Consider the following 57,671-nt stretch of genomic DNA (forward strand, 5'->3'; position numbering starts at 1 on the left):
GCCAGTGACAATAGGCGCCACTTTAGTATCCTTCGGTCAATAGCCGTAGCATGCGGCCACCATGTAAGAAAACGCCATGAGCGAACGAACGACTTCTGCAAGCTGGGCGATGGGGATTGTCAAAGCGTTGGAGATGGACGGCCTGGATTGCCGGGCTCTGTTCAAACAGCTGGGGCTCGACTACGCGGCACTGGATGATCCGGATGCACGCTTCCCGCAAGATTCCATGACACGGCTGTGGCAGCGCGCGGTCGAGCTGTCCGGCAACCCGGCCATCGGCCTGAACATGGGCAAGGTGGTGCGACCGGCGCAGTTTCATGTGACCGGTTACGCCTTGATGTCCAGCCAGACCCTGGCCGAAGGCTTTCAGCGACTGGTGCGCTATCAGCGGATCATCGCCGAAAGTGCCGACCTGAGTTTCCAGCTGCTGGAGGAAGGCTACGCGTTGATTCTGATGGTGCATGGCGACCATCTGCCGCCGACCCGACAAAGCGCCGAAGCTTCAATGGCCTGTGCCTTGGCGCTGTGCGGCTGGTTGACCGGGCGTACGTTGCAACCACGCCAAGTGTTGTTGCAAGGTGCCGAGCCGGCCAACCTGGAACCCTATAGACAAGCCTTCCATGCTCCGCTGGTGTTCAACGCGCCTTACGATGCACTGATTTTCGAACGCGCCGATATGGAAGCGCCGCTGCCGACGGCCAACGAGGCAATGGCGTTGCTGCATGACCGCTTTGCCGGTGAATACCTGGCGCGCTTTTCCGAAAGCCGCGTGACCCACAAGGCGCGGCAGGTGTTGTGCCGTCTGCTGCCCCAAGGCGAGCCCAAGCGCGACACCGTGGCGCAGACGCTGCATCTGTCCCAGCGCACCTTGCAGCGGCGCTTGCAGGAAGAGGGCACGAGTTTTCAGGCGCTGCTGGACGATACCCGGCGTGAGCTGGCCGAGCAGTATCTGGCGCAACCGAGCATGACCTTGCTGGAAATTGCCTACTTGCTGGGGTTTGCCGATCCGAGCAACTTTTTCCGTGCTTTCCGCCGCTGGTTCGATGCCACACCCGGCGAGTACCGGATGCGGCTGATGCAATCAGCTGAAGCGGTCAATGACGCCAAAATGCCGGAATACAAAGCACAAACACCGTAATGATCTCCAGCCGGCCCAGCAACATGCCGAAGGAGAGAATCCACTTGGCGGCATCCGGCAGGGTGGCGAAGTTGCCCGCCGGGCCGATGGTTTCGCCGAGCCCCGGGCCGACACCGGACACGGTACTGGCTGCGCCAGTGAGGGCGGTCATCCAGTCCACGCCGAGCAGCGACAGCAGCAGTGCGATGACACAGATGGTGATTGCAAAGAAGAACGAAAAGGTCAGGATCGACCGCACGATTTCTTCGTCGAGGCGGTGACCGTTGTACTTCTGCTTGATCACCGCGCGCGGGTGAATCAGCTGGTTAAGGTTGGCCTTGAGCAGGATATAGGCCACCTGGAAGCGGAAAATCTTGATACCGCCCGCGGTCGAGCCGGAGCAACCGCCGATAAACCCCAGGTAGAAGAACAGCATCAGCGAGAAATTGCCCCAGAGGCTGTAGTCCCCCAGTGCAAAACCGGTGGTGGTCACTACCGACGTCACGTTCAGCGCCACATGCCGCAACGCCTCCAGCCAATGCAGCTGGGTAGTCCACCAATACCAGGTGCCGAGCACCAGCCAGGTCACCAGCAGCATGCCCAGCAGGCCTTGAACCTGTTCATCCTTGATCAGCGCCCGACGGTTACCACGCAACGTGGCGACATACAGGGTGAACGGCAGGGCACCGAGAATCATGATGACGATCGCGACCCAATGCACCGCAGGCTCCGGCCACTTGGCCAAAGACTGGTCGGAGGTGGAGAAACCGCCGGTGGAAATCGCCGACATCGCGTGGTTGACTGCATCGAACGGGCTCATTCCGGCCCACCAGAACGCCAGGCTGCCGACAATGGTAATGCCGACGTAGGCCGCCACGATCAGCCGCGCCACCATGTGTGAGCGGGGCATGACTTTTTCCGAGCGGTCCGACGATTCGGTCTGGAACAGCCGCATGCCACCGATGCGCAACAGCGGCAGGATCGCCACCGCCATGCCGATAAAGCCGATGCCGCCGATCCAGTGCAGCAACGAGCGCCACATCAGGATGCCGGGGGACATGGAGTCCAGGCCGGTGAGCACGGTCGCGCCAGTGGCGGTGATGCCGGACATGCTTTCGAAGAATGAATCGGTGTAGCTGATGTGCTGGGTCAGCAGGAACGGCAGCGCGGCGAAGATGCACACCACCAGCCAACTGCTGACGGTCAGCAGGTACATGTCCCGGGGGCGCAGGTGAATGTGTTCGGGGCGCCCCGGAATCACCAGCGCCAAACCGGCGACAAAGGTGATCATGCTGGCCCAGAGGAACGACGGCAGATCGCTGGTGCGGTCGAAAATGACCAGCGTGGCCATGGGCACGACCATGGAGATCGCCAGCGTGATCAGGAAGATGCCGATGATGAAACCAATGATCCGTAAGGTCGGCAACGCCATGAGGTCCGCTCGGCTGATAGTGGAAAGGGCGCCATTCTACCTGCGGGGCAGGGCATGTAAACCGGCACTGCTGCGACAGTTACAGCTAGAATAGCCGCACAAATTTTCAGGAGGTGGCCGATGCAGGCTCTCGACGCTTTGCTCAACCGTGTTTCCGTTCCACGACTGATTGACCCTGCACCCACTGCCGAGCAGCGCGAGGTGCTGTTTGGCGCCGCCATGCGCGCCCCGGATCACGGTCACTTGCAGCCTTGGCGTTTCCTGACAGTGGAAGGCGCGGCGCGTGAGCAAATGGGCGAGTTGCTGGCCGAAGCGGCGAAATTGCAAGACAGCGAAGTCGGCGAAGCGGCCATCGACAAGGCGCGCAATGGTCCGCTGCGGGCACCGTTGGTGGTAGTGGTGATCGCTCGCGTGCAGGATCACGTCAAATATCCGAAGTCCGAGCAGTTGCTGGCGGCAGGCTGCGCGGCCCACGGGATTTTGCTCGCGGCCTATGCGCAGGGCATTGGCGCTGTGTGGCGTACCGGTGACCTGGCTTACTCGGCCCATGTGGCCAAGGGCTTGGGTTTGGCTGAGGGGGAAGAGGTGATTGCCTTCCTGTATCTGGGCACGCCGCAGAAAGAACCGCGAGTGGCCGAGAAAGTCGACCTGGCCGAATTCGTCAGCGCCTGGCCCGGTAAAGCCTGACACCGAATAACCTGTGGGAGCGGGCCTGCTCGCGAAGAGGTCGTGTCAGTCGACATCAATATTGCCTGACACACCGCCTTCGCGAGCAGGCCCGCTCCCACAACGGTTCAGGGCTGAACCACAGCCCCCGGCACCAACGGCAATTCCAGGCTGGCAATAAACCCGCCTTCCGGGTGATTGGCCAGCACCAGGCTGCCGCCATGTCGCTCCGCCGCGCGCCGGGCGATGGCCAAGCCCAGGCCATGTCCGGCCGCGGTCTGCCCCGGCGCCCGATAGAACGGCTCACCGAGCTGGTTCAAATATTCGGCACTGACCCCCGGCCCGTGATCGCGCACGGTCACAACGATCCGCTCCCCCTGACGCAACGCCTGCATTTCGATCGGTAGGCCACCCACCGGATTGAAACGCTGGGCGTTGCGCAGCAAATTGTCCACGGCCCGTTCGATCATGGTCGGCCAGCCCTTCAGATTCAGTTGCGATTCGGCTTCGAGGTGGACCAGTTGCTCGGGTGAACCGAGTTGCGCATCCTTTTGCAGGCTATTGAGCAAGGTGTTCAGGTCCACCTCTTCGGCACTGGCGTTATCGGAGTCGACCCGCGCCAGTACCAGGATTTCGCTGATCAGCGCTTCCAGTCGGTCGCACTCGCGGGTCAGGCGCGGCCACAACTGTTCCCGTTCTTGCGGAGTGGCCCGTTCGGCCAACGCCAGCGCGATACGCAGACGGGCGAGGGGTGAGCGCAGTTCGTGGGACACATCCCGCAGCAGTTGTCGCTGACTGCCAATCAGGCTTTGCAGGCGCGCGCCCATGCGGTTGAAGTCGTTGGCCAGGACGCCGAACTCATCGCGACGGTTGGCCAGCTTGACCAGGCTGTTCTGTTGATACGTGGTCTGTCCCAGGTCATGCACCGCGCCACGCAGACGGCTGAGCGGGCGAGTGATGGAAAAGGTCACCAGCAGGCTGAACAGGGTCAGCACCACCAGGGCAATTCCCAGGGCACTCAGCGGCCAGAGCAGGCTCTCGCGGTGCCAGGCGTTCAGTTCCGGATGCGGGATGCGGTAGATGAACAGGTAGGTGTCACCGGTTTTTTCGCTGGTGAACTCATCGGTCAGACGCCGCCATGGCAGGCGCCGGTCATCCTTGTTCTGGCGCGCCTCAAAGGCCGCCGCACGTTTGGGAAAGGTACCGCGCACCACCGGATCGCCGCTTTCGTTAAGCACCTGAACGTCGATGTGATACTGGCGTTTGCGTTGCTGGAGAATGTCCTGGGCGGCGTCTTCACCCTGGCTTTCGTAGGTTTGCGTCCACTCTTCGGCCAGCGTGTTGAGGCCCGGGTGGCGGCTGAGAATCCAGGCGTCCTGGTTGAGCATGTGCCCGAGCAGGATGGAAAGCCCTGCAACCAGAGCGATGGCCAGCCAGAAGCTGGCCAGGATACGCCAGAACAATGAACGCACGGAAAATCCTCGAACGATCACAAATCCATGTGGGAGCGAGCCTGCTCGCGATGGCGGTTTTTCAGTCACGTTGATGTTGAACGTGCTGACGCTATCGCGAGCAGGCTCGCTCCCACAGTGAATTGTGTGGTGTCAGGCCCAGCGGTGAAAACCGTTGGGCCCGGGGTTAGTGCATTATTGCGCCTTTTGCGGTTGTTGCGCTTTCCAGGCCTTGAACTCGGTCCACTCGGCGCGGCGTTCAGCTTGTTTTTTCTGGATCTCGTCGAATTTCTTCTGTTGATCCGGTTTCAGCAAGGCGCGCACGTCCGCTTCAGCTTTCTTGTGGTTGGCGGCCATCTCGTCCTTCATGGCTTTCTGGTCGGCTGGCGAGAGCTTCTCCAGGTACTTATCGACCAGTTGCTTACGCTCGTGCATCTGCTCGCCCATGATCTTACGGATCTGCTCGCGCTGTTCGCGGCTCAGGTCCAGTTCACTGTACGGGCCTTTGCCGTGCATGCCGTGCATCTGACCGCCGTGGCGCGAACCGTCCATCGACCCATCCATGGGGCCAGCGCCTTCAGGCATGGCCATGGCAACGGTCGGCAGGGCAGCAGCGAACATCAGAGCGATAAGAGTCTTGCGCATGGTGTATCTCCTTGTCTCGTTCCCGGTACGTTCCGGATGAGTACAGATTACGCAGATCAAGGTCAGCGGCGGTCAGCGGAGGGTAAAGCTTTGGTAAACATGATTTTCGGCTGACCTGACAAAGCGGCAGCTCCTACGGGGTTCAGAGGCTGTAGTAATAGCCGCGGCTGCGCAGGGCAACGATGCGCGGTCGGCCATCGGGGTGTGGGCCGATCTTCTTGCGCAGGTTGCTGACATGCATGTCCAGGCTGCGGTCGTACAGGGTCAGCTTGCGGCCGAGGGCGATCTGCGCCAGTTCCTGTTTGTCCAGGGGTTCGCCGGGTTGCTTGAGCAAGGCTTCCAGCAGGCGGCTTTCGGAGACGGTGAGGGTGAATTCCTGTTCGTCGATGCTGACCACACCGCGCACCGGGCTGAAACACAGGTCGCCCAGTTGCATCTGGCTGGACACCGCTGCCGGGTGGCTACGGCGCAGGACTGCGCGCAGGCGGGCGGTCAGTTCCCGTGGATCGCAGGGTTTGGCCAGGTAATCGTCGGCGCCGAGCTCCAGGCCGAGGATACGGTCCAGGGGCTCGCCCCGGGCCGAGAGCATCAGCACCGGCAAATCCGGGTGGTCGCTGCGCAACTGCTTGAGCAGTTCCAGGCCGCTGCCATCGGGCAACATCACATCCAGCACTACGGCCGCCGGGGCGGTTTCGGCCAGCGCGCGGCGTGCGCTCTGGCCGTCGTGACAGGCACGTACCTGAAACCCTTCCTGGCTCAGCCAACTGCTCAGGAGCTCACACAGTTCCTGGTCATCATCAATAAGTAACAGCTCGCTCATGACTCACTCAATTTAGCCATTGTCGACGTTTTCGACTTGCTCCACTGGCGAAGATACCGCAGAGCAGAGCCAATAGCGCTACCCCGGCGCCAATGACGAACCATTGTTGCTGGTCGGTCAGCAGGCGCGGCAGCGGACTGCTGGCCTGGGCTTCCTTGAGTTGCAGCTTCAAACGCTGGTTCTCCTGGCGCAACCGGGCCAGCAGCGGGCTTTCGCGTTCGCTCTCGGCAGTTTGCAATTGTTTGTTCAGATCTTCCCGTTGCCGTTCGCTTTCTTTCAAGCGTTGCTGCAGCTCGGTGATCTGGCTGCCGGCGCTCAAGGACAGAGGCGTCGAATTGCCACCCTCGGCGTATTCTTCACCGTGGGCGGGCGCCCCGATCGACAACGTGACCAACATCAGACACAACGGACCCTTGCGCATGGCGACTCCTGGTTCCAATACGAGTATTGGGGAAGTTGTCGGCCGGCAAACGAGAATAATGAGCGATTGAGAACGCGATGAACCGATATGGTTCAGCGCGTGGGGGCAGTTGAAAGAAGAAAGTTACGGAAGGACTTGCTTGAACGGCTTGACCAGCACGTTGGCGTAGACGCCTGCGGCGATGTACGGATCGGCGTCGGCCCAGGCCTGGGCAGCGCTCAGGGAGTCGAATTCGGCGACGATCAGGCTGCCGGTGAAACCCGCAGCGCCCGGATCATTGCTGTCGATCGCCGGGTGTGGGCCGGCCAATACGATGCGACCTTCGCCCTTGAGCAGTTGCAGGCGCTCGAGGTGTGCAGGCCGTGCGGCCAGGCGGGCTTCCAGGGAGTTGGCGACGTCTGTGGCAATGATTGCGTAAAGCATGTCAGTCCTCGGTTTTAGGCGATGTGGTATCGGCGTCGTGCAGATGGCGGGACAGGTAGATGCCCTGGCCGACCAGGAACAGCAAAGTCATGCCCAGGCTGCCGAAGACCTTGAAGTCGACCCAGTAGCTCTGGAAGGTGAACGCGACAAACAGGTTGGCGGCACCGCAAAACAGGAAGAAGGCGATCCAGGCGATGTTCAGGCGCGTCCACACCGGCTCCGGCAGGGTCAGCGCGTGACCCATGATGCGTTTGATCAGCAGGCTGTCCCCGACGAAGTGGCTGCCGATGAACGCCAGGGCGAACAGCCAGTTGACCACCGGGGCTTTCCACTTCAGGAACGTCTCGCTGTGGAACGCCAGGGTCAGGCTGCCGAAGACCAGGCAGGCGATCAGGGTCAGCCACTGGCTCTTCTCCAGCTTGCGCTGCTTGATGAACAGTGTGCCGTAGACCGCCAGGGAACTGACGATCAGCATCGCGGTGGCGCTGTAGATACCGCCTACAGTGACCTCATGACCGGCGATGTCGACGACCCGTGGGTCGATTTTGAAGACGATGAAAAACAGCAGGAGCGGGATGAAATCGATGAATTGTTTCACAGTGGCAGCCAGAAGCAGGATGTGGCGGCATAATAACAAACATATGGGCGCGCGATAGCGCCAGCTGATTTGAGGTTACAAAGCCCTGTGAATGTTGATTTGCACTGCCATAGCACGGCCTCCGATGGCGCCCTGGCGCCTGCGGTTCTGGTGGCGCGGGCGTTCGAGAAAGGCGTGCGAGTCCTGGCCTTGACCGATCACGACACCCTTGAGGGCCTCGACGAGGCCCGGCACGCGGCCACCGCGCTGGGAATGCAACTGGTCAATGGCGTCGAATTGTCCTGCACCTGGGGCGGCGCAACCATTCATGTCCTGGGCTACGGTTTTGACGTGAACGCCGCGCCGTTGGTCGAGGCCATCGCCAGATTGCATGATGGCCGCTGGCTACGTTCCGAGGAAATCAGCCGCAAACTGGCGCTCAAAGGCATGCCGGGGGCGCTGGATGGCGCCCGAGAGATCCAGCAGGAACTGGGCGACAGCGGCAATGCGCCGGCCCGCCCGCATTTCGCCGACTGGATGGTGCGTGAAGGTTTCGTCAAGGATCGCGCCGAGGCGTTCCGCAAATGGCTGGGCGCCGGCAAGCTGGGTGACGTCAAGCAACACTGGCCGACCCTGGAAGAAACCGTCGAAACCCTGCGCGCAGCCAAGGCCTGGGTCAGCCTGGCACACCCTTGGCACTACGAATTCACCCGAAGCAAGCGCCGTCGTCTGATTGCCGACTATATTCAAGCGGGGGGCCACGCCATCGAAGTGGTCAATGGTTACCAGCCTGCCGAGCAAGTGGGCAGCTTGGCCATTCTGGCCCGCGAGTTCGGTCTGCTGGTCAGCGCCGGCAGTGATTTTCATGGCCCTGGAGGCTGGTCGGAGATCGGTGAATACCGGCCACTCCCGGAGGATCTGCCGCCGCTATGGTGTCGATTCAAACATGACCCAGTTATTGCCGCCGTCTGAACAGGTAGAGAATGTGAGTCAATTTTTCCAGATTCATCCGGAAAACCCGCAAGCGCGCCTGATCAAACAGGCAGTCGAAATCATCCGCAAGGGCGGGGTGGTGATTTATCCCACGGACTCTTCCTACGCCATAGGTTGCCAGATCGGCGACAAGGTGGCCGTGGAGCGCGTTCGGCGCCTGCGACAGCTGGATGAAAAACACAACTTCGCGCTGATCTGCAGCGACCTGTCGCAACTGGGCCTGTTCGCCAAGATCGACACCGGCACGTTCCGAATTCTCAAGGCCCATCTGCCGGGACCGTATACCTTCATTCTCAACGCCACCCGCGAAGTACCGCGGCTGTTGTTGCACCCGAAGAAACGCACCATCGGCCTGCGTGTGCCGAGCCACCCGATTGCCCTGGCGCTGCTGGCTGAACTGGGCGAACCGTTGATGAGCGTGACCCTGATCATGCCTGGCGATGAAGATCCGTTGAGCGACCCGCACGAAATGCGCCAGTTGCTCGAACACCAGGTCGATCTGATCATCGACGGCGGTTTCGGCGGGATCAAGGCGTCCACCGTGATCAGCCTCGCCGACGGCGAGCCGGAAGTCATTCGCGTTGGTTGCGGCGACCCTGCGCCGTTCATGGTCGAGGCCTAAATGTCCGCAGTAGAGCCCGTCGACAGTCAGGCCGGAGCCCAGCAGGAGCTGCCCTTCGCCATGGTCTATGGCCAGGCGGTCATGGAAATGCCGCTGGACCTGTACATCCCGCCGGATGCCCTCGAGGTCTTTCTCGAGGCGTTCGAAGGCCCGCTCGACCTGCTGCTGTATCTGATCCGCAAACAGAACATCAACATCCTCGACATCCCGGTGGCGGAAATCACTCGCCAGTACATGGGCTACGTCGAGTTGATGCAGTCGGTGCGCCTGGAACTGGCCGCCGAATACCTGGTGATGGCCGCGATGCTGGCCGAGATCAAGTCGCGGATGCTGCTGCCACGGGCCGAAACCGTCGAAGACGAAGAGGAAGACCCGCGCGCCGAACTGATCCGCCGCTTGCAGGAGTACGAGCGTTTCAAGGCTGCCGCCGAAGGCATCGACGGCCTGAGTCGCGTCGGTCGTGATGTGGTGGTGCCCAAGCTTGACGCTCCGGAGGCCCGGGCGCGCAAGCTGCTACCAGACGTGCGTCTTTCCGAGTTGCTGCTGTCGATGGCCGAGGTCTTGCGCCGTGGCGACATGTTCGAAAGCCATCAGGTCAGCCGCGAGGCGCTGTCGACCCGCGAACGCATGAGCGATGTGCTGGAACGCCTCAAGGGCGGCGGTTTCGTGCCGTTTGTCGAGCTGTTCACCGCTGAAGAAGGGCGCCTGGGGGTGGTGGTGACCTTCATGGCGATCCTTGAATTGGTCAAGGAATCGCTGGTCGAGCTGGTGCAGAATGAGCCATTTGCCGCGATCCACGTGCGAGCCCGAGCCGAATAACGAGTCGAAACATGAACCTGACTGAACCCCGTGATCTGGCACCCTTGCTTGAAGCCTTTCTGTTGGCCTCGGGAAAACCGCAATCTCTGGAAAGCCTGTTCGAACTCTTCGAGGAAGGCGAGCGCCCGGAACCGCCGGTCTTCAAGAAGGCCCTGACGATTCTCGCCAAGTCCTGCGATGGCCGCGCGTTTGAACTCAAGGAAGTGGCCTCGGGGTATCGCCTGCAGATTCGCGAGAAGTTTGCGCCGTGGGTCGGGCGCCTGTGGGAAGAGCGCCCGCAGCGTTACTCCCGGGCCATGCTGGAAACCATGGCCCTGATTGCCTATCGCCAGCCGATCACCCGTGGCGAAATCGAAGACGTGCGGGGCGTGGCGGTCAACAGCAACATCGTCAAGACCTTGATGGAGCGCGAGTGGATCCGCATCGTCGGCTACCGCGACGTGCCCGGCAAACCGGCGATGTTCGCCACCACCAAGGCATTCCTCGATCACTTCAACCTGAAGAACCTCGACGACCTGCCGCCGCTGGCGGAACTGCGCGAGCTGGAGCCGGATCCGGTGCTCGATTTCGACGACGCTCCCGTACCCGCCGGGCTGCAAGCGTTGGCCGATGCCAGCGCCGAGCCGGAAGAGCCCAAGGAAGAGACCAGTTTCCACACGCTGTTGCTGGAACTGGACAGTATGGAAGAGGGGATCAAGACCGACTTCGACGACTTGTTGCGTGATGGCGCGCCGCCTGAGTTCGATCCGGAGCAACCGGTTATCGAGCCAGAAGTCGAAGCGGCACAGCCCGAGCCTGAACCGGAAGGCGAGCCAGAACCCGAAATCGAGCCGGAGCAGGACGACGACATCCTCGGCGTTGCCGAAGCCCGGGAAAAACTCCTGGCCGCGGTTGCCGCCCTCGAACAGCCGAAACCCGAGCCGGAACTGTCGGACGAAGAAGCCGAAGCCCAGGCCCTGGCCGAGGCCATCGAAGCAGAACGCCGCGAACTTGAAGATTGACACGGACCCTGTGGGAGCGAGCTTGCTCGCGATGACGGCAGTACATTCAATATCAAGGTGACTGATCCATCGCTATCGCGAGCAAGCTCGCTCCCACAGGGTTTTGTGCTCGCCGGAAGACTGCGAACCACCGGCCAGCGGAAAAACAAATAACCTTGCCTTGATCAGCTAGTCTCTGATGCGCAAACGTCCTCATGCGCGTATGATTCGCGACCCTTCGGCGATCCCTTCGCCCAAGTACCCAGTTTTCAGACCACACCGGGAGGTGCCCAGATGAGTATCAAAGACCAGCAAGACGACCAGCCAATCGGCCCAGCAGGCGAAAAACTGCAGAAAGTCCTCGCCCGTATCGGCGTCGGCTCGCGCCGTGACGTGGAAGCCTGGATCAGCCACGGCCGCATCAAGGTCAACGGCAAAGACGCCACCCTTGGCCAGCGCGTCGACATGCACGACGCCATCACCATCGATGGCAAGGTGATCAAGCGCGAAGAGGCCGCCGAGTCGGTGCGCCGCGTGATCATGTACAACAAGCCCGACGGCGAGATCTGCACCCGTGTCGACCCGGAAGGCCGCCCGACCGTGTTCGACAAGATGCCGCGCCCTAAAGAGGGTCGCTGGATCAACATCGGTCGCCTGGACATCAACACCACCGGTCTGCTGATGTTCACCACCGACGGTGAGCTGGCCAACCGCCTGATGCACCCTTCCTACGAAATGGACCGTGAATACGCGGTACGTGTGCGCGGCGAAGTCGATGACGAGATGATCGAGCGTTTGAAGGCTGGCGTGGTCCTTGAAGATGGCCCGGCCAAGTTCACCGACATCAAGCAGGCACCAGGCGGTGAAGGTTTCAACCACTGGTATCACTGCGTGGTGATGGAAGGTCGTAACCGCGAAGTTCGTCGCCTGTGGGAATCCCAGGGCCTGGTGGTCAGCCGTCTGAAGCGCGTGCGTTTCGGCCCGGTGTTCCTCAACTCGGACCTGCCGATGGGCCGCTGGCGCGAAATGAGTCAGTACGAAGTCGACATCCTGAGTGCCGAGGTCGGCCTGACGCCGGTCGCGATGCCGCAGATGAACGCCAAGAGCAAGGACAAGCTTGACCGGATGCAGCGCAAGTCGTCGCGTCCGATGGCCAAGACCGAGCGCGTGCGGACCCTGCGTCCGGCCACTGGCGCAGTCGCCGCACCTGCCGCACCTCGTGCCAGCCGCGAACCGCAGATCGAAGGCGAGCGTCCAGGGCGTAAGCCAGCCGCCCGTCAGGACGGCGAACGCGGTCCACGCACGCCACGTCCGGCCAATGGCCGTACCGAGCGTGGCGAAGGTCGTGGTACGCCGGTAGCCGATCGCCCGGCCGACACCAAGCGTCCGGCCAAGCCTGCGCCGAAGCGTCCGGGGATCAAACTGGTCGACGGTGATGCGCCATCGGGCAAGCGCCGTGGCGCACCGGCCGGTTCCGGCCAGCGTCCGGGCTTTGGTCGTCGCAAGCCGGAATAACCGGCTGAACGCTTCATAAAAACGCCAACCTTCGGGTTGGCGTTTTTTTGGGCTGGTTTTATGTCTGTGTTGTTTTTGAGGCCGCCTTCGCGGGCAAGTCGGATCGCCGCACCGCCGCTCCCACAGGGGACGGAGTTGTTCGGTTGAAATGCGGACCATTGTGGGAGCGGGCTTGCCCGCGAAGGCGATAGCGGCAACACCACACTCTCCCGAATGGAAACCCGATGTTACGGCCTGTAAAGAAAACCTGACAAAATCCACCGATTAACCCCGTGGATTCGCCACTTCCTGGATGCCGTAAGAAAACGCTTACGCATCAGCGCCTTCCTTCCCCATTCAATCCCTCTAACCCGCTTGTTTCACCGCTCCATGCAGGGTGTTATGCGCGCCATGCCTGTCGTGCAGGTGCATAACAAAAAGGAGGCGCAATGAACGCCGTATTCCATCTCCATCTCTCTGCGAGAGGCAGTTTTCCTGCCTTTCCCGTCGATGATCCGCAAGGATCTGACCCATTTTTTGCAGCCGCCCGAGACTCTCGGGGCGGACACAGGCAATCCCGGCCATAGACACGCTTGTCCAGCGGGTCTGGCAGCAGGGGGTTACGGGTGTACAATGCGCCGCGTTTTACCTGTGACCTCCTGCGCATCTGCGCAAACCTCAAGGCTATCCGCCTTGTTCACTCCGTCGCGTCACGAGCGTGTCGGGTTCGATTTCGTCACAGATAAAAACAAACAGGTGACGCATGACCGTTGTAATTACGCTGAACTCCTGGTGCCTGCGCTGGGGTTTGATCGGTGCCGCTTAACGCCTTTCTTGAGCAGCAACGTCTACTGAACATCATCAAACCTTGCGTGAGACCCTTTTCATGAGTGGACAAAACCCGCAATCAGGCGAGCTGAAACGCGGCCTGAAAAATCGCCACATTCAACTGATCGCCCTCGGTGGCGCGATCGGTACCGGCTTGTTCCTCGGCTCGGCCGGGGTACTCAAATCCGCCGGCCCGTCGATGATCCTCGGCTACGCCATCTGCGGCTTCATCGCCTTCATGATCATGCGCCAACTGGGCGAAATGATCGTCGAAGATCCGGTGGCCGGCTCCTTCAGCCATTTTGCGCACAAGTACTGGGGCGGCTTTGCCGGCTTCCTGTCGGGCTGGAACTGCTGGATCCTGTACATTCTGGTGGGCATGTCCGAGCTGACCGCGGTCGGCAAATACATCCACTACTGGGCGCCGGACATCCCGACCTGGGTCTCCGCAGCTGCCTTCTTCGTGCTGATCAATGCGATCAACCTGGCCAACGTCAAAGTCTTTGGCGAGGCCGAGTTCTGGTTCGCGATCATCAAGGTCGTGGCGATCGTCGGCATGATTGCCCTGGGCAGCTACCTGCTGGTCAGCGGCAATGGCGGCCCGCAAGCGGCGGTCAGCAACCTGTGGTCCCACGGTGGCTTCTTCCCGAACGGTGTCAGCGGTCTGGTGATGGCCATGGCTTTCATCATGTTTTCCTTCGGTGGCCTGGAAATGCTCGGTTTCACCGCAGCCGAGGCTGACAAGCCGAAAACCGTGATCCCGAAAGCCATCAACCAGGTGATCTACCGGATCCTGATTTTCTACATCGGTGCCCTGGTCATCCTGCTGTCGTTGACGCCGTGGGACAGCTTGCTGACCACCCTGAACGCCTCCGGTGATTCCTATAGCGGCAGCCCGTTCGTGCAAGTGTTCTCGATGCTGGGCAGCAACACCGCCGCGCACATCCTTAACTTCGTGGTCCTGACCGCGGCGTTGTCGGTGTACAACAGCGGCACCTACTGCAACAGCCGCATGCTGCTGGGCATGGCCGAGCAGGGCGACGCGCCGAAGGGCCTGGCGAAGATCGACAAGCGCGGCGTGCCGGTGCGTTCGATCCTGGCCTCGGCCGCCGTGACCCTGATCGCGGTGTTGCTGAACTACCTGATCCCGCAAAACGCGCTGGAACTGCTGATGTCGCTGGTGGTGGCCACCCTGGTGATCAACTGGGCGATGATCAGCTACTCGCACTTCAAGTTCCGCCAGCACATGAACAAGACCAAGCAGACGCCGCTGTTCAAGGCCCTGTGGTACCCGTACGGCAACTACATCTGCCTGGCGTTCGTGGTGTTCGTCCTTGGTGTGATGCTGTTGATTCCGGGGATTCAGACATCGGTGTATGCGATTCCGGTGTGGCTGGTGTTCATGTGGGTCTGCTACGTCATCAAGAACAAGCGCAGTGCTCAGCGTGCCTTGCAGGTCGCAGTGGAGTAACTCCGCGCAGAAACAACAAACCCGGCCAAGTGCCGGGTTTGTTATTTCAGGGCATACACATTTCCCTGTGGGAGCGAGCCTGCTCGCGATAGCGGTGTGTCAGGTTAGTTAGATGTTGACTGACACGCCCTCATCGCGAGCAGGCTCGCTCCCACAAGGGATTTGTGGCGTGCTGAAGATCTGATCGCGGTATCCTGCACGCTCTGAATACGGACGCTTTTCCATGCTGGTGATTTCCAACAACGTGCAGCTGCCGGATGCCGAGATCGAATTGACGGCCATTCGCGCCCAGGGCGCCGGTGGGCAGAACGTCAACAAGGTCTCCAGTGCCGTGCACCTGCGCTTCGACATTCCGGCGTCGTCCTTGCCCGAGTTCTACAAGGAGCGGCTGCTGGCGCTGCGCGACAGCCGCATCACCAGCGACGGTGTGCTGATCATCAAGGCCCAGCAGTACCGGACGCAGGAGCAGAACCGCGCCGATGCGCTGTTGCGGCTGACCGAGTTGATCCTCAGTGCCACCAAGGTCGAGAAGAAGCGCCGTCCGACCAAGCCGACCCTCGGCTCGAAGACCCGTCGCCTCGAATCCAAGAGCAAGCGCGGCAACATCAAGGCCGGGCGCGGCAAGGTCGACTTCTAAGGAGTGTCCCGCGCTTCGCGTTGCTTTGGTGCCTGCCGATACAAGTAAAGGCTCAGTATCAATCCGCTCAAGGCGGCGAAGGCAGCGAACAGGAAGATCGAAGCGAAACCGAACCCGGCTGCAATCGCCCCGGCCAGCGGCCCGGTGATCCCCAGCGACAAGTCGATGAACAGCGAATAGGCGCCGACGGCTGCGCCACGGCTGGAGGCCGGGACCAGGTTGACCGCCTCCACGCCCAGTGCCGGAAACACCAGCGAAAAGCCGAAGCCGCTCAGCGCCGCACCCGCCAGTGCCCAGTGGGCATCCGGTGCCAGCCACAGCAAGAGCAATCCCAGGGTTTCCACCGACAGGCAGGCAATGGCGACGCGAAAGCCGCCGAGGCGGTTGATCAGGTTGCCGAACAGCAAGCGCGCGCCGATGAAGCTGGCGCCGAACAGGCTCAGGCACAGCACCGCGTTGTCCCAGTGTTGCGTGGCGTAATACAGGGTGATGAAGGTGGCGATGGTGCCGAAGCCGATGGAGCCCAGGGCCAGGCCGCAGCCGTGGGGGAAGACTCGCCCCAGCACATGCATGAACGGCAGGCGCTCACCGGCAACGATCGGCGCGGCGGTTTTCGGCCAGGCCAGCAGCAGGCCGAGCACAGCTAGCAAAACAATGCTCACCCCCATGCTCCACAAGCCCAGTTGATGGACGAGCAACACACCCAAGGGCGCGCCGACAGCCAGTGCGCCGTAGCTGGCGATACCGTTCCACGAGATGACCTTGGCCGTATTCGCCGCGCCGACCCGGCCGATGCCCCAGCCAATCGAGCCCGAGCCCACCAGGCTTTCGGCGCTGCCGAGCACCAGCCGGCCGATCAACAGGCTGATCAGGCTGAGCATCGGCAGGCTCTGGGTCCAGGCGGAGACCAGCATGAACACACCGCTCAAGCCGCAACCGGCCAGGCCATACATCACAGCCAGCTTGCTGCCCTTGTTGTCGATGATCTTCCCGGCATAGGGGCGGCTGAGCAGGGTGGCCAGGTATTGCACACTGATCACCAGGCCCGCGATCACCGCGCCGAAGCCCAGGTCGCTGTGGACGTAACCGGGCAATACGGCCAGGGGGATGCCGATGTTCAGGTAGCCGATGAAGGTGAAAAGGACGATGGAAACAACTTGCAGCGTGACCGCCAGGGGGCGCTGGTTTTCAGGCATGGGTAAAGGTCCACGGTAAAGCAGGATAGATAGGCTGCTTATGATAACGGTGTGGACGGTCACAGGTTGTGAAAAGGTAAAACTATTTGCCGGGCGGCGTCATTCAGGTTTGGCGGGAGTGACCAGTTGCGTGGTGACCAGGGCGGCCAGTGCATTTTCCTGGGTGCCGAAGCGAGCGAGCAAGGCGGCTTGTTTCTCGGGGGAGAGGCGATTCCAGATCCCGATCATTTTCTCGGCGGTGCCGATCAGGACGCTGGCCTGCGCTTCACTGAATTCATCGGTCATGGGTAAAGACTCTTTCAGGCAGTGTGGAAAGCGCATGTTAGCGCTTTCCACACGGTCTGTACGGCGGGTGTTTCAGTCTTCTCTGTCAGCCTGGCGGCTGTCAGTGGCTTCTTTCGGCTCGGGCTGTTGGGCGCCGGCTTGCTGCGTGGTCGTCTGCTCAGGTTCGTGCAGGCTTGGGAAGGGGAGATTAGGAATCTCGTGCATGGTTGCGCTCCTCGCTAAGTCTGTTGATAGATCTGGTAGATCCGCGCTTTTAAAAAGCCTGGGCAGGATACAGCACTGAAAATGACAAACGGACTTTTATATCCATTTGTTTCGACGGATGGGGTTGTATAGACAGATCGGTAACACTGGCACAGAAATAATTGTAGGAGCGAGCCTGCTCGCGATAGCGGTGTATCAGTCAACATCAATGTTGAATGACACTCCGCTATCGCGAGCAGGCTCACTCCTACAGGGGATTTGCAGTGTTTGAAGGTTATTTGCAGACCTTCGCAATCGCCTCGGCCAGCAGATCCAGACGCGTGGCATCAATCCCCGCCACGTTGGCCCGGCCCGAGCTGACCATGTACACGCTGTGATGATCGCGCAGGTTCTTCACTTGCGCAGGCGTCAAGCCGGTGTAGGAGAACATCCCGCGTTGCACGCCAATGTGCGCAAAGCGCTCGCGCAAACCGTGAGGCTCCAGCGCTTCCACCAGACCGCTGCGCAGTTGGGCGATACGCAGGCGCATGGCTTCCACTTCGTCGGCCCAGAGGTTCTTCAGTTCCGGGTCGCCGAGGATGGTCGCGACCACGGCTGCACCGTGATCCGGCGGCGTCGACCACAGGTTGCGGGCGATGTTGGCCAGCTGGCTGCGGATGTCGGTGAGCTTGTCGGCGGTTTTCGCGCAGACAATCAGCGCGCCGGTGCGGTCGCGGTACAGGCCGAAGTTCTTCGAGCAGGAACTGGTGATCAGCAGTTCCGGCAACTCGGCGGCGAACAGCCGGGTGGACCAGGCATCCTGTTCCAGGCCATCGCCGAATCCTTGATACGCGAAGTCGATCAGTGGCAGCAGTTCGCGCTTGCGTACTACCTCCAGCACCCTCTGCCAGTCATCCTGGGACAGGTCGAAACCGGTCGGGTTGTGGCAGCAGGCGTGCAGCAACACCACGTCACCCTTGGGCGCTTCATTGAGCGCCGCCAGCATGCCGTCGACGTCGAGCCGGTTGTCGCTGCCCACGTACGGGTAGTGGCTGACCTTGACCTTGGCTGCCGCAAAAATCGTTTCGTGGATCGGCCAGGTCGGGTTGCTCAGCCATACGCCGCGCCCCGGCAGGCACTGGGCGATGAAGTCCGCGCTCAGGCGCAAAGCCCCGGTGCCGCCCGGAGTCTGGGTGGCGCCGGCGCGTTGTGCGCTGATCAGCTTCGAATCGGCGCCCAGCACCAGCTCATTGATCGCTATGCCGAATGCCGGTTCGCCGTGACCACCGATGTAGGTCTTGGTCGACTGATGCTCCACCAGACGCTGCTCGGCAAGCTTCACCGACTGGAGAATCGGCGTCAGGCCCTGGGCGTCTTTGTAGACACCCACGCCCAAATCGAACTTGCGCGGGTTCGGGTCCTGCGCGTAGGCCTCCATCAGGCCCAGGATCGGGTCGCCAGGTACTCGACCGATGGCGTCGAAATGCATTACTTGCGCCCCTCAGCGTCCTTGGCTACTTCGTCAGTGCGCGCGGCCATGATGAAGTCGTTGCGGTGCAGGCCCTTGATCGAGTGGCTCCACCAGGTCACGGTGACTTTGCCCCACTCGGTCAGCAGGCCCGGGTGGTGGCCTTCGGCCTCGGAGATTTCACCGACGGCGTTGGTGAACGCCAGGGCGTGCTTGAAGTTCTTGAACAGGAAAACCTTTTCCAGCTGCATGATGCTATCGCGTACTTCGATGTTCCAGTCCGGGATCTGCTTGATCAGGATCGGCAGTTCTTCGTCGCTGACTTGTGGAGCATCGGCGCGGCAGGCTTCGCAATGGGCTTGAGTTAATGCGGTCATGATGTGTTCCTGAAATCGAATGTTGGGAAATCGGCCCTCAGTGCTACCACGCTAATCCAAAGCTATGGTTTCTGACAGGCTCACTTGATTCTAAAAGCGGCGGATCACGCGGCTTTTGGTTTTGGCGGAAATTTTGGTGTGTGCAGACCCATCTGCATCGCTTGCTTGACCATGCCCATGATGTCTTCGTGAGCGAGGTCGAACAGACGCTTGAGATTTGGCAACGCGAAGTACAGTGGCTGCAAGATGTCGATGCGGTAGGGCGTGCGCATGCATTCCAGCGGATCGAACGCCTGATGCTCAGGCTCGTCCGACAGGCAATACACGGTCTCTTTCGGAGAAGACAGAATGCCGCCGCCGTAGATGCGCTGGCCTTGCGGGGTGTCGACCAGGCCGAATTCGATGGTCATCCAGTACAGGCGCGCCAGGTACACGCGTTCTTCCTTGGACGCCTTGAGGCCGAGTTTGCCGTAGGTGTGGGTGAATTCGGCGAACCACGGGTTGGTCAGCAGCGGGCAGTGACCGAAGATCTCGTGGAAAATGTCCGGCTCTTGCAGGTAGTCCAGTTCTTCGCGGGTACGAATGAAGGTCGCCACCGGAAACTGCTTGCTGGCGAGCAATTCGAAAAAGGTCTGGAAGGGAATCAGTGCGGGAACCCGGGCAACCTGCCAGCCGGTGGTTTCACCCAGGACCTTGTTGATTTCGCCGAGTTGAGGAATGCGGTCGTGGGGCAGACCGAGTTTTTCGATACCGTCCAGGTACTCCTGGCACGCACGCCCTTCGATCACTTTCAGTTGACGAGTGATCAGCGTGTTCCACACCGCGTGTTCTTCGGCGGGGTAGTCGATAAAACCTTGCGCATCGGGCTCGCGAGCCACGTATTGCGTCTGCTTCATGCTGCTCTCCTGCTAAGGGATTTCGTTCTTGTTATGTACTGCTATGGACCTAGAAATACCCCATCAATTGCAGCGTTGCAGCAGGTGAACAGCGTCGTGTGCGGGAAAATCCCTCAATTATCGTAAAGTTTTCGTTACGTATCGGTCGTCGTCGCGCAGATGTTGAGATTGGCGGCTGGGAAAAGCCCTACATCTGTCACATAATCTTGACGACTATCTGAGCGCCTAATCAGAAAAGTCGGGCGCTAACCCTGTGGGAGCCAGCCTGCTGGCGATAGCGGTGTGTCATTCGACATCAATAGGGCCTGATGCGACGCCATCGCCAGCAGGCTGGCTCCCACAGGTCAATCATCGTTTATCAGGTCTTTTTTATGCGTATCAAAGTCCACTGCCAGAACCGCATCGGCATCCTGCGCGACATTCTCAACCTGTTGGTGGAGTACGGGATCAACGTGGCCCGCGGTGAGGTGGGCGGTGAGCATGGCAATGCCATCTACCTGCATTGCCCGAACCTGATCAACATTCAGTTCCAGGCCTTGCGTCCGAAATTCGAAGCGATTGCCGGGGTGTTTGGCGTCAAGCGTGTAGGGCTGATGCCCAGCGAGCGTCGGCACATGGAACTCAATGCACTGCTCGGTGCATTGGAGTTTCCGGTGCTGTCGATCGACATGGGCGGTTCCATCGTCGCGGCCAACCGGGCAGCGGCGCAGTTGCTCGGGGTGCGGGTCGACGAAGTGCCGGGGATTCCCCTGTCGCGTTACGCCGAAGATTTCGATTTGCCGGAACTGGTGCGCGCCAACAAGTCGCGGATCAACGGGCTGCGGGTCAAGGTCAAGGGGGATGTGTTCCTGGCCGACATCGCGCCACTGCAATCGGAGCATGACGACAGCGAAGCCATGGCCGGTGCGGTGCTGACATTGCACCGCGCCGACCGGGTGGGCGAGCGCATCTACAACGTGCGCAAGCAGGAATTGCGTGGCTTCGACAGCATCTTCCAGAGCTCGAAAGTCATGGCCGCTGTGGTGCGCGAAGCGCGGCGCATGGCGCCGCTGGATGCGCCGCTATTGATAGAAGGGGAAACCGGCACCGGCAAAGAGTTGCTGGCGCGGGCCTGCCATCTGGCCAGCCCGCGTGGGCAGTCGCCGTTGATGGCGCTCAACTGCGCCGGTCTGCCGGAGTCCATGGCCGAGACGGAATTGTTCGGTTACGGCCCGGGTGCCTTTGAAGGGGCGCGGGCCGAAGGCAAGCTCGGGCTGCTGGAGCTGACGGCGGGCGGTACGCTGTTTCTCGATGGCGTTGGGGAAATGAGCCCGCGCTTGCAGGTGAAGTTGCTGCGCTTTTTGCAGGACGGTTGCTTCCGCCGTGTAGGCAGTGATGAAGAGGTCTACCTCGATGTGCGAGTGATCTGTGCGACCCAGGTCGACCTGTCCGAATTGTGCGCTCGCGGCGAGTTCCGCCAGGACCTCTATCACCGCTTGAATGTGCTGTCGCTGCACATCCCGCCGTTGCGCGAATGCCTCGACGGTTTGACGCCGCTGGTGGAGCACTTCCTCGATCAGGCCAGCCGGCAGATTGGTTGCCCGTTACCGAAGCTGGCTCCGGCGGCCATGGAGCGGCTCAGTCATTACCATTGGCCGGGTAACGTGCGGCAACTGGAGAACGTGCTGTTCCAGGCGGTTTCCCTGTGCGACGGCGGCACGGTCAAGGCCGAGCATATTCGCCTGCCGGATTACGGCGTGCGTCAGCCCCTTGGCGATTTTTCGCTGGAGGGTGGGTTGGACGAGATCGTCGGGCGTTTCGAGAAGGCGGTGCTGGAGCGGCTGTATTCCGAGCATCCGAGCAGTCGGCAACTGGGCAAGCGACTGGGGGTTTCGCATACCACCATTGCCAACAAGTTGCGTGAGTATGAGGTGGGCAAGACTGAGTCTTGACTGAAATTTTCAGCGTCTGTGCCGGCCTCTTCGCGGGCAAGCCCGCTCCCACAGGGGAACGCATTCCAAATGTGGGAGCGGGCTTGCTCGCGAAGGCGATAGATCAGTCACTCAAGAGGCCGGCACTTGCCACCCACCGGCATGACACCGCCGGTTTTTCGTCTCTGATACAAATCACAAATCCCCTCTGAATCCCCAAAGTCCCCTGTTTGCCGGGCCTCGCGCCGTCAAAAACAAGTTGGTCTGCAAATTGCTTATGGCTCAGCAGTACAGCAGTGGGCGGCAAACGTCCGGCAGGCAGAGGAAAGAGTGTGGACAAGTACCTTTATGTGGCTATGACCGGCGCCAGCCAGAATGCACTGGCGCAAAAGGCGCATGCCAACAATCTGGCGAACATCTCCACTAACGGCTTCCAGAAAGACCTGGAGCAGGCCCGTTCGATGCCGGTGTTCGGTGACAGCTTTCCGGCGCGTGCGTTTGCCATGTCCGAACGCCCGGCCACCGATTTTTCCCCTGGCTCACTGGTGGAAACCGGTCGCGACCTCGACGTCGCCGTGCAAGGCAACGGCTGGATTGCCGTGCAGACGCCCGATGGCGGTGAAAGCTACGTGCGCACCGGCAGCCTGAACGTTGACGCCCTGGGCGTGCTGCGCGCCGGCAACGGCATGCCGGTCATGGGCAATGGCGGGCCGATTGCCGTGCCGCCGGAGCAGCAGATCGAAGTCGGCGAGGACGGCACCATCAGCATCCGCGCGATGGGCGAAGGTCCCCGGGTGATGGCTGAAGTCGACCGCATCAAGCTGGTCAATCCGGACCTCAAGAACATGACCAAGGGCCTGGATGGTTCGATCCACACCAAGGACGGCGCGCCTGCGCAGGCCGATGCCAACGTCAAGCTGGTGTCCGGGTTTCTCGAGTCGAGCAACGTCAATGCCGTGGAAGAGATGACCTCGGTACTGGCCTTGTCCAAGCAGTTCGAGCTGCACATCAAGATGATGAACACCGCCAAAGACGACGACCAGGCCATGGCTCGGGTCTTGCAGATCAGCTAATTACCAGAACGTCGCGCCGTAAAACAGGCACACGAGGAGAATCGAATGCTTCCGGCTCTATGGGTTGCCAAGACAGGTCTGTCCGCCCAGGACACCAACCTGACGACCATTTCCAACAACCTGGCCAACGTGTCGACCACGGGTTTCAAACGTGACCGCGCCGAGTTCCAGGACCTGCTCTACCAGATCAAGCGCCAGCCTGGCGCCCAGTCGACCCAGGACAGCGAACTGCCGTCGGGTCTGCAACTGGGTACCGGTGTGCGCATCGTCGGCACCCAGAAAAACTTCACCGCCGGCAGCCTGCAAACCACCGAGCAGCCACTGGACATGGCCATCGACGGTCGCGGTTTCTTCCAGATCCTGCAACCGGACGGCACGACGTCCTACACCCGTGACGGTACCTTCCACCTGGACTCCAACGGCCAGATCGTCAACGCCAGCGGCTTTGCCCTGGAGCCGGCGATTGTCATTCCGAACGACGCGCAGACCTTCACGGTCGGCCGCGACGGCACCGTGTCCATCACCATTGCCGGCAACCCGGCTGCCCAGGTGATCGGCAACCTGCAAACCGCCGACTTCATCAACCCGGCCGGCCTGCAGGCAGTGGGCAACAACCTGTTCCTGGAAACCGCCGCCAGCGGCGCACCGCAAGTCGGCACCCCGGGCCTGGCCGGTTTCGGCACCACGCTGCAGAACACCCTGGAAACGTCCAACGTCAGCACCGTTGAGGAGATGGTCAACATGATCACCACCCAGCGCGCCTACGAGATGAACTCCAAGGTGATCTCCACCGCCGACCAGATGCTCTCGTTCGTAACGCAGAATCTGTAATCAAGTCTATGTGCGGCCATGAGGCTGCCTGCTACACCGTGAGGTAGGGTCATGAATCGCTATGTATCTGTTCTGGCACTGAGTGGGATCACCGCGCTCGCAGGTTGCGTGCCTGCGACGCCCAAGCCCAATGACCCTTACTACGCTCCGGTGTTGCCGCGTACGCCGTTGCCGGCGGCGGCGAACAACGGTTCGATCTATCAGGCCGGTTTCGAACAGAACCTCTACGGTGACCGCAAGGCGTTCCGGGTCGGTGACATCATTACCATCACCCTGAACGAAAGGACCCAGGCCAGCAAAAACGCCAACTCGCAAATTGGCAAGAACAGCAAGGCCAACATCGGCCTGACTTCGCTGTTCGGCAGCAGCGCCACCACCAACAACCCGTTCGGCGATGGCGACCTGAGCCTGAGTGCCAGCTACGAAGGTGACCGCGCGACCAAGGGTGACAGCAAGGCGGCTCAGGGCAACACCCTGACCGGTTCGATCACGGTCACCGTCGCCGATGTGTTGCCCAACGGCATCATCGCGGTACGCGGCGAAAAGTGGATGACCCTCAACACCGGTGACGAGCTGGTGCGGATTGCCGGCCTGGTTCGCGCCGATGACATCGCCACCGACAACACCGTGCCGTCGACCCGTGTCGCCGATGCGCGCATCACCTACTCGGGCACCGGTTCGTTTGCCGATGCGAGTCAGCCAGGCTGGTTCGACCGTTTCTTCCTCAGCCCGCTGTTCCCTTTCTAGGTGGTCAGTTTGAATCTTAAACACCTCATGGTGGCCGCCCTGATGCTGTCCGCCGCGTTCAACGCGCAGGCCGAGCGCCTGAAGGACATCGCCAGCATTTCCGGCGTGCGTTCCAACCAATTGATCGGTTACGGCCTGGTGGTCGGGCTTAACGGCACCGGCGACCAGACGACGCAAACCCCGTTCACCCTGCAGACCTTCAACAACATGCTCTCGCAGTTCGGCATCAAGGTGCCGCCGGGTTCGGGCAACGTGCAGTTGAAGAACGTCGCGGCGGTGTCGATCAGTGCCGATTTGCCGGCGTTCGCCAAGCCGGGTCAGCAGGTCGACATCACCGTTTCGTCCATCGGCAACTCCAAGAGTTTGCGCGGCGGCACCTTGCTGCTGACGCCACTCAAGGGTATCGATGGCAACGTGTATGCGGTGGCCCAGGGCAACCTGGTGGTCGGTGGTTTCGATGCAGAAGGGCGAGACGGCTCGAAGATCACCGTCAACGTTCCGTCGGCCGGTCGCATCCCCGGCGGTGCGTCGGTGGAGCGTGCAGTACCGAGCGGTTTCAATCAGGGCAACAGCCTGACGCTGAACCTCAACCGTTCCGACTTCACCACCGCCAAGCGCATCGTCGACAAGATCAACGACATGCTCGGCCCTGGCGTGGCCCAGGCCATCGACGGCGGGTCGATTCGCGTGACCGCGCCGCTGGATCCAAGCCAGCGCGTCGACTACCTGTCGATCCTGGAAAACCTCGAAGTCGATCCGGGTCAGGCGGTGGCGAAAGTCATCATCAACTCCCGTACCGGCACCATCGTGATCGGCCAGAACGTCAAGGTTTCCCCGGCTGCCGTGACCCACGGCAGCCTGACCGTGACCATTACCGAAGACCCGATCGTCAGTCAGCCCGGCCCTCTGTCCAATGGCACGACGGCGGTGGTGCCGCGTTCGAAGGTCAATGCCCAGCAGGAAGCCAAGCCGATGTTCAAGTTCGGCCCTGGCACCACCCTCGACGAAATCGTGCGTGCGGTGAACCAGGTCGGCGCGGCACCGGGTGACTTGATGGCGATCCTCGAAGCGCTGAAGCAGGCCGGTGCCCTGCAAGCCGATCTGATCGTGATCTGAGGACGGCCATCGTGGATATGCGCAAGAGCGGTCTGGTCAGCAGCAGCGATTCGGGCTCCTATTCGGACCTCAATCGTCTGAATCAGCTCAAGGTCGGCGACAAGAACAGCGACGGCAACATGCGCAAGGTGGCGCAGGAGTTCGAGTCGCTGTTCATCGGTGAGATGCTCAAGTCCATGCGCTCGGCAACCGATGCGCTGGGGCAGGACAATCCGATGAACACCCCGGCGGCCAAGCAGTACCAGGAAATGTACGACCAGCAACTGGCGGTTTCCATGTCCCGCGAGGGTGGAGGTATCGGCCTGGCGGATGTGCTGATGCGCCAGATGTCGAAGAATAAGCCAATGGCGCCGGGCGAGGCGGCCGCTGCATCGCTGGCCAAGCAAGAGGCTGCCAGGGCCGCCGTGCAAACGCCGGTGGCAGCAGGTACGGTGGCAATCAATGGCCCACTGTCGCGGGTCAACGGCCAGCGTCCATTGTGGGCTTCGCGATCGGTCCATACGCCACAAGAGGCGGGCGAGGGTGCCCATCGCAATGACATGGCGCTGATCAATCAGCGACGCCTGGCATTGCCGCCGAAACTGGCTGATCGGTTGTTGGCCGGACTGGTGCCTTCGGCGGCGACCGCTGCCACTACGACGATCAACAAGACACCGCTGCCTGAGCGCGCGACGAACACCGGCACGGGGCCGTTGTACAACGGCGACTGGCTGGCGACCGCGCAACAATCCTCCACTGGCGGCATGCAGATCTACGGTCGCGCCATGGCGCAGATTCCGCTGGCGCCGGCGAAGAAAGCCTTCAGTTCCGCCGACCAGTTCGTCAATACCATGTTGCCGATGGCCAAGGAAGCCGCAGCCCGGATTGGTGTCGATCCACGTTACCTGGTGGCCCAGGCGGCCCTGGAAACCGGCTGGGGCAAGTCTGTCATGCGTGCTCAGGACGGCAGCAGCAGCCACAACCTGTTCGGCATCAAGGCCGGCAATAGTTGGCAGGGCAACTCGGCGCGGGCGATCACCAGCGAATTCCGCAATGGGCAGATGGTCAAGGAGACGGCCGAGTTCCGTTCCTACGATTCCTACAAGGACAGTTTCCATGACCTTGTGACTTTGCTGCAGACCAATAATCGCTATCAAGATGTCGTGAAGTCAGCCGATAACCCAGAACAGTTTGTACGCGAGTTGCAGAAGGCCGGTTACGCAACCGACCCGGACTACGCAAGCAAGATTTCGCAGATAGCCAAGCAGATGACGAGTTACCAGAACTACGCTGCGGCGGGCGTTTCCACCACGCCTTTATAGGCACAAGGTATAAGGTCTGAATCATGAGTTTGCTCAATATCGGGATGTCGGGGCTCAGTGCTGGCCATAACTCGTTGGTGACGACCGGCAACAACATTGCCAACGTCGACACCGCCGGGTACTCGCGCCAGCAGTCTGTGCAGAGCACCAAAGGCTCGATTCAATACGGCAACGTGTTCATCGGTACCGGCACGACGCTGGCCGATGTGCGTCGCGTGTATAACTCCTACCTCGATTCGCAGCTGCGTACCGCTACCTCGCTCGACAGCGAAGCAACGTCGTACAACGCACAGGCCACGCCGCTGGACGCCACGCTTTCCGATACCAACACCGGGCTGACCGGTGTGCTGCAAAAGTTCTTCACTTCGATGCAAGGCGTTTCGACCTCGGCCACCGACGACACGTCCCGCCAGTCGGTGCTGACCGGTGCCCAGGCCCTGTCCGCTCGCTTCAATTCGATCGCCAAGCAGTTGAACGATCAGAACACCAACCTGAACGGCAGCCTGGGCGACATGGCGGATCAGGTGAACAAACTGTCCACCACGATTGCCACGCTCAACCAAAAGATTTCCGAGCTCTCCACCGGCACCAACCAACCAAACGACCTGCTGGACTCGCGCAACGAAGCCGTGCGCCAACTGTCCGAACTGGTCGGTACCCAGGTGGTCGAGCGTGGCAACAGCTACGACGTCTACATCGGCAGCGGCCAGCCCCTGGTGGTCGGCAACACCACCAATACACTGCAAACCGTACCGGGCAAGGATGATCCATCGCGCATGGCGCTGCAGCTCAACCGTGGCTCCAGCACCATCGACGTGACCTCGGTGGTCAGCGGCGGTGAAATCGGTGGCCTGCTGACTTACCGCAAGGAAGTGCTCGACCCATCGCTCAATGAACTGGGGCGCGTAGCCCTGGTGGTGGCTGACCAGATCAACAGCCAGCAGGCGCAGGGCATCGACAAGAACGGTGATTTCGGCGCGGCGATCTTCAACAACATCAACAGTGCCGCCCTGGTCAGTCAGCGCAGCATTGCGGCGGCAGGCAACAGTGCCGGCTCCGGCAACCTGGATGTCACCATCAAGGACACCGGCAAGCTGACCGCCAGCGACTATCAGGTGACGTTCACCAGCGCGACCAACTACACCGTCAAGCGCTCGGACGGCACCGACATGGGCGCGTTCAGCACCACGACCACCCCGGCTCCGGTGATCGACGGCTTCAGCCTGAACCTCAACGGCGGTGCACTGAGCGCCGGCGACTCGTTCAAGGTGACGCCGACCCGTGGCGCGGCGGCCGGTATCCAGACCGTGCTCAGCGACCCGAAAAAAATCGCGGCCGCAGCACCGTTGACCGGCGTGACCAATGCCAACAACACCGGCACCTACACCCAGCCGGCGCTGACCAGCACCATCGATATCTACAACCCGGCGGCCCAGGCAGAAATGCAGACCGCGCTCAAGCACTCGACGCCGGTCAAGCTGGTGTTCGGGGCGGCCAGCGGCGGTAGCCAGAGCTACAACATGGTCGATGCCAAGGGCAATTCGATCGGTACCGGCACCATCGTTCCCGGCCAGAGCAACACCCTGAACCTGAAAGTGGGCATGGTCGATGCCAGCGGTGCTCCGGTCATGGACACCAGCGTCACCCCGGCGGTGCAGAAGACGTTCACCGTGCAGACCACGGTCGGCGCCACGCCAGCCAGCGGCGAAAGCTTCACCATCAACCTGACCGGCGCGGCGTCTTCGGACAACCGCAACGCCCAGGCGCTGGTGGGGCTGCAAACCAGACAGACCGTAGACACCGGCACGGCGAGCAAGGGCATCAGCCTGACCGATGCCTACAACAAGCTGGTGACCAATGTCGGCGCCAAGGCTGCCCAGGGCAAGTCCGACAGCGAGGCCACCACGGCGATCCTGGACAACGCCAAAGGGGCACGGGATTCGAACTCCGGGGTCGACCTGGATGAAGAAACCGGCAACCTGGTCAAGTACCAGCAGTACTACACCGCGTCTTCGCAGATCATCAAGGCTGCGCAGGAAATTTTCACCACGCTGATCAACAGCCTTTAAGGAGTCGTAATTCATGCGCATTTCCACCGCCCAGTATTACGAAATCACCGCTGCCAACTACCAGCGCAACTTCAACAAGGCCATCGCGACCAACAACGAAATCAGCAGCCAGATCCGCGTCAACACTGCCGCCGATGATCCGATCGGTGCCGGTCGTTTGCTGCAACTGGGTCAGCAGAGCGCGATGCTTGGTCAGTACGGCACCAACATCAACACCACCAAGAGTGCGTTGAGCCTGCAGGAAACGACGCTCGACTCCATCGGTACCGCTTTGCAGCGCGCCAAGGAACTGGCCCTCGCCGCCAGCAATGGCATTGCCACCGACGCAGACCGCAAGGCCTATGCGTCGGAGTTGGGCCAGATCCAGCAACAAGTGCTGGGCTTGATGAACTCCAAGGATGCCAACGGCAACTACCTGTTCTCCGGTTCGAAAACCGACACTGCGCCTTACTCGCAGAACTCGGACGGCACCTACAGCTACAACGGTGACCAGACCACCATCGACCTTGGCATTGGCGATGGCATGACGGTCGGGACCAACACCACTGGCTGGGATGCGTTCCAGCAGACCATCAATACCAGTCGCACCCAGACCACCATGACCGCTCCGGCGGTGGATGACGGTCGCGTGGTGCTGTCCAACGGTACGGTCGGCACCAGCTCCACCTACAACGCGAAGTTCACGGGCGGCCAGCCCTACACCGTCAGCTTCCTCAGCAGCACCCAATTGAAGATCACCGACGCGCTGGGCAATGACGTGACCACCGAAGCCAGCCAGAACGGTGTCATCAGCAACTCCAACGGTGCCAACCAGACGGTCAGTTTCCGTGGTGTCGACCTGAAGTTGAACATCAACCTCAAATCCACTGATACCAACCCGGATGCGGTGATCGCTGGTCACAGCTTCAATCTGTCTTCCACGTCGGACACCTTCAACACGTCGCGCAGCGCCGGTAACCCGTCGACCGCGGTTATCACCGGTTCCACCGTGACCAACCCGACGGATTACACCAACGCCTTCCCGTCGGGCGGGGCGATCCTCAAGTTCACCAGCGCCACCAATTTCGACCTGTATGCCGCGCCAATCACTGCCGACAGCAAGCCGGTGTCGTCGGGCACCATGGTGGGCGGCAACGCCACTGCGGCGGGCGTAACGTTTGCCCTGGGTGGCGGCACCCCGGCGTCCGGCGACCAGTTCGTGATTCAGTCCAACAACCATCAGACCCAGAACGTGCTCGACACCCTGGGCCAGATGATCACCGCGCTGAACACGCCGATCGACGGCGACCCGGTGGCCAAGCAGAAGTTACTGGGGGCCATGGAGTCGGGAATGGGTAACATCGACAGTGCGGCCAACCAGATCGGCTCGGCCATCACCACGATCGGTGCCCGCGGTCAGGCACTGGATAACCAGGCCGCGACCAACGAGAGCCTGACCCTGGCGAACAGCGCCAGCCAGAAGTCGATTCGCGATTCGGACCCGGCTGAAGCCATGACTCGCCTGACCTTGCAGCAGACCATGTTGCAGGCGGCGCAGCTGGCGTTCAGCAAGATTTCCCAGCTGGGCCTGTTCAACAAGATCTGACGGTGGTCGGGCGCGCAGGCGCCCGATGGCCTTGCCCCTTCAGTATTTATCGTCTTTTTTGCGGTAACAAAGGGCTCGCTTTTCAGGGCGGGCTCGCGCCGCCTGTGAGCCCGCCGTGAATTCACTTCCGCTTGTCAGCCTGGTCATTCCCGCCTTCAATCCGCGCTTTTTCGGTCGTGCCTTGCACACGGCCGTGAGCCAGAGCTACGGCAATCTGGAGATCATCGTTTGCGATGACAGTCGTGGCCATGAGATCGAAGACATCGTTGCGTCGGTGGTTGAACAGGGTGCGAGCGTGCGCTATGTGCGTAATCCGCGAACCCTGGGGTTGGTGGGTAACCTGCAAGCTTGCCTGGAGCAGGCGCAGGGCGAGTACATCAAGTTTCTTTGTGATGACGACCAGTTGTTCTCCGCCTGCATCGAGCGTCAGGCCCAGGTGCTCATCGATTGTGCCGACGTCAACCTGGTGGTCGCCCAGCGCCTGCTCTGGGATGCCGACGACATGCCGCTGCCTTCGCGCCTGGAAAACACCCCGCTTTCCCCGGTGGGCGGGGTGTTCAAGGGCGAGGACCTGCTGGCGATCTTCGAAAACTTCCCGGTCAATATCCTCGGTGGTTTCAGCAACGCCATGTTCCGTCGGGCTGACGTGCTCGAACTGTTCCCGGCACTGACGCAGCCCGGCCATTGCTTCGTCGCGACCCTCGATTTCGCCTTGTACGTCTGCCTGATGCGGCGCGGCAACCTGGCGGTGTCCAATCACGTGCTCGGCGTCGAACGCCTGTACCCCGAACGATTGAGCAGCCAACAGTCGATGAAGGACGCAGCGGAAACCGAACGGCAATGGCTGTCGCAGATGCTCAAGGCCCGTAGCGGCGAATCAGCGCCGGCCCAGGGTTGGGTGCGCTATGTGCCACTGACCAAAGTGGACGAGTCACCGCGGGTATGGGAAGAGTTGCCGTTGAGCCGGACCCTGGGCACCAAGCAGACCACCCAGGACTGGCATGTCGGCATTGCCAGTGTCAGTTTCGCGCAACTGTATGCCCAGTGGCTGGCGTGCCGCAGTCTCACCGACGGTCAGCGCGAGCTGCTGGCGGATACGTTGGAGGCGTGGCCAAGCAGACCCAGAATCGTTCCGGTCATCATCGATGAGCAAGGTAGCCGTTCGGCACTGGAGCTCACTCTGCAATCGCTCGCGGATCAGGATTACGCCCCTGAACTGACGCTGGTGCTGTCGGCATCGTGCACAGAAGCCGTGCTGGACGAGCGAGTGTTCCGCTTGCCGTTGCAGGACGACTGGCAGCAGCAGATCAACGCCCTGTTACCGCAACTGGAAGGCACTGGCTGGTTCTATCTGCTGCGTGCCAGTGATCGTCTGGTGGCGCCGGCCTTGCTGGTCATGGCCGAGCGGATTGCGTTGTCGCGCACGCTGACCTGCCTGTACAGCGACGAAGGTGGGCTGCATCAGGGTGAGTCGGCCGAGCCTGCATTCAAGCCAGACTTCAACCTGGACTTGATGCGCAGCTATCCCTACGTGGGGCGAGCGCTGGCATTCGAGCGCGAGCAATTCTTGGCGCTAGGCGGTTTCGATTCGGAGTACGGCGAACTCGCGCCACACGATGTGTTGTGGCGAATGGTCGAGAGTGCTGGCACGCACGTGGTCGGGCACATTTCGGAGGTATTGCTGGAGTCGGCGTTCGACCTGGCCAAATGGCTGTCGCTGCCGCAAGTGGTGGACACCAATCCGCGGTTGCTCGAGGCACACTTGCAGCGCCTGGGTGTCGCCCACGACATTCGCCAGGGCAGTTCCGCGCTGCTCAATCGGGTCGACTATCAGCATGCTGATCGGCCGCTGGTGTCGATCGTGATCGTCAGCAAGGACCAGACCCTGGCGTTGCAACGCTGTGTCGAGAGTCTGCTGGAGAAAACGGCCTACGGCGAATACGAGTTGCTGTTGGTGGACAACGGTAGCGAGAGCGCCGAGGCGCTTGACTGGTTCGCCGGCATGGCGCAATTGGGCAGTGAGCGGATCCGGGTGCTGCGCTGCGAGTTGCAGGGTAATGCGGCGGCGGTGCGCAACTTTGCCGTGCAGCAGGCCGCTGGCGAGTACGTGCTGATGCTCAATCCCTACACGGTGATCACCCAGGCGCAATGGCTGGGCGAGTTGCTCAATCATGCACAACGTCCGGAAGTCGGTGTGGTGGGGGCCAAGCTGTTCAACCCCGATGGTCGCGTGCTGCATGCCGGCCTGATTCTCGGGTTGCAAGGGCCGGCCGGCATGCCGTTCCATGGTGAGATGCTGCACGCAGCGGGGTACATGTACCGCTTGCAGGTCGCTCACAATTTCAGTGCCGTCGGCGGCGATTGCCTGATGGTGCGCAAAGCGGTCTTTGACGCCGTCGGTGGCCTGGACGAGCAGGGCCTGGCGCAGTCCCTCAACGAAGTGGACCTGTGCCTGCGGGTTGGCCAGGAAGGTTATCTGGTGGTGTGGACGCCTCACGCTCAACTGGCCTTGGGCGCGCAACCGGCGGTGGCTGCGCAAGAAGGTGACCAGGCCCGGGGCGAGCAGGAGCAGGAAGTTTTCTATAAGCGCTGGCTGCCGATCGTGGCCCGTGATCCGGCCTACAACACCAACCTGGCGTTGCAGGGATTGGGCGGTGCAAGCTTCAGTCTCGAGCCCGGTTTGCGATCCGGTTGGAGCCCGTTTTCCAAGGCTCAGCTGCCGAAGATTCTCGCGTTGCCGGTCAACGCGTCCGCCATCGGCCATTACCGGGTCACGCAACCGCTGATCGAGCTGGAGGCCGCCGGCAGGGCGCACGGGCGGATTCATTACAACCTGCCGACCATCATCGAGGTCGAGCGCCATTCGCCTGACGTGATCATCTTGCAGGGGCGCTATTCCGAAGGTCCGATCAACGAAATCCCGAGCCTGCAAAAATACTCCAGCGCGCGACGTATCTATGAGCTGGATGACTTCGTGATCAACGTTCCGCACCGCAATGCGCATATCCGCAATATGCCGGGCAAGGATGAAATGGAGGCGCTGGTCCGGCGCGCCATCGGCATGTGCGATCGCGTGGTGGTCTCCACCGAGCCGCTGGGTAACGCGTTGTCAGACATGCATCAGGACATTCGCGTGGTGCCCAACATGTTGGCGTCGCACTTGTGGACCGACTTGCGCAGTCAGCGCCGCACTTCGAAAAAGCCCCGGGTCGGCTGGGGGGGCGGCACCAGCCACCACGGGGACCTGGCGGTCATCGCCGATGTGGTTCGCGAACTGGCCAATGAAGTCGACTGGGTATTCTTCGGCATGTGCCCGGACGATTTGCGTCCGTACATGCATGAGTTTCACGGGGTGATCGGGCTGGATGTGTACCCGGCCAAACTGGCCAGCCTGAACCTGGATCTGGCATTGGCGCCGTTGGAATTCCACATCTTCAACGACTGCAAGAGCAACCTGCGCCTGCTGGAGTATGGCGCTTGCGGTTACCCGGTGATCTGTACCGACACCGAAGCCTATCGCGGCTACCTGCCGTGCACCCGGATCAAGACCAACTCCACGGATGAATGGCTGCAGGCGATCCGCATGCACCTGGCCGATCCGGACGCCAGCTATCGCATGGGCGATGAGTTGCGCGAGATCGTGCTGCGTGACTACGTGCTGCGCGGCGACAATTTGCGCTACTGGGAAAATGGCTGGCTGGCGGACTGACCGTTCGCGCATCGATCCCGACCAGGCAGGCGACGTTGAGTCGCCTGCCTTTTTTTTGCCGCCAGACTTTGCAATCAGCGTTGAAGATGCCCGCCAAGCATTGCCCGGTAGCGGATTGAAAGAGCTGGCGCGTTTCCTGCAAGTCCCCCTTATATCGCCATAAAACGAGCACTTCCGGTGAGTCCGGATGCGCCCTGAACGGCAGCAGGTTTAACCCTGATGGCCCGCAAAAGCTTGATACAGCTTGGCTGAGCCCTGTGACGAACAAGAGAGGAAGGGGATGAAGGCAGTTATTTTGGCGGGTGGCCTGGGTACGCGGATCAGCGAGGAGTCGCACCTCAAGCCCAAGCCGATGATCGAGGTCGGCGGCAAGCCAATTCTCTGGCACATCATGAAACAGTACTCCGCTCACGGGATCCACGATTTCGTGATCTGCCTTGGCTACAAGGGCTATGCGATCAAGGACTTCTTCGCCAACTACTTTCTGCACACCTCCGACGTCACGTTCGACATGTGCAACAACCGCATGGATGTTCACCAGAACTACAGCGAGCCATGGCGCGTCACGCTGATCGACACCGGCGAAGAGACCATGACCGGCGGCCGATTGCGCCGCGCCCGACGCTACCTCGAAGACGAAAAGGCCTTCTGTTTTACCTACGGCGACGGCGTCTCGGACCTCAACATTGGCGCGTTGGTGGATTTTCATCTCCAGCACGGAAAACTGGCGACCGTCACCGCAGTGCAACCACCCGGCCGGTATGGCGCGCTCAATCGCGATGGCGACCGTGTCCTGGGCTTCACCGAAAAGCCTCGCGGCGACGGTGGCTGGATCAATGGCGGGTTCTTCGTCCTGTCGCCCAAGGTGCTGCCGCTGATCGACGGCGACGAGACCTCGTGGGAGTCCGGACCGCTGGATGGTCTGGCCGAGCGTGGCGAGCTCATGGCGTTCCAGCACGACGGTTTCTGGCAACCGATGGACACCCTGCGTGACAAGAATCACCTGGAAGCGTTGTGGCAGAGCGGGGAGGCCCCATGGAAGCAATGGGCCTGAGCCCGCAATTCTGGCGCGGCAAGCGGGTGCTGGTCACCGGCCACACCGGGTTCAAGGGCAGTTGGCTGACGTTGTGGCTGCAAAGTCTGGGTGCCGAGGTCAGCGGGTTTTCCCTCGATCCGTCCACCGAGCCGAGCCTGTTCGAACTGGCGCGGGTGCATGAAGGCATCAACGATCAGCGCGGCGACTTGCGTGACCTCGGGGCCTTGCTGGAGCTGATCGCCGAGACCCGGCCGGAAATCGTCCTGCACCTGGCGGCCCAGCCGCTGGTGCGCGAAGGTTATCGCGACCCGTTGGGCACCTATTCCAGCAACGTCATGGGCACGCTCAACCTGCTCGAAGCGATCCGTCAGGTGGGCGGTGTGCGCGCCTGCGTGCTGGTAACCACCGACAAGGTCTACGCCAATCAGGAATGGTTGTGGCCGTACCGCGAAAACGAAGCGTTGGGCGGTCACGATCCCTACAGCAGCAGCAAGGCGTGCTGCGAATTGCTGGCGCAATCCTATGCCGCCTCGTTCTTTGCGCCGCAAAAGCACGCCGAGCACGGTCTGGCGCTGGCCACGGCGCGCGCCGGCAACGTGCTCGGTGGTGGCGATTTCGCCCCGGAGCGGTTGATTCCCGACGTGCTGCGGGCGTGGTCGGCGGATGAACCCGTGACCTTGCGCTATCCGCAGGCGGTGCGCCCATGGCAGCACGCGCTGGAACCGCTGGCCGGCTATCTGCAATTGGCTGCCGGCCTGTATGAGCAAGGCCCGCAATTTGCCGGGGCGTGGAATTTCGGCCCTGGCGAGGCGGACATGTGCAGCGTCGGTGAAGTGGTCGAACTGCTCGCCAGCCGCTGGCCGCAGGCACGCGGGCTACGCATCGAACCGAGCGATTTGCATGAGGCCGGCCTGCTGCGCCTGGACAGCAGCCGCGCCCGTCAATTGCTCGGCTGGCAACCGCGCTGGTCGTTGCAGCAGTGCCTGACCCAGACCCTGGATTGGCATTTGGCGTGGCAGAACGGCGATGACATGCGCGCCATCAGCCTGGCGCAATTGAACCTGTACCGAGGCGCGCTGTGAGTGAATTTCTGCTGAAGGCGTTGCCGCTGAGCGGTTTGTTCAGCGTGCAGCACAAACGCTTCGAAGACGAGCGCGGGCACTTTTCCCGGTTGTTTTGCGAAGGCAGCCTCGGTGCGTTTGGCCAGTCGTTTCATATCCGCCAGATCAATCACTCCTGCACCCGCGAACGCGGCAGCGTGCGTGGCCTGCATTACCAGAATGCCCGTGCGCCGGAAGCCAAGTTGATCACCTGCCTGCGTGGTGAAGTCTGGGATGTCGCGGTGGATCTGCGTCCCGACTCCGAGACCTTTCTGCACTGGCACGCCGAACACTTGCGTGCCGGTGATGGCCGCAGCCTGTTGATTGCGGCCGGGTTCGCCCACGGCTTCCAGACCCTGAGCGCCGACGCCGAGCTGCTTTACCTGCACAGCAACGACTACACGCCGGAACACGAAGGCGGGTTGTCGGTGCTCGATCCACGGCTGGCGATTGCCTGGCCGTTGCCTGTCAATAATCTGTCGGTGCGCGATGCGAGTCATCCGGCGCTCGATGAACACTTTGCCGGAGTGCGACTATGAACTGCCGTGGTTGCGCGACTGCGCTGACCCTGCCGCTGATTGACCTGGGCACCTCGCCACCGTCCAACGCCTACGTGCGTGTCGACCAGCTGGAGCAGGCCGAACAATGGGTGCCGTTGAAGGTTGCCGTGTGCCAGCAATGCTGGCTGGTGCAAACCGAGGATTACACCAGCGCCGACAGCCTGTTCGATGCCGAGTACGCCTATTTCAGTTCGTTCTCCAGCACCTGGCTGGCCCATGCCGAGCGTTATGTGGCCGAGATGGTCGAACGCTTCGGCCTGAGCACCGATAGCCGTGTGGTGGAAGTCGCGGCCAACGACGGTTACCTGTTGCAGTACGTGGCCAGGCGCGGCATCCCTTGCCTGGGCGTCGAGCCGACCCGCAGCACCGCGCAAGCGGCGCGGGAAAAAGGCCTGGAGATTCGTGAACTGTTTTTCGGTCGCGACACGGCCGCGCAGCTGAAAAGCGAAGGCTGGGGCGCCGACCTGATGGCCGCCAACAACGTGCTGGCCCACGTCCCGGACATCAATGATTTTCTCGGCGGTTTCGCGACCCTGCTCAAGCCGACGGGTGTGGCGACCTTCGAATTTCCGCAACTGCTGACGCTGATGGCCGGCCAGCAGTTCGACACGCTGTACCACGAGCATTATTCCTACCTGTCGCTGACCGCTGTGCAGACCTTGTGCGAGCGCAATGGCCTGCAAGTGTTCGACGTCAGTCAGCTCTCGACCCATGGCGGTTCGCTGCGGGTGTTCGTCCAGCGGGTGGATGGCGAGCGTCGGGAAGTGCAACCGGCGGTCCGGAAACAACTGCAGGCCGAACTCGCCGCCGGGGTGAAAACCCCTGGGTACTACGCGACCCTGGCGCCCGCCGCCGAGCGCATCAAGCATGACCTGCTGCGTTTCCTGTTGCAGGCCAGGGCCGATGGCAAGCGCGTGGTCGGCTACGGCGCCGCCGCCAAGGGCAACACCCTGCTCAACTACGCCGGGGTCAAGCCGGACCTGCTGGCCTGGGTGGCCGATGCCAACCCGCACAAGCAAGGCAAGTATCTGCCCGGTAGCCGCATTCCGATCGTGTCGCCGGCACAGATCGACATCGAAAAACCGGACTACGTGCTGGTGCTGCCGTGGAACCTGCTGGATGAGATCACCCAGGCCTTTGCCGGCATCCGTGCATGGGACGGTCGTTTTGTCATTGCCATTCCCGAGTTGATCATTCGATGAGCCGAATTCATTACACCAAACCCAGTGTCGGTGAGCTGGAAGCTGACTACGTACTCGATGCCGTCCGCCATGGCTGGGGAGAGCGCTGCTACGAGTACCTGACGCGCTTCGAAAAGTCCTTTGCCGAGCACCTGGGTGCGACGTACGCGATTGCAACGTCCAGTTGCACCGGGGCGCTGCACATGGGCATGGCGGCGCTGGGCATCGGTACCGGCGATGAGGTGATCCTCGCCGATACCAACTGGATCGCCTCGGCCGCGCCCATCACCTATCTGGGCGCGACGCCGGTGTTCGTCGACGTGCTGGCCGACAGTTGGTGCCTCGACCCGCAGCAGGTTCGCCAGGCGATCACCCCACGGACCAAAGCGATCCTGGCGGTGCACCTCTACGGCAATCTCTGCGACATGGATGCGTTGCTGGCCATCGGTCGCGAGTTTGGCCTGCCGGTCATCGAAGACGCGGCCGAGGCGATCGGCTCGCAGTGGCGTGGTTACGCAGCCGGCTCCCTGGGTGCGTTCGGTGCGTTTTCCTTTCACGGCACCAAGACCATGACCACTGGCGAAGGCGGCATCTTCGTGACGTCGGACAAGGCCCTGTATGACCGCGTACTGACCCTGTCCAACCATGGCCGGGTGGCGGGCAGCAGCAAACAGTTCTGGCCGGATTTCCTCGGTTTCAAATACAAGATGAGCAACCTGCAAGCGGCCGTCGGTTGCGCACAGGTCGAGCGGATCGACGAGCTGATCGAACGCAAGCGAGCAATCTTCGCCCACTACGCCGAGGCGTTGGCGTCGTTGCCGGGCTTGTCCATGAACCCTGAGCCCGAACATGCGCGCAACGGTTACTGGATGCCCACCGTGGTCTTTGACCGCGAGCTGGGGATCACGCGGGACAGGTTGAGCGCAGCCTTCCAGGCCGCCGATATCGACGCGCGGGTGTTCTTCTGGCCGCTGTCGTCCTTGCCGATGTTCAGCCAACTGACGGCCGACTCGCCCGTGGCGCATTCGCTGCCGGAGCGCGCGATCAATCTGCCGAGTTACCACGACATGACCGATGACGATCAGCACCGGGTCATCGAGGTGCTGCGCGCGCTGGTACTCAAAAGGACCCGACTATGAAGGTTTACCTGCTGGGGGCGGCCAATCCTGAAGCGGTACGGATGATCCTCACCCTGCAACGCAGCCAGCCGGACGTGCAGTTCGCCTTTCTCGATAACGATCCGGCCAAGCAAGGCACGCTGTTTCATGGCGTGCCGGTGGTGGGGGGCACCGACAAGGTGGCCGAGCTGAAAGGCCCCGACGCACGCTTTGTCAATTTGATCACTGGCAGCACGGCGCTGCGTTACCGGACCACCTGCGAGATCGTCGAGGCCGGCGGCACCCTGGGCAACTTCATCCACCCGGGCATCGATCTGACGATGATCACCATGGGCGTCGGCACCTATCTGCAAGAGGGCGTGATCATGCAGGCGCAAGTCAGCCTGGGTGACAACACCAGTATCAGCGCCGGCAGCGTGGTCGGGCATGAGGGGCAGGTCGGCCATTCGGTGTTCATGGCTCCCGGTGTCTGCATTGCCGGTTGTGTCGAGATCGGTGACGGCACCTTCATCGGCACCAACGCCACGATCCTGCCGCGTTTGCGCATCGGTCGTTGGGTCACCATCGGTGCGGGCGCCGTGGTGACCAGAGACGTTCCAGACTATGCGGTTGTGGTGGGCAGCCCCGCCAAAACCATCAAGACCAATCCTGCTTCCTTTCAAGACGGTCGGGTTTTCAAGTAACCACCGCGACTAATTTCCGGAGAGTCTGTAATGAATCCTCATGAGCAGTTTCGTGAAGAAGTAAAAGACAACATCGAAGGCCTGCAACAGGACAAAGCCTTGCAAGCCACGTCGCTGGACTGGGTTGGCACGACTGCCAGGCATAAGTACACCTACAACTTCAGCTGGATGGGCCGCCCGATCATTCAGTTCCCCCAGGACATGGTCGCCATGCAGGAGATCATCTGGACGCTGCGGCCGGACATCATCGTCGAGACCGGTATCGCCCACGGCGGCTCGCTGGTGTTTTACGCCTCGATGCTGGAACTGATCGGCCATGGCGAAGTGCTGGGCGTCGACATCGATATCCGCCAGCACAACCGTGAGGCAATCGAAGCGCACCCGATGAGCAAGCGGATCCGGATGATCCAGGGTTCGAGCATTGATCCGGCGATCGTCGAGCAGGTCCGTCAGCGCGTCGAAGGCAAGACAGTGCTGGTGGTCCTGGACTCCAACCACACCCACGAGCACGTACTCGAAGAGCTGCGTGCCTATGCACCGATGACCTCGGTGGGCAGCTACTGCGTGGTGATGGATACCGTGGTTGAAGACATGCCGGAAGATGCGTTCCCGGACCGTCCGTGGGGCAAGGGCGACAACCCGAAAACTGCGGTATGGGCCTACCTGGAAGAAAACCGCGATTTTGAAATCGACCGGGCCATTCACAGCAAGCTGTTGATCACCGTCGCGCCGGATGGCTACCTGCGTCGCGTGCGGTAATCGACAAGACATCGTTGGGTTTTTTCGGCGATTCGCCGTTGTGGGGAAATGTATGCAAGGCAAGAACAATTCTGAACACGGGTTGGCACTCAACGAACAGTTGACCGTGGTGCTGATGTCTCACGAGCGGCCGGCATTTTTGCGCCGTGCGGCACGTTTCTATAGCGGCTTGCCTTGCAGGATTCTGGTGCTGGACTCTTCGACCGAAGGTCAGCCAAGCCTGGCCGGGCAGTTTGAAAATGTGGATTACCAGCATGTCCCGCAGTTTGGCTACTGGGGCGTTCGCGCCAAGCTGGCCTTTGGCGTGGAGCAAGTGACCACACCGTTCATGGTGTTCGCTGCCGACGATGACTTCCATGTGCATGATGCCTTGCGCGCCGCCGTGGCATTCATGGAGGCCAATCCCGACTACGGCCTGTGCCACGGCTACAGCATGATGTACCTGTCGCAACCCAACAGCGTCAGCTACTTTCGGCGTGACAAGAAGGTTTGCGAAGACTATTCGTCCGAGCACGCCGAGGAGCGTGTGCTCGATTACATGCACCAGTACCTGCCGCCTTTCTATGCCGTACAACGCACCGACCTGGTACGTGACTGGTATCAGGTGATGCCTCAGGATACGTCCTTCCAATGGCAGGAAATCGGTCACACGTACTACATGCTGGCGCGGGGCAAGGCGCGGATTCTGCCGATCCCGTATGTGGTGCGGGAGATGAACTACGGGTATTCGGACCACAACACCGAGATCTTCCACACGCTGGCGCATACCGATGCCAAGACGGTCGCCGAGCGCGAGGCCTTTGCCGATTTCCTCTTCGGGCTACCGACTCACGTTCAAAACGAAGACCCGGAGCAAGGCCGGCAGTTCGCGCTGCAAAGCTTTGAAGCCCTGGCCGATAGCTTGCGCACCGGTCGCGCACTGACCACCGAGCTGATTATCGAGTCCGCCTGGACGAGCGTCGAGAAAGGCCCTGAGCGCCGTTTCGGCCCCAAGCAGTACGTCGAAATGCCGTTCTACAATCAACAGTTTTTTGATCAGTTGACCCAGTTCGAATTCCTGTTGCACGCCATGCCGGCCGGACGCGTTCAGTTGGCAGGCCTGGAAGGTATCTGGACCCGTCAGCAGAGCCTGATGCTGGCGCGCAACAATGACACGCCGGAAAGTGTGGTCGACCGTTTGTGGCAAGCCCACGACAGCAACGTGTTCAATCGCACGGTGGTCAAGCGTCTGGCGGCTCAGTTGGAATTGCTGGGTGAAGACGAAGAGGCGCAGACCCTGCGCGATTGGGCTGCACGTCTGGAGGCGGTGTCGCTCGAGGGTAATCGTGCGACGTTCGACAAGATGCTCTCCGGTCGTTTGCTCAAGTGGCTTGCGCCCCGTCAGCCCGATGCCCATGAGGCAGAGTCGATCGCCCGGCACCTGGCGGCCAACGACGGTGGTCCACAGTTCGGGATCTTCCTGCTGGACCTGGATAACGATATCGACAAGCTGCAGGTCAGCCTCGACAGCCTGCTCGAAGGCCACGGCAAGGCGTTCAAGATCGTGGTCTTCACCACCGGTGAAGCACCGGCGGCGACCACGGCGCAGAACACTCTGCACTTTGTCCGTGTTACCCAAAGCAACTACGTCGACAAGCTGAACCAGAGTGCTCGTCAGTCGCCTTGCGACTGGTTGATGCTGGCCGAAGCCGGCGACGAATTCACTGCCGGTGGCCTGTTGCGTGCCAGCCTGGAGCTGCTGTCTGCCGCGGACTGCCGCGCCGTCGCCACCGACGAAATCCAGCGCACCGCCGAAGGCGCACTGGTGGACGTGTTCCGCCCTGGCTTCAATCTGGATTTGCTGCAAAGCCTGCCGGCCTTGATGGCGCGTCACTGGTTGATCCGTCGGGAAGTGTTCCTTGAAGTCGGCGGCTACCAGCCCGACTTCAGCAAGGCCCTGGAATTCGACCTGCTGCTGCGCATCATCGAGCAGGGTGGCCTCAACGGGCTGGCCCACCTGGATGAGCCGCTGGTGATTGCCCGGGCGCCGGCGCTGGAAGAAAACGCCGATGAGCGCCTGGCGTTGTTGCGCCACCTGGGCAATCGTGGCTACAAGGCCAAGATCACTTCGACGGTGCCGGGTACTTATCAGATCGATTACCGCCACACCGAGCGTCCGCTGGTGTCGATCATCCTGCCGGCCGGGGATGACCTGGTGGCGCTGCAACAGTGCCTGCAAGCTGTGTTGCTGCGTACCCGCTACATCCAGTACGAAGTGCTGATTGCGGCCAACCCGAATCAGTCAGCCGAGGTCAATGACTGGATCGGTACTTACCAGCATCCAAAAGTCAGCGTGCTGCGTGCCGACCAGACCCTCAGCGATGTGGCGTTGTACAACGCGGCCAGCCAGCAGGCGCAGGGCGAGTACCTGGTGCTGTTGGCCGCCGACGGTGAAGTGGTCAACCCGAACTGGCTTGAATCGCTGCTCAATCACGCCCAGCGTCCGGAAGTCGGCGTGGTCGGTCCCAAGTTGATCGACCGCGACGGCAAGGTCACCCAGGCCGGCCTGATTCTCGGCATGAACGGTGGTGTGGGCTCAGCCTTTGTCGGTGAAAAACATGGCGCCGAAGGTTACCTGCACCGGTTGGCCCTGGAGCAGAACTACTCGGCGGTGTCGAAGGTGTGCCTGATGGTGCGCAAAGCGTTGTTCGACGAACTGGACGGTCTGGACAGCGTGACCTTCGCCGACGGCTTGAGTGACGTCGATCTGTGCCTCAGGGCCGGTCAGGCCGGTTACCTCACCGTGTGGACGCCGCTGGTACAGGTCATTCATTCGGGTGAAGTGCCTCAGGTGCCGCAGGCCCTCGATGCGCTGCGTGACAAGTGGGCGGCAGCCTTTGCCCAGGACCAGGCCTATAACGCCAACCTGGCCTTGAGCGGCAAAGGCTTCGCCCTGGGCGAAAGTGCTTTGGTGAACTGGGCGCAGATGCTCGGCTAGGCCCGGCGAACAGGTATAAGGATTCAAGGCATGTTCAACGGAAAATCGATTTTCATCGCAGGCGGGACCGGTTCGTTCGGGTGTCGGATCATCCGGGACGCACTGGTGCGTGTCTGGTTGCCAGCATGATTCCTTACGCTCGGCAAAGCCTCGATCAGGCGGATATCGACGCCGTGGTCGGTGTATTGCAGTCTGACTGGCTGACCCAGGGGCCGACCATCGAGCGCTTCGAGCGAGCGATGGCCGAACGCTGCGAGGCCGGTTATGCCGTGGCGGTGTGCAATGCCACGGCGGCCCTGCACATCGCTTGCCTGGCAGCGGGGCTCGGCCCGGGCGACTGGCTGTGGACGACACCGAACACCTTTCTCGCCTCGGCAAACTGCGGTCGCTACTGCGGTGCCGAGGTGGATTTTGTCGACATCGACCCGCTGACCTGGAACCTCGATGCCGCTGCGCTGGCCGTCAAGCTGGAACGGGCCGAGCGTGAAGGCCGGTTGCCGAAAGTCCTGGTGGCCGTGGCGTTCTCGGGGCAGAGCTGCGACATGCGCAGGATTGCCGCACTGGCCAGGCGATACGGCATTACGGTGATCGAAGACGCGGCCCATGCCGCTGGTGCGTCCTACGCCGGGCGTCCGGTGGGTTGTGGCGAGTTTGCCGCGATGACCGTATTCAGCTTTCATCCGGTGAAGATCATCACCAGTGCCGAGGGCGGCATGGTCATGACCAACAGCCCGCAACTCGCCGAGCGCTTGCAACGCTTGCGCAGCCACGGCATGACCCGGGATCCGCAGCAAATGACCGGACCCAGCCACGGCCCCTGGTATTACGAGCAGGTGGAGCTGGGCTTCAACTACCGCATTACCGACCTGCAAGCGGCCCTTGGTTTGTCGCAGTTGAGCAAACTGGATGAGTTCATCGAGCGTCGGCGTGAACTGGCGGCGCGTTATGAGCGCTTGCTGGCGTATTTGCCGCTGACCCTGCCCGCTGCACAACCGGAGGCCGAGTCGTCATGGCATCTGTATGTGGTGCGCCTGCAACTCGATCAGATCAATCTCACTCATCGTGAGGTGTTCGAGGGCTTGCGAGCTGCCGGGGTCGGTGTGAACCTGCACTACATTCCCGTACATTTGCAGCCTTACTATCGTGATCTCGGGTTCGCCGAAGGTGATTTTCCGCAGGCCGAACGTTACTACGCCGAAGCCATCAGCCTGCCGTTGTATCCGTTGCTCAGTGATGAGCAACAGGACTACGTGGTCGAGCAGATGCGGCAGCTGATCGAAATAATCCAGCCATTGCGGCGCGTGGGAAATGTGTGATGCGTGAACTGACCGAACAGGAAACATTCTGGCAGGGCGAATTCGGCAACCAGTACGTTGAGCGCAATATCGGGCAGCCGCTGGTGGCGGCCAACCTGGCGTTGTTCGCCAAGGCGCTGACACGGGTCGGGCACATCGACAGCCTGGTGGAACTGGGCACCAATGCCGGCAACAATCTGCAGGCCCTGCGTCAGCTGTTGCCCCGCTGCGAGTTGTTCGGCGTGGAGATCAATGCCGGTGCTTGCGCCGCGGCCCGGGCGTTGGGTATTGCACAGATCTGGCAGGGTTCGCTGTTCGACTTCCCCCGGGAACGCACCTTCGACCTGACCCTGAGCAAAGGCGTGCTGATTCACCTGGCGCCGGAGTTGCTGCCGGCCGCGTACGCGCAACTGTATGAGCTGAGCCAGCGCTACATACTGATCGCCGAGTACTACAACCCGGCGCCGGTCGAGGTCCCGTATCGCGGCAACAGCGGCAAGTTGTTCAAGCGCGATTTTGCCGGTGAAATGCTCGATCGCTATGACGACCTGCAACTGGTCGACTACGGTTTCGGTTACCACCGCGATCGGCAATTCCCTGTGGATGACATCACCTGGTTTGTCCTGGAAAAACGCCGTTGAACAACGTCGCCATCATCCCGGCCCGCGGTGGCAGCAAACGCATACCCCGCAAGAACCTCAAGCCGTTCGCCGGTGTGCCGATGATTGCCCGCTCGATTCAGGTCGCCCTGGAGTCCGGGTTGTTTTCCCGGGTGGTGGTCAGCACCGACGACGAGGAAATCGCCGGGCTGGCGCGGGACTGTGGCGCCCAGGTGCCCTTCATGCGCCCGGCGGCACTGGCCGATGACTTCACGGGTACCGCAGCGGTGATCGCCCATGCCCTGCAAGCCTTGGGTGAACAGGGTGATAAGTTTGATCGTGCCTGTTGCATCTACGCGACCGCGCCGTTGTTGCAAGCGCGATTTCTTGCCCAGGGGCTGAGCCTGCTGGAACAGCATCCCGACAAGTCTTTCGCCTTCTCGGTGTGCGACTTCGGTTTCCCGGTTCAGCGAGCCCTGACCCTTGATGATCACGGTGCATTGACGGCACTGTATCCGCAGTATCGCGATACCCGCTCCCAGGATTTGTCGATCGCCTATCAGGATGCCGGGCAGTTCTACTGGGGCCGCAGCGATGCCTGGCTGCGGGGCGAGGTGCTGTATTCGCCGTACAGCCTGCCGGTCATCCTGCCGCGGCATCTGGTGCAGGACATCGACACACCGCAGGACTGGAAACGCGCGGAATACCTGTATGCCGCGCTCAAAGCCGGAGGTGAGCTGCAATGAGAGTGCTGATTCGTTCCGACGCCTCGCCGACCATCGGCAGCGGCCACATCGCACGCTGCCTGTGCCTGGCCCGGGTATTGCGCAGGCAGGGCAGTCATGTGGCTTTCGCCTGTCGCCTGTTACCAGGGCATCGAGTGGAGGCACTGCGGGCCGAAGGTTTCGAAACCTTCGCGCTGCCCGAGCGCTACAGCGATGAAGACCCGCAACAAGCCATCGAATCCATGCTGCCATGGCAGGTGGACATCGCCGCGCTCGAGCCGTTGCTGGAACACCAGCCGGCGTTCGACTGGATCATTGTCGATCACTACGGCCTCGATCATCACTGGCAGACGGCTGCGCGGCGCTGGGCGCCACGGATCGCCGTGGTAGATGACCTCGCCACGCGGACCTACAGCGCCGATTTGCTGCTGAACCAGAATCTCTCGGGTACGCCAGAGGCTTATACCTCGCTGCTGGCGCCAGGCTGCCGGACATTGTTCGGCCCGCGGTTTGCCATGTTGCGCGACGAGTTCTGTTGCCCGGCCATCGAAATCAAGCCCCAGGCCCGGCGTGTGCTGGTGAATTTCGGCGGTTTCGACGCGGCCATGCAGACCTATCATGCGATGCAGGCGCTGGCGGACTTTGTCGAGCTGGAGGTCGATTTTGTCGCCGGTGCGGATAATCCGGCCTGGGCGCAGATGCAGGTGATGGCGGCGAGTCGCCCGCATTGGCGCCTGCACAGTTTTGTCAGCGACTTTTATCGATTGATGACCGAAGCCGACCTGTTTGTCGGGGCGGGTGGCGGCACCAGTTGGGAGCGCGCAGCCATGGGGCTGCCGACGATTTGCATTGCCGTATCGAACAACCAGCAGGCCAACGGCGAGGTCATGGCGGCCGCGGGTGCCCATGTGTTCATGGGCGCCCGCGAGCAGGTCAGTGTCGAGCAGTTGCGCCTGGCCATCGGCTTTGTCGCGGGTAACCAGGGTCTGCGCCAGAGCCTGGCGCAACAATCTCGACTGTTGGTCGATGGTCGTGGCGCGCAGCGGGTAGCGGCGACGCTGGCCGGCGCGGTGCTGAGGATGCGCCCGGCGACCCCGGGTGATGCGCAGCTGTTGTTCGACGGGCGCAACACCGAGGCCGTGCGTCGCTGGTCGCTGGAGACCGGCGTGATCGAATGGCCCGCGCATCAGAACTGGCTGACGGCGAGCCTGAGCAATCCCCGGCGGCTGTTGTTGATTGCCGAGGCCGATGACGGTCCGGTCGGTGTGCTGCGTTATGACCTGCGTGGTTTTACCGCCGAGGTGTCGATCTATCTGTTCGAAGGCCGGTTCGGCCTGGGCTGGGGCAGGGCGTTGCTGGCCCGTGGGGAGGACGTTGTGAAGGCCCACTGGCCAGAACTGGAGTCGCTCACCGCCCAGGTGTTGCCTGCTAACCGGCCGTCGCTGAGCGTCTTTCGCGAAGCCGGTTTTACCCAGAGTGCCTGCGCGTTCACGCGCGTATTGAAGGATCACACAGATGACTAGCTTCAAGATTGGCGAACGCCTGATCGGTGCCGATGCGCCGCCATTCATCATTGCAGAGATGAGCGGCAACCATAACCAGTCCCTGGACATGGCGCTGCAAATCGTCGAGGCCGCGGCCAAGGCCGGTGCCCATGCGTTGAAGCTGCAGACCTACACCGCCGACACCATGACCCTGGACCTGGCCGAGGGCGCGTTTTTCATCAAGGACCCGAACAGCCTGTGGGCCGGTACTTCGTTGTACGCGTTGTACGAAAAGGCCCACACGCCCTGGGAATGGCATGCGCCGATTTTCGCTCGCGCCAGGGAACTGGGCTTGCTGGCGTTCTCCACGCCATTCGATGACAGCGCCGTGGACTTCCTCGAAAGCCTCGACGTGCCGGCCTACAAGATCGCCAGTTTCGAAAACACCGATCTGCCGCTGATACGCCGGGCGGCCGCGACAGGCAAGCCGCTGATCATTTCCACCGGCATGGCCAGCATCGCCGAACTCGATGAAACCGTGCGCACCGCCCGCGAGGCCGGGTGCAAGGATCTGGTGCTGCTCAAATGCACCAGCACCTATCCGGCATCACCCGCGAACAGCAACCTGCGCACGATTGCTCATCTGCGCGAGTTGTTCGATTGCCAAGTGGGGCTGTCCGATCACTCCATGGGCGTCGGTGTGTCCGTGGCGGCGGTGGCACTGGGGGCAACGGTGGTGGAAAAGCATTTCACCCTCGAGCGAGCGGCGGGTGGCGTCGACGCCAGTTTCTCTCTGGAGCCTTCCGAACTGGCCAGCCTGGTGATCGAAACCGAACGCGCCTGGCAAGCCATGGGGCAGGTGCATTACGGCGTCACCGAGGCTGAGCGCCAATCCGTGGTGTACCGTCGGTCGTTGTATGTGACCCGGGACATGGAGGCCGGCGAGCCCTTCGACGGGACAAATCTGAGAGCCATCCGTCCGGGGCTCGGGCTGGCGCCCAAGCATGCGCAAAGCCTCCTGGGACGCCGTTCCCGTCAGGCTATCAAGCGTGGAACAGCACTGGACTGGTCGTTGGTCGAATGACCCGTTGCCGAGCTGATTCGGCAAAATAGCGTGACCTGCGAGTCAGAACGGGCATCTTCACTGTATTGTATTGACCGGGAAGATGGCGCCTGACCCTTTATCGGGTTCAGTGATGGCCCTTTATGCTTCCCGGCCGTCGCCTTGGTGCGACGGAAATCCAGGTTTGTCGGCGCCCCTCGATTGCTGCGAGTGGTGGTATTGGGCTGTTTATTATTGGGAAGCCGTAATGATTGGCATAAAGAGCATTGCGAGCTACGTTCCTGTAGCCGGCGTGGACAATTACGCACAAGGTGCAAAATTCGAGAAGGATGAAGAATTCATCCTGGGCAAGATCGGTTCGGCTTTCCTGCCGCGCAAGGGCGTTGATCAGGAAACTTCCGATCTGTGCGTTGAAGCGGCCAATGCGCTGTTTGCCAGCAACCCTGATCTGAAACGTGAATCCATCGATGCGTTGATCGTCGTCACCCAGAACGGTGACGAAGAAGGCCTGCCGCATACCGCGGCCATCGTGCAGGACAAACTCGGCCTGCCGACCAGCGTCGCCGCGTTCGATATTTCCCTGGGCTGTTCCGGTTACGTCTACGGCATCTATGCGATCAAGGGCTTCATGGAAGCCGCTGGCCTGAAGAACGGCCTGTTGATCACTGCCGACCCGTATTCGAAGATCGTCGACCCCGAAGACCGCAACACCACCATGCTGTTCGGCGATGCGGCCACGGCTACCTGGATGGGTGATAACCCGACCTGGGCACTGGGCAAGGCCAAGTTCGGCACCGATGGTTCCGGCGCTCCACATTTGAAAGTCACCGACGGTGTGTTCTTCATGAACGGTCGCCAGGTGTTCAACTTCGCACTGCTCAAGGTGCCGGCACATTTGCATGAGTTGCTCGGCGAGTCGCAACTGAGCGCCGACGACATCGATGCGTTCTGCATTCACCAGGGCAGCGCGGCGATTGTCGATGCAGTCGCGCGGCGCTTCGAAGAGTGCCCGCAGAAGTTCATCAAGGACATGGTCGAGACCGGTAACACGGTGTCGTCGAGCATTCCATTGCTGCTGGAAAAACATATTCTCGATTCCGAATGGAAGCGCGTTGCGCTCAGCGGTTTCGGTGTGGGGCTGTCATGGGGTTCGGCGATCATCTATCGCCCTTGAGTGAAAGTCCTTTAATAAAAAGGCCGGTACAAAAAAGCGCTCAAGGGTTAACCTTGAGCGCTTTTTTGCTTGTAAGGAATGCGAGGTAGCATGAGCGAATGCTTTGAAGACAATGCTCAGGTTATCCAGCGGCGCTGGCCGTCGCTGTATGCGCGATTGAAAACGGAAGATCGCCTGGCCATCGAGGTCGACCTGGTCGAGGGGCGGGACTCGACGTTGTGTGTGGGTGGCATCCAGCTCACCAGCCGCCATGATCGTCTGCGCGAGGCGCGACTGCAGGCCGCCAGCCTCCCACTCGACAAACTGCAGTTGCACGTTTACGGCACCGGCTTCGGCGATTTGCCTGCGGTTTTGCTGGAACGTGCCGGGCTTGAAAAACTCTATGTGCACATTCTCAACGGCGCGCTTTTCGCACTGGTGTTACAGCTGATCGATCAGCGTCAGTGGCTGGGCGATCCGCGCGTGCAATTGCTCTACGCCGGCGATCTGTCCGACATCTTCACGCCGTTTTTTGCCTTGCCCGCCGAAATGCTGCTGGCCGATGACTACAGTGCGAAGATTCGTGATCGCCTGGTCAGTGAAGTGCACTTGAGTTTCAACAATCGTGATTTCGACCCGCAGTCGCCGGTCATTCTGCAGCGTCTGCAGGACAGCCTCGGACTACTGCTTGCCGACGACGATGTGGCTCGGCTGTTTGGCACTTGTCCCGAGCGTGAGGTTTATGTGATTGCCACCGGGCCTAGCCTGGAAGGGAGTTTCGAGCGCTTGGCAGCGGTGCGCAACCAATCCCCGCGACCTCTGTTCATTTGTGTCGATACGGCCTACAAGCCCCTTCGCGAGCACGGAATCAAGCCTGACCTGGTCGTGAGCATCGACCAGCGCATCAGCGTACTGCACCTGCCCGGTGAAGCGTCCGAGGATATTGCGCTGGTGTACTTGCCATTGAGCGATCCACAAATGCTCAATGCCTGGAAAGGCAAGCGTTACAGTGGTTACTCCGCAAGCCCGATCTACGCCACGTTGCGCGAACAGCATCCCCGTGCACTGCTGAACGTGGGCGGCAGTGTGATTCACCCGGCCGTGGATCTGGCGGTGAAGATGGGCGCGCAGCGCATCACGCTTTTCGGTGCCGACTTTGCCTTTCCAATGAACCGGACCCACACCGGCTGGAACGATGGTGACCTGGGGCCGCCGGTGAGTCAGGCCAAATACTGGGTGCACGATGGTCACGGCCAGAAGGTCAAGACGCAGTTGAATTTTCGCGGCTATCTGTGCGAGCTGGAACGTTACATTGCCAGGCATCCCCAGGTCCTTTTCCTCAACAGCAGTCGGGCAGGGGCAATGATTGCCGGTACGCAGTTCAATCAGGATTTCGTGCAATGAAGTCTCAAGCGAAAGGTATCGAGCAATACCGGCAATGCGCCGGATTGTTCCGCCTGGGGCGTGATGTCGAAGCGGCGTTGAACATGGTCGATCTGTTCGATGAGGCGCAGCTCCTGTTTTTGCAGGCGCCTCAGGACGTGCAGCAGGCGTGGGCATCCTTGCTCAGTCAAATGTTGGCCTGTCAGGAGCGCCAGGATTGGCTGGGGCTCGCCGACTTCATGGAATATGAGTTGATCGAGCTGCTCGAAAACCTGCCGGACTGAGGGGCAGCAACTGCTTTGGCACGGGCGTTTGCGGGCTGGACAGTTTTATGGCGTCATTTTTTCGTGGTTGAGGGGCGCTAAGCCCTTGTTTTCTCGGGGGTGGCAGGGTGATGGCATTTTTTTTAAAAAAAGCCCTCAAGCAACCTGCCAACCCGACGATAACTATTACGAAGGTTCTCTAGGCCATACCCGGCGGTTGCCAGGGCCGGAAGCCGCAGTACCCAACCAACGAGGAATTCGTCATGGCTTTAACAGTAAACACCAACACCACGTCGTTGAACGTTCAGAAGAACCTGAACCGTGCTACCGACGCGCTGTCGACTTCGATGGCTCGCCTGTCTTCCGGCCTGAAAATCAACAGCGCCAAAGACGACGCCGCTGGCCTGCAGATCGCAACTCGCATGGCCGCACAGATTCGTGGTGGCAACCAGGCAGTGCAGAACGCCAACGACGGTATCTCCGTTGCCCAGACCGCTGAAGGCGCGCTGCAAGCTTCGACCGACATTCTGCAGCGTATGCGTGAACTGGCTGTTAAAGCACGTAACGGTACCAACAGCACTGCTGACCAGACCGCTACCAACTCCGAATTCGCTCAGATGTCTGACGAAATCACTCGTATCTCTGCCTCTACCAACCTGAACGGCAAAAACCTGCTGGACGGTACGGCCGGTACCATGCAACTGCAAGTTGGCGCCAACACTGGCTCGGCCAACCGCATCGACCTGGTACTGAGCTCCAAGTTCGACGCCGTATCCCTGTCCGTAGGCAGCGGTACTGTTGTTCTGACCGGTGCGACTTCCGCTACCCTGTCTGCCAACATCGACAACGCGATCACCGCGATCGACGCTGCTCTGGCATCGATCAACGCCACCCGCGCAAACCTGGGTGCTTCGCAGAACCGTCTGACCAGCACCATCTCCAACCTGCAGAACATCGTGGAAAACACCACTGCTGCACAAGGCCGTGTACAAGACACCGACTTCGCCGCAGAAACCGCGAACCTGACCAAGCAGCAAACCTTGCAACAGGCTTCTACCTCGGTTCTGGCTCAAGCCAACCAACTGCCTTCCGCTGTACTGAAGCTGCTTCAGTAATTTCGGCATGAGTTTAAGCGGGGGAGTGTGCTGGTCACGCTCTCTCGCTTTTTACGTTAAGAGGTGATGGGCATGGAGATGAGCGTAAAGCTTGGCGTGTCTTATCCGGCTCCGGCTCCCCAGCCAGCGAGCGCTGTCTCGGATAAAGCGCCGGAAAAGCCTGAAGCCGCCAAAGTGACGCCAGTGGCGGATAAAAAAACGGATGTGGATGACGCCCATTTGAAGCAGGCGGTGCAGCAGATCGAAAAGTTCGTACAGTCGATCAAGCGCAATCTGGAGTTCTCGATAGACGAGCAATCCGGAAAGGTCGTCGTCAAAGTGATTGCAAGCGAAACGGGCGAAGTCGTGCGACAAATCCCCTCCGCAGAAGCCCTCAAGCTAGCGGAAAGCCTGAGCAATGCGAGCCACGTATTGTTCGACGCCAAGGTCTGATAGCTGGCATGAATAGTGTTTGTACGTTCTTAGGCGCAGGTATTGGTCAAAAGAGTGGCAGCAACCTGAAGGGAGACGAAAAATGGCAAGTCCAATTTTGCCGGGTACGGGCTTAGGCTCTGGCCTGGATATCGGTGCGATCGTCACTGCGCTGGTCAACGCCGACAAATCGGCGAAACAGACGCAGATCGATACTCAGACCAAAACCAACACGCTGAAGATTTCCGGTGTCGGTTCCCTGAAAAGCGCACTGACGGCCTTTCAGACGGCGCTGACCAATCTCGGTAGCAAGACCAATCCTGCGTTTGCGGGCTATACCGCCACTTCGGGTACCCCGTCGATCCTGGGTGCAACTTCCGACAACACCGCCGTAGCCGGTACCTACAGCGTTGTTGTGAATAACCTGGCCACCAGCTCGAAAGTCGCCAGTGCTTCTTTTGCCGGCGGTGCCGCCAGTGCCATTCCGAGTGGTACTTTGAAAATCAGTCAGAATGGCACTGATTACGATGTCACGATTCCAGCCAATGCGACCTTGCAGAGCACCCGGGATGCCATCAACTCTGCGCAGGCGAGTAACGGTATTTCTGCCAACATCGTGACCGACAGCAGTGGTGCGTCGCGACTGGTGATCAGCTCCAGCAAGACTGGCGCGGGTTCCGACCTTACGATCAGCGGTATCGCCGGCCTTGAAATCGACGGCACCCAACCGATGGGCGCTAACCCTTCGGCTACCAGTTCGGGGGCTGTCAACGGGGTTGCAGTGGATGCATCGCTGACCATCGATGGCCTGGCAGTGACCAGCAAGAGCAATACGGTGACCGGTGCAGTCAGCGGCCTGACCCTGAACCTGGCGTCCGTGAGCCCGGGTACGCCGCCAGCTGCGGCGACCGTCACCGTCGCGACCAACACCACCGGATTACAAACATCGATCCAGTCGTTCATTGACTCCTACAACACCCTGATGAACACCATCAACTCCCTGTCCAAGGCGACAGCGGATGCCGATGGCAACCTGACAGTTCAGGCGGCGTTTACCGGCGACTCGATGTCGCGCACACTGATTTCCGATATCCGCGGTGTGCTGACGGCTCCCGGGGCGGGCGGTCCATTGGCCGTGCTGTCGCAGATCGGCGTGCTGACGAACGAGAAAACGGGCAACCTGGCGTTCAACACCACGGCGTTCAACGAGAAGATGGCCATCAACGGCATGAGCGGCCAGATGCAGCAGTTGTTCAACGGTAGCAATGCTACCAACGGCCTGCTGGCGCGCATGGGTACCGCAATCAAGCCTTATGTGCAGACGGGCGGGTTGCTGGACCAGCGCAATACCAACCTGCAGAGCGTGAGCAAGAACCTTTCAACTCAGCAGACTGCGTTGGACTTTCGTGTCGCCAACATGACCAAGACGTTGACCGCCAAATACAACGCAATGGACCTTTTGGTCGGGCAAATGAAGGCGACGGCGAGCAACATCACCTCGTTCTTCACTTCCTTGAACGCCCAGAAGTCCAACAGCTAGTCATTAGTTGGCGATAAAAACCTGGCTACGCATTTTCGCGTGTGCCGGGTTTTTGTCTTTTGATCTAAAGTTTTTTGTCTTGCAGACGATACTCTGGCTATACGAGTCATTGTGGTAATGAGGTAGAACATGAATCCAATGTTAGCCCTTCGGCAGTATCAGAAAGTGGGCGCGCACGCCCAGACGTCCGAAGCAAGTCCGCATCGTTTGGTGCAAATGCTCATGGAGGGTGGCCTGGACCGTATCGCTCAGGCCAAAGGTGCCCTGGAGCGCAAGGACATTCCCGGCAAGTGTGTGTCGATCAGCAAGGCGATCGGCATCATCGGTGGTTTGCGTGAAGGCCTGGATCTTGAAAAATGCGCCGATACCGTGGGCGAACTCGACAGCCTTTACATCTACATGATGAAGCGACTGGCCGAGGCGAACATCAGCAGCGACCCGAAGATTCTCGATGAGGTCGCGGGCTTGCTGCGCACGGTGAAAGAAGGCTGGGACGGCATTGCTGCGCCAGGTCCGCAGTTCTAGGGAGATCGCCATGAGTCTTGTATTGCAGCGAATAGAACAAACTCGTGAAGCGCTGGTCGGTGCCTTGGCCGAGCGCGACTGGGAGGCCATCGGTCAATTGGACCTGGATTGCCGTTCCTGCATGGAAGACGTCTTGAGCGAGGCTTCGCTGGACGAAGAAGTTCTGCGTAGCAATCTTGAGGAGTTGCTGTATGTCTACAAGCAGCTACTTGAGGTAGCGATGGGGGAGAGGCAGGCGATAGTCGATGAAATGTCTCAGATCCAGCAAGCGCGGAACGCAGCAAAGGTTTACCATCTGTTTGGTTAATTAACCCCAAGTTAATCCAGATATGTGCGCCATAAATTTGACTGTGCGCGGTTTTTTGACTTAACTAGTGGCTGGTTCCAGATTTCAGTCGTCTTCAGGCATAACGTGTCTGCAAGCGTCTAGCTTGCCCCAGCATTTTGGGCATCGAGTTGACTAGGGAAGTTGCTATTGCATGTGGCGTGAAACCAAAATTCTGCTGATCGATGACGATAGCGTCCGCCGCCGCGACCTGGCGGTGATTTTAAATTTTCTCGGCGAAGAAAATTTACCCTGTGGTAGCCATGACTGGCAGCAGGCTGTCGGCTCTTTGTCGTCAAGTCGTGAAGTAATCTGTGTCCTCATCGGGACGGTCAATGCTCCTGGTTCACTTCTGGGCTTGTTAAAGACACTCTCGACCTGGGATGAGTTCCTTCCGGTTTTGTTAATGGGCGATAATTCTTCCATTGACCTGCCGGAAGACCAGCGTCGTCGAGTGCTTTCGACCCTCGAAATGCCGCCCAGCTACAGCAAGTTGCTCGATTCGCTGCACCGTGCCCAGGTCTATCGCGAGATGTACGACCAGGCCCGCGAGCGCGGTCGTCATCGCGAACCCAATCTTTTCCGCAGTCTTGTCGGCACCAGCCGGGCGATTCAACACGTCCGCCAGATGATGCAGCAAGTCGCCGATACCGATGCCAGCGTGCTGATCCTCGGTGAGTCCGGCACCGGCAAGGAAGTGGTTGCGCGCAACCTGCATTATCACTCCAAGCGCCGTGAAGCGCCGTTCGTGCCGGTCAACTGCGGGGCGATCCCGGCCGAGTTGCTGGAAAGCGAGTTGTTCGGTCATGAGAAGGGCGCCTTCACCGGGGCGATCACCAGCCGCGCCGGTCGATTCGAACTGGCCAACGGCGGCACCCTGTTCCTCGATGAAATCGGCGACATGCCGCTGCCGATGCAGGTCAAGTTGCTGCGCGTGTTGCAGGAGCGCACCTTCGAGCGTGTGGGCAGCAACAAGACCCAGAGCGTCGACGTGCGCATCATTGCGGCGACCCACAAGAATCTCGAAAGCATGATCGAGATCGGCACCTTCCGCGAAGACCTGTACTACCGTCTGAATGTGTTCCCGATCGAGATGGCGCCGCTGCGTGAGCGCGTCGAAGACATTCCGCTGCTGATGAACGAGCTGATCTCGCGCATGGAGCACGAGAAGCGCGGTTCGATCCGTTTCAACTCGGCGGCGATCATGTCGCTGTGCCGACATGGCTGGCCGGGCAACGTCCGCGAACTGGCCAACCTGGTGGAGCGCATGGCGATCATGCATCCATACGGCGTGATCGGCGTGGTCGAGTTGCCGAAGAAATTCCGCTACGTCGACGATGAAGACGAGCAAATGGTCGACAGCCTGCGCAGCGATCTGGAAGAGCGCGTGGCCATCAACGGCCATACCCAGGACTTCACGGCCAATGCCATGTTGCCTCCGGAAGGCCTGGACCTGAAGGACTACCTCGGTGGTCTGGAACAGGGGCTGATCCAGCAAGCGCTGGATGATGCCAATGGCATTGTGGCCCGCGCTGCCGAGCGCTTGCGCATCCGTCGTACCACGCTGGTGGAAAAGATGCGCAAGTACGGCATGAGTCGTCGTGATGGAGACGAGCAGGCGGATGATTGACGCCTGTTTTTCAACCCATTCATTTATAAGAAGTTTTTTTTAGGCACGGGTATTGCTACATCCCTCGCAACGTTCCGTTTCACTGACGGTCAGCCAAGCGAGAGAGCACAATGCCCCAAGCCGCCCAGATGTCTCCTGTCCCTGATGCTTCGGTGCAACCGTCGTCCGTAGAGCAGGCGAGCCGGCTTGGCCTTGAGCAGGCATTCGCGCTGTTCAATCAGATGTCCAGTCAGTTGACCGATTCCTACAGCATGCTTGAAGCCCGGGTCACCGAGCTCAAGGGTGAATTGGCGGTGGTCAGCGCTCAGCGCATGCAGGAATTGGCGGAAAAAGAACGCCTGGCCAACCGCCTGCAAAACCTCCTCGATCTGTTACCCGGCGGTGTCATCGTCATTGACGCCCAGGGCATCGTGCGCGAAGCCAATCCCGCGGCGTGCGAGTCGCTGGGGCTGCCGCTGGAAGGTGAATTGTGGCGCCGCGTCATTGCCCGCTGTTTTGCGCCGCGCGAAGACGATGGTCATGAAGTCTCCCTCAAGGATGGTCGACGCCTGTCGATCGCCACGCGCTCGCTGGACGCCGAGCCTGGCCAGTTGGTGTTGCTCAA

General features: G+C 60.8%; 54 protein-coding genes (1 of these 54 only partly in view). 41 read left to right on the forward strand and 13 right to left on the reverse strand.

The window, feature by feature from the left end; all coding sequences use genetic code 11:
* The first annotated feature begins 76 nt into the window (after positions 1–76).
* On the forward strand, positions 77–1,138 hold the full coding sequence (locus AC3IT9_RS07365; RefSeq protein WP_489272549.1) for an AraC family transcriptional regulator: 1,062 nt from the start codon (positions 77–79) through the stop codon (positions 1,136–1,138).
* On the opposite strand, the gene AC3IT9_RS07370 is transcribed toward AC3IT9_RS07365, so the two are convergent.
* A complete protein-coding gene (locus AC3IT9_RS07370) occupies positions 1,095–2,549 on the reverse strand; it encodes a TrkH family potassium uptake protein (RefSeq protein WP_150756681.1) in 1,455 nt (484 codons plus the stop codon). The genes AC3IT9_RS07365 and AC3IT9_RS07370 overlap by 44 nt on opposite strands.
* A 120-nt stretch (positions 2,550–2,669) precedes the next feature.
* On the opposite strand from AC3IT9_RS07370, the gene AC3IT9_RS07375 reads away from it, so the two are divergent.
* The gene (locus AC3IT9_RS07375) at positions 2,670–3,236 is read left to right on the forward strand and encodes an NAD(P)H nitroreductase (RefSeq protein WP_489272550.1); all 567 of its coding nucleotides are present in this window, start codon (positions 2,670–2,672) and stop codon (positions 3,234–3,236) included.
* Positions 3,237–3,343: 107 nt separating this feature from the next.
* Here the strand turns inward: AC3IT9_RS07375 and AC3IT9_RS07380 are convergent, their stop codons facing one another.
* From AC3IT9_RS07380 to AC3IT9_RS07405, 6 genes are all read right to left on the reverse strand, one after another.
* On the reverse strand, positions 3,344–4,687 hold the full coding sequence (locus tag AC3IT9_RS07380) for a sensor histidine kinase (RefSeq protein WP_489272551.1): 1,344 nt from the start codon (positions 4,685–4,687) through the stop codon (positions 3,344–3,346).
* A gap of 174 nt (positions 4,688–4,861) precedes the next feature.
* Positions 4,862–5,311 carry a Spy/CpxP family protein refolding chaperone gene (locus AC3IT9_RS07385; protein ID WP_458370839.1) on the reverse strand — a complete coding sequence of 150 codons (450 nt, stop codon included), beginning with the start codon at positions 5,309–5,311 and terminating at the stop codon, positions 4,862–4,864.
* Positions 5,312–5,453: 142 nt separating this feature from the next.
* Positions 5,454–6,131 (reverse strand): response regulator transcription factor, encoded by a 678-nt coding sequence (locus AC3IT9_RS07390; protein ID WP_150724419.1) that lies wholly within the window; start codon positions 6,129–6,131, stop codon positions 5,454–5,456.
* A gap of 7 nt (positions 6,132–6,138) precedes the next feature.
* Positions 6,139–6,552 (reverse strand): SH3 domain-containing protein, encoded by a 414-nt coding sequence (locus tag AC3IT9_RS07395; protein WP_150724420.1) that lies wholly within the window; start codon positions 6,550–6,552, stop codon positions 6,139–6,141.
* A gap of 123 nt (positions 6,553–6,675) precedes the next feature.
* On the reverse strand, positions 6,676–6,975 hold the full coding sequence (locus AC3IT9_RS07400; RefSeq protein ID WP_489272552.1) for a YciI family protein: 300 nt from the start codon (positions 6,973–6,975) through the stop codon (positions 6,676–6,678).
* A 1-nt stretch (position 6,976) separates the two neighbouring features.
* Positions 6,977–7,573, reverse strand: coding sequence for a septation protein A (locus AC3IT9_RS07405; RefSeq protein ID WP_150724421.1), 597 nt, complete (start codon positions 7,571–7,573; stop codon positions 6,977–6,979).
* 87 nt (positions 7,574–7,660) lie between these two features.
* Here AC3IT9_RS07405 and AC3IT9_RS07410 point away from each other — a divergent pair, with 87 nt between their 5' ends.
* From AC3IT9_RS07410 to arfB, 7 genes are all read left to right on the forward strand, one after another.
* Positions 7,661–8,524 carry a PHP domain-containing protein gene (locus AC3IT9_RS07410; RefSeq protein ID WP_046037738.1) on the forward strand — a complete coding sequence of 288 codons (864 nt, stop codon included), beginning with the start codon at positions 7,661–7,663 and terminating at the stop codon, positions 8,522–8,524.
* A gap of 13 nt (positions 8,525–8,537) precedes the next feature.
* Complete coding sequence (locus AC3IT9_RS07415) at positions 8,538–9,167, forward strand: L-threonylcarbamoyladenylate synthase (protein ID WP_032829738.1); 630 nt, start codon at positions 8,538–8,540, stop codon at positions 9,165–9,167.
* A complete protein-coding gene (locus tag AC3IT9_RS07420) occupies positions 9,168–9,986 on the forward strand; it encodes a segregation and condensation protein A (protein WP_007984128.1) in 819 nt (272 codons plus the stop codon).
* An 11-nt stretch (positions 9,987–9,997) separates the two neighbouring features.
* Entirely contained in the window at positions 9,998–10,987 is a 990-nt protein-coding gene (gene scpB / locus AC3IT9_RS07425) for an SMC-Scp complex subunit ScpB (RefSeq protein ID WP_489272553.1), read from the forward strand.
* A 273-nt stretch (positions 10,988–11,260) separates the two neighbouring features.
* Complete coding sequence (rluB, locus tag AC3IT9_RS07430; RefSeq protein ID WP_150753452.1) at positions 11,261–12,481, forward strand: 23S rRNA pseudouridine(2605) synthase RluB; 1,221 nt, start codon at positions 11,261–11,263, stop codon at positions 12,479–12,481.
* A gap of 865 nt (positions 12,482–13,346) precedes the next feature.
* Positions 13,347–14,759 (forward strand): amino acid permease, encoded by a 1,413-nt coding sequence (locus AC3IT9_RS07435; RefSeq protein WP_150753451.1) that lies wholly within the window; start codon positions 13,347–13,349, stop codon positions 14,757–14,759.
* Positions 14,760–14,982: 223 nt separating this feature from the next.
* A complete protein-coding gene (gene arfB / locus AC3IT9_RS07440) occupies positions 14,983–15,396 on the forward strand; it encodes an alternative ribosome rescue aminoacyl-tRNA hydrolase ArfB (protein WP_057715927.1) in 414 nt (137 codons plus the stop codon).
* On the opposite strand, the gene AC3IT9_RS07445 is transcribed toward arfB, so the two are convergent.
* From AC3IT9_RS07445 to phhA, 6 genes are all read right to left on the reverse strand, one after another.
* Positions 15,393–16,592 carry an MFS transporter gene (locus tag AC3IT9_RS07445; protein ID WP_489272555.1) on the reverse strand — a complete coding sequence of 400 codons (1,200 nt, stop codon included), beginning with the start codon at positions 16,590–16,592 and terminating at the stop codon, positions 15,393–15,395. The two genes, arfB and AC3IT9_RS07445, sit on opposite strands and share 4 nt — an antisense overlap.
* Before the next feature lie 99 nt (positions 16,593–16,691).
* Positions 16,692–16,877 (reverse strand): hypothetical protein, encoded by a 186-nt coding sequence (locus AC3IT9_RS07450; RefSeq protein WP_489272557.1) that lies wholly within the window; start codon positions 16,875–16,877, stop codon positions 16,692–16,694.
* A 72-nt stretch (positions 16,878–16,949) separates the two neighbouring features.
* Positions 16,950–17,081, reverse strand: coding sequence for a hypothetical protein (locus AC3IT9_RS07455; RefSeq protein WP_256220589.1), 132 nt, complete (start codon positions 17,079–17,081; stop codon positions 16,950–16,952).
* 274 nt (positions 17,082–17,355) lie between these two features.
* Positions 17,356–18,549: an amino acid aminotransferase gene (locus AC3IT9_RS07460; RefSeq protein ID WP_489272559.1), complete on the reverse strand. Its 1,194-nt coding sequence runs from the start codon at positions 18,547–18,549 to the stop codon at positions 17,356–17,358.
* Positions 18,549–18,905: a 4a-hydroxytetrahydrobiopterin dehydratase gene (locus tag AC3IT9_RS07465; RefSeq protein ID WP_046037728.1), complete on the reverse strand. Its 357-nt coding sequence runs from the start codon at positions 18,903–18,905 to the stop codon at positions 18,549–18,551. Before AC3IT9_RS07465 ends, AC3IT9_RS07460 begins: the two co-directional genes overlap by 1 nt.
* A gap of 104 nt (positions 18,906–19,009) precedes the next feature.
* A complete protein-coding gene (gene phhA / locus AC3IT9_RS07470; protein WP_104449926.1) occupies positions 19,010–19,801 on the reverse strand; it encodes a phenylalanine 4-monooxygenase in 792 nt (263 codons plus the stop codon).
* Positions 19,802–20,172: 371 nt separating this feature from the next.
* On the opposite strand from phhA, the gene AC3IT9_RS07475 reads away from it, so the two are divergent.
* From AC3IT9_RS07475 to AC3IT9_RS07630, 32 genes are all read left to right on the forward strand, one after another.
* The gene (locus AC3IT9_RS07475) at positions 20,173–21,732 is read left to right on the forward strand and encodes a sigma-54-dependent phenylalanine hydroxylase transcriptional regulator PhhR (RefSeq protein ID WP_008021363.1); all 1,560 of its coding nucleotides are present in this window, start codon (positions 20,173–20,175) and stop codon (positions 21,730–21,732) included.
* A gap of 311 nt (positions 21,733–22,043) precedes the next feature.
* Entirely contained in the window at positions 22,044–22,784 is a 741-nt protein-coding gene (locus AC3IT9_RS07480) for a flagellar basal body rod protein FlgF (protein ID WP_150724430.1), read from the forward strand.
* 45 nt (positions 22,785–22,829) lie between these two features.
* The gene (flgG, locus tag AC3IT9_RS07485; protein ID WP_150724431.1) at positions 22,830–23,615 is read left to right on the forward strand and encodes a flagellar basal-body rod protein FlgG; all 786 of its coding nucleotides are present in this window, start codon (positions 22,830–22,832) and stop codon (positions 23,613–23,615) included.
* A 51-nt stretch (positions 23,616–23,666) separates the two neighbouring features.
* The gene (gene flgH / locus AC3IT9_RS07490) at positions 23,667–24,362 is read left to right on the forward strand and encodes a flagellar basal body L-ring protein FlgH (RefSeq protein ID WP_150724432.1); all 696 of its coding nucleotides are present in this window, start codon (positions 23,667–23,669) and stop codon (positions 24,360–24,362) included.
* 27 nt (positions 24,363–24,389) lie between these two features.
* Entirely contained in the window at positions 24,390–25,478 is a 1,089-nt protein-coding gene (locus tag AC3IT9_RS07495; RefSeq protein WP_489273488.1) for a flagellar basal body P-ring protein FlgI, read from the forward strand.
* A gap of 11 nt (positions 25,479–25,489) precedes the next feature.
* Positions 25,490–26,779 (forward strand): flagellar assembly peptidoglycan hydrolase FlgJ, encoded by a 1,290-nt coding sequence (gene flgJ / locus AC3IT9_RS07500; protein WP_489272561.1) that lies wholly within the window; start codon positions 25,490–25,492, stop codon positions 26,777–26,779.
* 23 nt (positions 26,780–26,802) lie between these two features.
* A complete protein-coding gene (gene flgK, locus AC3IT9_RS07505) occupies positions 26,803–28,848 on the forward strand; it encodes a flagellar hook-associated protein FlgK (RefSeq protein WP_489272562.1) in 2,046 nt (681 codons plus the stop codon).
* Positions 28,849–28,861: 13 nt separating this feature from the next.
* Entirely contained in the window at positions 28,862–30,433 is a 1,572-nt protein-coding gene (locus AC3IT9_RS07510) for a flagellar hook-associated protein 3 (protein WP_489272563.1), read from the forward strand.
* Between the two features lie 115 nt (positions 30,434–30,548).
* Entirely contained in the window at positions 30,549–34,142 is a 3,594-nt protein-coding gene (locus tag AC3IT9_RS07515) for a glycosyltransferase (RefSeq protein WP_489272565.1), read from the forward strand.
* Between the two features lie 280 nt (positions 34,143–34,422).
* Positions 34,423–35,196 (forward strand): glucose-1-phosphate cytidylyltransferase, encoded by a 774-nt coding sequence (rfbF, locus tag AC3IT9_RS07520; RefSeq protein WP_150724438.1) that lies wholly within the window; start codon positions 34,423–34,425, stop codon positions 35,194–35,196.
* The gene (rfbG, locus tag AC3IT9_RS07525; RefSeq protein ID WP_150724439.1) at positions 35,178–36,260 is read left to right on the forward strand and encodes a CDP-glucose 4,6-dehydratase; all 1,083 of its coding nucleotides are present in this window, start codon (positions 35,178–35,180) and stop codon (positions 36,258–36,260) included. The genes rfbF and rfbG overlap by 19 nt, the downstream gene beginning before the upstream one ends.
* A complete protein-coding gene (locus AC3IT9_RS07530) occupies positions 36,257–36,817 on the forward strand; it encodes a dTDP-4-dehydrorhamnose 3,5-epimerase family protein (protein ID WP_151213396.1) in 561 nt (186 codons plus the stop codon). Before rfbG ends, AC3IT9_RS07530 begins: the two co-directional genes overlap by 4 nt.
* Positions 36,814–38,040, forward strand: coding sequence for a methyltransferase domain-containing protein (locus AC3IT9_RS07535; RefSeq protein WP_489272566.1), 1,227 nt, complete (start codon positions 36,814–36,816; stop codon positions 38,038–38,040). Before AC3IT9_RS07530 ends, AC3IT9_RS07535 begins: the two co-directional genes overlap by 4 nt.
* Positions 38,037–39,158, forward strand: a complete 1,122-nt coding sequence (locus tag AC3IT9_RS07540) for a DegT/DnrJ/EryC1/StrS family aminotransferase (protein ID WP_489272567.1) — start codon at positions 38,037–38,039, stop codon at positions 39,156–39,158. The genes AC3IT9_RS07535 and AC3IT9_RS07540 overlap by 4 nt, the downstream gene beginning before the upstream one ends.
* Positions 39,155–39,820, forward strand: coding sequence for an acetyltransferase (locus AC3IT9_RS07545; RefSeq protein ID WP_489272568.1), 666 nt, complete (start codon positions 39,155–39,157; stop codon positions 39,818–39,820). Before AC3IT9_RS07540 ends, AC3IT9_RS07545 begins: the two co-directional genes overlap by 4 nt.
* Before the next feature lie 30 nt (positions 39,821–39,850).
* Positions 39,851–40,579 (forward strand): cephalosporin hydroxylase family protein, encoded by a 729-nt coding sequence (locus AC3IT9_RS07550; protein WP_489272569.1) that lies wholly within the window; start codon positions 39,851–39,853, stop codon positions 40,577–40,579.
* Between the two features lie 52 nt (positions 40,580–40,631).
* On the forward strand, positions 40,632–43,556 hold the full coding sequence (locus tag AC3IT9_RS07555; RefSeq protein ID WP_489272570.1) for a TIGR00180 family glycosyltransferase: 2,925 nt from the start codon (positions 40,632–40,634) through the stop codon (positions 43,554–43,556).
* 125 nt (positions 43,557–43,681) lie between these two features.
* Positions 43,682–44,872, forward strand: a complete 1,191-nt coding sequence (gene pseC, locus AC3IT9_RS07560; RefSeq protein ID WP_489272572.1) for a UDP-4-amino-4,6-dideoxy-N-acetyl-beta-L-altrosamine transaminase — start codon at positions 43,682–43,684, stop codon at positions 44,870–44,872.
* Positions 44,872–45,492, forward strand: coding sequence for a pseudaminic acid biosynthesis-associated methylase (locus AC3IT9_RS07565; RefSeq protein WP_423502031.1), 621 nt, complete (start codon positions 44,872–44,874; stop codon positions 45,490–45,492). Before pseC ends, AC3IT9_RS07565 begins: the two co-directional genes overlap by 1 nt.
* Positions 45,489–46,196 (forward strand): pseudaminic acid cytidylyltransferase, encoded by a 708-nt coding sequence (gene pseF, locus AC3IT9_RS07570; protein WP_353742332.1) that lies wholly within the window; start codon positions 45,489–45,491, stop codon positions 46,194–46,196. Before AC3IT9_RS07565 ends, pseF begins: the two co-directional genes overlap by 4 nt.
* Positions 46,193–47,698: a UDP-2,4-diacetamido-2,4,6-trideoxy-beta-L-altropyranose hydrolase gene (pseG, locus tag AC3IT9_RS07575; RefSeq protein ID WP_489272573.1), complete on the forward strand. Its 1,506-nt coding sequence runs from the start codon at positions 46,193–46,195 to the stop codon at positions 47,696–47,698. Before pseF ends, pseG begins: the two co-directional genes overlap by 4 nt.
* Entirely contained in the window at positions 47,691–48,743 is a 1,053-nt protein-coding gene (gene pseI / locus AC3IT9_RS07580; RefSeq protein WP_489272574.1) for a pseudaminic acid synthase, read from the forward strand. Before pseG ends, pseI begins: the two co-directional genes overlap by 8 nt.
* Before the next feature lie 226 nt (positions 48,744–48,969).
* Positions 48,970–49,896: a ketoacyl-ACP synthase III gene (locus tag AC3IT9_RS07585; protein WP_150724451.1), complete on the forward strand. Its 927-nt coding sequence runs from the start codon at positions 48,970–48,972 to the stop codon at positions 49,894–49,896.
* 90 nt (positions 49,897–49,986) lie between these two features.
* Complete coding sequence (locus tag AC3IT9_RS07590) at positions 49,987–51,279, forward strand: motility associated factor glycosyltransferase family protein (RefSeq protein ID WP_489272576.1); 1,293 nt, start codon at positions 49,987–49,989, stop codon at positions 51,277–51,279.
* The gene (locus AC3IT9_RS07595) at positions 51,276–51,542 is read left to right on the forward strand and encodes a hypothetical protein (RefSeq protein ID WP_489272577.1); all 267 of its coding nucleotides are present in this window, start codon (positions 51,276–51,278) and stop codon (positions 51,540–51,542) included. The genes AC3IT9_RS07590 and AC3IT9_RS07595 overlap by 4 nt, the downstream gene beginning before the upstream one ends.
* A 242-nt stretch (positions 51,543–51,784) precedes the next feature.
* A complete protein-coding gene (locus AC3IT9_RS07600; protein ID WP_057715895.1) occupies positions 51,785–52,636 on the forward strand; it encodes a flagellin domain-containing protein in 852 nt (283 codons plus the stop codon).
* A gap of 72 nt (positions 52,637–52,708) precedes the next feature.
* Positions 52,709–53,068, forward strand: a complete 360-nt coding sequence (locus AC3IT9_RS07605; RefSeq protein WP_489272579.1) for a flagellar protein FlaG — start codon at positions 52,709–52,711, stop codon at positions 53,066–53,068.
* 82 nt (positions 53,069–53,150) lie between these two features.
* Complete coding sequence (gene fliD / locus AC3IT9_RS07610) at positions 53,151–54,587, forward strand: flagellar filament capping protein FliD (protein ID WP_489272581.1); 1,437 nt, start codon at positions 53,151–53,153, stop codon at positions 54,585–54,587.
* Between the two features lie 129 nt (positions 54,588–54,716).
* The gene (gene fliS, locus AC3IT9_RS07615; protein WP_150724456.1) at positions 54,717–55,112 is read left to right on the forward strand and encodes a flagellar export chaperone FliS; all 396 of its coding nucleotides are present in this window, start codon (positions 54,717–54,719) and stop codon (positions 55,110–55,112) included.
* A 10-nt stretch (positions 55,113–55,122) separates the two neighbouring features.
* On the forward strand, positions 55,123–55,419 hold the full coding sequence (gene fliT, locus AC3IT9_RS07620; RefSeq protein ID WP_015096255.1) for a flagellar protein FliT: 297 nt from the start codon (positions 55,123–55,125) through the stop codon (positions 55,417–55,419).
* Positions 55,420–55,591: 172 nt separating this feature from the next.
* Positions 55,592–57,067 (forward strand): sigma-54 dependent transcriptional regulator, encoded by a 1,476-nt coding sequence (locus tag AC3IT9_RS07625; protein ID WP_150724458.1) that lies wholly within the window; start codon positions 55,592–55,594, stop codon positions 57,065–57,067.
* Between the two features lie 128 nt (positions 57,068–57,195).
* Positions 57,196–57,671 carry the 5' end (the start) of a sensor histidine kinase gene (locus AC3IT9_RS07630; RefSeq protein WP_489273489.1) on the forward strand. The gene runs 718 nt beyond the window's last position, so only the first 476 of its 1,194 coding nucleotides appear in the window; its start codon is at positions 57,196–57,198; its stop codon lies beyond the right edge, outside the window.

The sequence above is a fragment of the Pseudomonas sp. KH_046_1 genome, from assembly GCF_057839025.1.

Bases quoted from the DNA above. Each gene is read 5' to 3' on its own strand.
- AC3IT9_RS07465 (WP_046037728.1), bottom strand. From the start codon at position 18,905: ATGACCGCATTAACTCAAGCCCATTGCGAAGCCTGCCGCGCCGATGCT.
- flgH (WP_150724432.1), top strand. From the start codon at position 23,667: ATGAATCGCTATGTATCTGTTCTGGCACTGAGTGGGATCACCGCGCTC.
- AC3IT9_RS07510 (WP_489272563.1), top strand. From the start codon at position 28,862: ATGCGCATTTCCACCGCCCAGTATTACGAAATCACCGCTGCCAACTAC.
- rluB (WP_150753452.1), top strand. From the start codon at position 11,261: ATGAGTATCAAAGACCAGCAAGACGACCAGCCAATCGGCCCAGCAGGC.
- arfB (WP_057715927.1), top strand. From the start codon at position 14,983: ATGCTGGTGATTTCCAACAACGTGCAGCTGCCGGATGCCGAGATCGAA.
- pseC (WP_489272572.1), top strand. From the start codon at position 43,682: ATGATTCCTTACGCTCGGCAAAGCCTCGATCAGGCGGATATCGACGCC.
- AC3IT9_RS07585 (WP_150724451.1), top strand. From the start codon at position 48,970: ATGATTGGCATAAAGAGCATTGCGAGCTACGTTCCTGTAGCCGGCGTG.
- AC3IT9_RS07365 (WP_489272549.1), top strand. From the start codon at position 77: ATGAGCGAACGAACGACTTCTGCAAGCTGGGCGATGGGGATTGTCAAA.
- AC3IT9_RS07370 (WP_150756681.1), bottom strand. From the start codon at position 2,549: ATGGCGTTGCCGACCTTACGGATCATTGGTTTCATCATCGGCATCTTC.
- rfbF (WP_150724438.1), top strand. From the start codon at position 34,423: ATGAAGGCAGTTATTTTGGCGGGTGGCCTGGGTACGCGGATCAGCGAG.
- AC3IT9_RS07420 (WP_007984128.1), top strand. From the start codon at position 9,168: ATGTCCGCAGTAGAGCCCGTCGACAGTCAGGCCGGAGCCCAGCAGGAG.
- AC3IT9_RS07495 (WP_489273488.1), top strand. From the start codon at position 24,390: ATGGTGGCCGCCCTGATGCTGTCCGCCGCGTTCAACGCGCAGGCCGAG.
- AC3IT9_RS07540 (WP_489272567.1), top strand. From the start codon at position 38,037: ATGAGCCGAATTCATTACACCAAACCCAGTGTCGGTGAGCTGGAAGCT.
- pseG (WP_489272573.1), top strand. From the start codon at position 46,193: ATGAGAGTGCTGATTCGTTCCGACGCCTCGCCGACCATCGGCAGCGGC.
- AC3IT9_RS07475 (WP_008021363.1), top strand. From the start codon at position 20,173: ATGCGTATCAAAGTCCACTGCCAGAACCGCATCGGCATCCTGCGCGAC.
- rfbG (WP_150724439.1), top strand. From the start codon at position 35,178: ATGGAAGCAATGGGCCTGAGCCCGCAATTCTGGCGCGGCAAGCGGGTG.
- AC3IT9_RS07605 (WP_489272579.1), top strand. From the start codon at position 52,709: ATGGAGATGAGCGTAAAGCTTGGCGTGTCTTATCCGGCTCCGGCTCCC.
- AC3IT9_RS07375 (WP_489272550.1), top strand. From the start codon at position 2,670: ATGCAGGCTCTCGACGCTTTGCTCAACCGTGTTTCCGTTCCACGACTG.
- AC3IT9_RS07545 (WP_489272568.1), top strand. From the start codon at position 39,155: ATGAAGGTTTACCTGCTGGGGGCGGCCAATCCTGAAGCGGTACGGATG.
- AC3IT9_RS07400 (WP_489272552.1), bottom strand. From the start codon at position 6,975: ATGCTTTACGCAATCATTGCCACAGACGTCGCCAACTCCCTGGAAGCC.
- scpB (WP_489272553.1), top strand. From the start codon at position 9,998: ATGAACCTGACTGAACCCCGTGATCTGGCACCCTTGCTTGAAGCCTTT.
- AC3IT9_RS07455 (WP_256220589.1), bottom strand. From the start codon at position 17,081: ATGCACGAGATTCCTAATCTCCCCTTCCCAAGCCTGCACGAACCTGAG.
- AC3IT9_RS07590 (WP_489272576.1), top strand. From the start codon at position 49,987: ATGAGCGAATGCTTTGAAGACAATGCTCAGGTTATCCAGCGGCGCTGG.
- AC3IT9_RS07435 (WP_150753451.1), top strand. From the start codon at position 13,347: ATGAGTGGACAAAACCCGCAATCAGGCGAGCTGAAACGCGGCCTGAAA.
- AC3IT9_RS07450 (WP_489272557.1), bottom strand. From the start codon at position 16,877: ATGACCGATGAATTCAGTGAAGCGCAGGCCAGCGTCCTGATCGGCACC.
- AC3IT9_RS07595 (WP_489272577.1), top strand. From the start codon at position 51,276: ATGAAGTCTCAAGCGAAAGGTATCGAGCAATACCGGCAATGCGCCGGA.
- flgG (WP_150724431.1), top strand. From the start codon at position 22,830: ATGCTTCCGGCTCTATGGGTTGCCAAGACAGGTCTGTCCGCCCAGGAC.
- AC3IT9_RS07555 (WP_489272570.1), top strand. From the start codon at position 40,632: ATGCAAGGCAAGAACAATTCTGAACACGGGTTGGCACTCAACGAACAG.
- AC3IT9_RS07535 (WP_489272566.1), top strand. From the start codon at position 36,814: ATGAACTGCCGTGGTTGCGCGACTGCGCTGACCCTGCCGCTGATTGAC.
- AC3IT9_RS07390 (WP_150724419.1), bottom strand. From the start codon at position 6,131: ATGAGCGAGCTGTTACTTATTGATGATGACCAGGAACTGTGTGAGCTC.
- AC3IT9_RS07460 (WP_489272559.1), bottom strand. From the start codon at position 18,549: ATGCATTTCGACGCCATCGGTCGAGTACCTGGCGACCCGATCCTGGGC.
- AC3IT9_RS07385 (WP_458370839.1), bottom strand. From the start codon at position 5,311: ATGCGCAAGACTCTTATCGCTCTGATGTTCGCTGCTGCCCTGCCGACC.
- AC3IT9_RS07565 (WP_423502031.1), top strand. From the start codon at position 44,872: ATGCGTGAACTGACCGAACAGGAAACATTCTGGCAGGGCGAATTCGGC.
- fliS (WP_150724456.1), top strand. From the start codon at position 54,717: ATGAATCCAATGTTAGCCCTTCGGCAGTATCAGAAAGTGGGCGCGCAC.
- pseI (WP_489272574.1), top strand. From the start codon at position 47,691: ATGACTAGCTTCAAGATTGGCGAACGCCTGATCGGTGCCGATGCGCCG.
- AC3IT9_RS07445 (WP_489272555.1), bottom strand. From the start codon at position 16,592: ATGCCTGAAAACCAGCGCCCCCTGGCGGTCACGCTGCAAGTTGTTTCC.
- fliT (WP_015096255.1), top strand. From the start codon at position 55,123: ATGAGTCTTGTATTGCAGCGAATAGAACAAACTCGTGAAGCGCTGGTC.
- fliD (WP_489272581.1), top strand. From the start codon at position 53,151: ATGGCAAGTCCAATTTTGCCGGGTACGGGCTTAGGCTCTGGCCTGGAT.
- flgK (WP_489272562.1), top strand. From the start codon at position 26,803: ATGAGTTTGCTCAATATCGGGATGTCGGGGCTCAGTGCTGGCCATAAC.
- AC3IT9_RS07600 (WP_057715895.1), top strand. From the start codon at position 51,785: ATGGCTTTAACAGTAAACACCAACACCACGTCGTTGAACGTTCAGAAG.
- AC3IT9_RS07395 (WP_150724420.1), bottom strand. From the start codon at position 6,552: ATGCGCAAGGGTCCGTTGTGTCTGATGTTGGTCACGTTGTCGATCGGG.
- AC3IT9_RS07625 (WP_150724458.1), top strand. From the start codon at position 55,592: ATGTGGCGTGAAACCAAAATTCTGCTGATCGATGACGATAGCGTCCGC.
- phhA (WP_104449926.1), bottom strand. From the start codon at position 19,801: ATGAAGCAGACGCAATACGTGGCTCGCGAGCCCGATGCGCAAGGTTTT.
- AC3IT9_RS07550 (WP_489272569.1), top strand. From the start codon at position 39,851: ATGAATCCTCATGAGCAGTTTCGTGAAGAAGTAAAAGACAACATCGAA.